34 protein-coding genes (1 of these 34 only partly in view) are annotated in these 44,275 nt (G+C 46.6%); 21 read left to right on the top strand and 13 right to left on the bottom strand.

Annotation, left to right across the window (positions count from 1 at the left end; all coding sequences use genetic code 11):
* Positions 1-220: 220 nt before the first annotated feature.
* The 3 genes from QUB68_RS21690 to QUB68_RS21680 all read right to left on the bottom strand — a co-directional run bounded on the left by QUB68_RS21690 (position 221) and on the right by QUB68_RS21680 (position 3,256).
* Positions 221-1,243 (bottom strand): ABC transporter ATP-binding protein, encoded by a 1,023-nt coding sequence (locus QUB68_RS21690; RefSeq protein ID WP_332996427.1) that lies wholly within the window; start codon positions 1,241-1,243, stop codon positions 221-223.
* A 489-nt stretch (positions 1,244-1,732) separates the two neighbouring features.
* On the bottom strand, positions 1,733-1,921 hold the full coding sequence (locus QUB68_RS21685) for a hypothetical protein (RefSeq protein ID WP_332996293.1): 189 nt from the start codon (positions 1,919-1,921) through the stop codon (positions 1,733-1,735).
* A 411-nt stretch (positions 1,922-2,332) separates the two neighbouring features.
* Entirely contained in the window at positions 2,333-3,256 is a 924-nt protein-coding gene (locus QUB68_RS21680) for a histone deacetylase family protein (RefSeq protein ID WP_332996291.1), read from the bottom strand.
* 391 nt (positions 3,257-3,647) lie between these two features.
* Between QUB68_RS21680 and gyrA the strand changes: the two genes are divergently transcribed.
* The 3 genes from gyrA to QUB68_RS21665 all read left to right on the top strand — a co-directional run bounded on the left by gyrA (position 3,648) and on the right by QUB68_RS21665 (position 8,769).
* Positions 3,648-6,356 (top strand): DNA gyrase subunit A, encoded by a 2,709-nt coding sequence (gene gyrA, locus QUB68_RS21675; RefSeq protein WP_332996289.1) that lies wholly within the window; start codon positions 3,648-3,650, stop codon positions 6,354-6,356.
* A 274-nt stretch (positions 6,357-6,630) separates the two neighbouring features.
* The gene (locus QUB68_RS21670) at positions 6,631-7,278 is read left to right on the top strand and encodes a Uma2 family endonuclease (RefSeq protein WP_332996287.1); all 648 of its coding nucleotides are present in this window, start codon (positions 6,631-6,633) and stop codon (positions 7,276-7,278) included.
* Between the two features lie 195 nt (positions 7,279-7,473).
* On the top strand, positions 7,474-8,769 hold the full coding sequence (locus QUB68_RS21665) for a ribonuclease D (RefSeq protein ID WP_332996285.1): 1,296 nt from the start codon (positions 7,474-7,476) through the stop codon (positions 8,767-8,769).
* A 150-nt stretch (positions 8,770-8,919) separates the two neighbouring features.
* Here QUB68_RS21665 and QUB68_RS21660 read toward each other — a convergent pair whose 3' ends face one another.
* The 3 genes from QUB68_RS21660 to QUB68_RS21650 all read right to left on the bottom strand — a co-directional run bounded on the left by QUB68_RS21660 (position 8,920) and on the right by QUB68_RS21650 (position 12,222).
* Entirely contained in the window at positions 8,920-9,264 is a 345-nt protein-coding gene (locus tag QUB68_RS21660) for a hypothetical protein (protein WP_332996284.1), read from the bottom strand.
* Positions 9,265-9,342: 78 nt separating this feature from the next.
* A complete protein-coding gene (locus QUB68_RS21655) occupies positions 9,343-11,874 on the bottom strand; it encodes a vWA domain-containing protein (protein WP_332996282.1) in 2,532 nt (843 codons plus the stop codon).
* Positions 11,875-12,018: 144 nt separating this feature from the next.
* A complete protein-coding gene (locus QUB68_RS21650; protein WP_332996279.1) occupies positions 12,019-12,222 on the bottom strand; it encodes a hypothetical protein in 204 nt (67 codons plus the stop codon).
* A gap of 203 nt (positions 12,223-12,425) precedes the next feature.
* Between QUB68_RS21650 and QUB68_RS21645 the strand changes: the two genes are divergently transcribed.
* Both QUB68_RS21645 and QUB68_RS21640 read left to right on the top strand, forming a co-directional pair.
* Complete coding sequence (locus QUB68_RS21645) at positions 12,426-17,894, top strand: trifunctional serine/threonine-protein kinase/ATP-binding protein/sensor histidine kinase (protein ID WP_332996425.1); 5,469 nt, start codon at positions 12,426-12,428, stop codon at positions 17,892-17,894.
* A 242-nt stretch (positions 17,895-18,136) separates the two neighbouring features.
* Positions 18,137-19,789 (top strand): calcium-binding protein, encoded by a 1,653-nt coding sequence (locus tag QUB68_RS21640; protein ID WP_332996278.1) that lies wholly within the window; start codon positions 18,137-18,139, stop codon positions 19,787-19,789.
* Positions 19,790-19,891: 102 nt separating this feature from the next.
* On the opposite strand, the gene QUB68_RS21635 is transcribed toward QUB68_RS21640, so the two are convergent.
* Entirely contained in the window at positions 19,892-20,341 is a 450-nt protein-coding gene (locus QUB68_RS21635) for a hypothetical protein (protein WP_332996276.1), read from the bottom strand.
* 315 nt (positions 20,342-20,656) lie between these two features.
* On the opposite strand from QUB68_RS21635, the gene QUB68_RS21630 reads away from it, so the two are divergent.
* Both QUB68_RS21630 and QUB68_RS21625 read left to right on the top strand, forming a co-directional pair.
* Positions 20,657-21,499, top strand: coding sequence for a photosystem II manganese-stabilizing polypeptide (locus tag QUB68_RS21630; RefSeq protein ID WP_332996274.1), 843 nt, complete (start codon positions 20,657-20,659; stop codon positions 21,497-21,499).
* A gap of 562 nt (positions 21,500-22,061) precedes the next feature.
* Positions 22,062-22,835, top strand: a complete 774-nt coding sequence (locus tag QUB68_RS21625) for an RNA polymerase sigma factor SigF (RefSeq protein ID WP_332996272.1) — start codon at positions 22,062-22,064, stop codon at positions 22,833-22,835.
* Between the two features lie 240 nt (positions 22,836-23,075).
* Here the strand turns inward: QUB68_RS21625 and QUB68_RS21620 are convergent, their stop codons facing one another.
* Positions 23,076-24,242 (bottom strand): pyridoxal phosphate-dependent aminotransferase, encoded by a 1,167-nt coding sequence (locus QUB68_RS21620; RefSeq protein ID WP_332996270.1) that lies wholly within the window; start codon positions 24,240-24,242, stop codon positions 23,076-23,078.
* Between the two features lie 235 nt (positions 24,243-24,477).
* On the opposite strand from QUB68_RS21620, the gene QUB68_RS21615 reads away from it, so the two are divergent.
* From QUB68_RS21615 to nrdJ (QUB68_RS21575), 9 genes are all read left to right on the top strand, one after another.
* Positions 24,478-24,990: an adenine phosphoribosyltransferase gene (locus QUB68_RS21615; protein WP_332996268.1), complete on the top strand. Its 513-nt coding sequence runs from the start codon at positions 24,478-24,480 to the stop codon at positions 24,988-24,990.
* Between the two features lie 401 nt (positions 24,991-25,391).
* Entirely contained in the window at positions 25,392-26,432 is a 1,041-nt protein-coding gene (locus QUB68_RS21610; protein WP_332996266.1) for an ABC transporter permease, read from the top strand.
* 111 nt (positions 26,433-26,543) lie between these two features.
* Positions 26,544-27,182 carry a Uma2 family endonuclease gene (locus tag QUB68_RS21605; protein ID WP_332996264.1) on the top strand — a complete coding sequence of 213 codons (639 nt, stop codon included), beginning with the start codon at positions 26,544-26,546 and terminating at the stop codon, positions 27,180-27,182.
* 465 nt (positions 27,183-27,647) lie between these two features.
* Positions 27,648-29,810 carry a DUF4394 domain-containing protein gene (locus QUB68_RS21600; RefSeq protein WP_332996262.1) on the top strand — a complete coding sequence of 721 codons (2,163 nt, stop codon included), beginning with the start codon at positions 27,648-27,650 and terminating at the stop codon, positions 29,808-29,810.
* Positions 29,811-30,015: 205 nt separating this feature from the next.
* Positions 30,016-30,300, top strand: coding sequence for a hypothetical protein (locus tag QUB68_RS21595; RefSeq protein ID WP_332996423.1), 285 nt, complete (start codon positions 30,016-30,018; stop codon positions 30,298-30,300).
* Positions 30,301-30,330: 30 nt separating this feature from the next.
* Positions 30,331-31,020: a hypothetical protein gene (locus tag QUB68_RS21590; protein ID WP_332996261.1), complete on the top strand. Its 690-nt coding sequence runs from the start codon at positions 30,331-30,333 to the stop codon at positions 31,018-31,020.
* 405 nt (positions 31,021-31,425) lie between these two features.
* Complete coding sequence (gene nrdJ / locus QUB68_RS21585; protein WP_332996260.1) at positions 31,426-32,670, top strand: ribonucleoside-triphosphate reductase, adenosylcobalamin-dependent; 1,245 nt, start codon at positions 31,426-31,428, stop codon at positions 32,668-32,670.
* A 104-nt stretch (positions 32,671-32,774) separates the two neighbouring features.
* Positions 32,775-33,809 carry a hypothetical protein gene (locus tag QUB68_RS21580; protein ID WP_332996258.1) on the top strand — a complete coding sequence of 345 codons (1,035 nt, stop codon included), beginning with the start codon at positions 32,775-32,777 and terminating at the stop codon, positions 33,807-33,809.
* A gap of 5 nt (positions 33,810-33,814) precedes the next feature.
* The gene (nrdJ, locus tag QUB68_RS21575; protein WP_332996421.1) at positions 33,815-34,882 is read left to right on the top strand and encodes a ribonucleoside-triphosphate reductase, adenosylcobalamin-dependent; all 1,068 of its coding nucleotides are present in this window, start codon (positions 33,815-33,817) and stop codon (positions 34,880-34,882) included.
* Positions 34,883-34,942: 60 nt separating this feature from the next.
* Here the strand turns inward: nrdJ (QUB68_RS21575) and QUB68_RS21570 are convergent, their stop codons facing one another.
* Positions 34,943-35,161, bottom strand: a complete 219-nt coding sequence (locus QUB68_RS21570) for a hypothetical protein (protein WP_332996256.1) — start codon at positions 35,159-35,161, stop codon at positions 34,943-34,945.
* A gap of 161 nt (positions 35,162-35,322) precedes the next feature.
* On the opposite strand from QUB68_RS21570, the gene QUB68_RS21565 reads away from it, so the two are divergent.
* From QUB68_RS21565 to QUB68_RS21555, 3 genes are all read left to right on the top strand, one after another.
* The gene (locus tag QUB68_RS21565; protein ID WP_332996254.1) at positions 35,323-35,523 is read left to right on the top strand and encodes a helix-turn-helix transcriptional regulator; all 201 of its coding nucleotides are present in this window, start codon (positions 35,323-35,325) and stop codon (positions 35,521-35,523) included.
* A gap of 105 nt (positions 35,524-35,628) precedes the next feature.
* Positions 35,629-36,111: a hypothetical protein gene (locus tag QUB68_RS21560; RefSeq protein WP_332996252.1), complete on the top strand. Its 483-nt coding sequence runs from the start codon at positions 35,629-35,631 to the stop codon at positions 36,109-36,111.
* Between the two features lie 4 nt (positions 36,112-36,115).
* Positions 36,116-37,219 (top strand): formylglycine-generating enzyme family protein, encoded by a 1,104-nt coding sequence (locus tag QUB68_RS21555; RefSeq protein WP_332996250.1) that lies wholly within the window; start codon positions 36,116-36,118, stop codon positions 37,217-37,219.
* A gap of 22 nt (positions 37,220-37,241) precedes the next feature.
* On the opposite strand, the gene QUB68_RS21550 is transcribed toward QUB68_RS21555, so the two are convergent.
* On the bottom strand, positions 37,242-39,638 hold the full coding sequence (locus QUB68_RS21550) for an ATP-binding cassette domain-containing protein (protein WP_332996248.1): 2,397 nt from the start codon (positions 39,636-39,638) through the stop codon (positions 37,242-37,244).
* Between the two features lie 89 nt (positions 39,639-39,727).
* Between QUB68_RS21550 and QUB68_RS21545 the strand changes: the two genes are divergently transcribed.
* Positions 39,728-39,850 carry a hypothetical protein gene (locus QUB68_RS21545; RefSeq protein WP_332996246.1) on the top strand — a complete coding sequence of 41 codons (123 nt, stop codon included), beginning with the start codon at positions 39,728-39,730 and terminating at the stop codon, positions 39,848-39,850.
* Positions 39,834-41,318: a serine/threonine-protein kinase gene (locus QUB68_RS21540; protein WP_332996244.1), complete on the top strand. Its 1,485-nt coding sequence runs from the start codon at positions 39,834-39,836 to the stop codon at positions 41,316-41,318. The genes QUB68_RS21545 and QUB68_RS21540 overlap by 17 nt, the downstream gene beginning before the upstream one ends.
* Positions 41,319-41,451: 133 nt before the next feature.
* On the opposite strand, the gene QUB68_RS21535 is transcribed toward QUB68_RS21540, so the two are convergent.
* The 3 genes from QUB68_RS21535 to QUB68_RS21525 all read right to left on the bottom strand — a co-directional run.
* Positions 41,452-43,116, bottom strand: coding sequence for a trypsin-like peptidase domain-containing protein (locus QUB68_RS21535; RefSeq protein WP_332996242.1), 1,665 nt, complete (start codon positions 43,114-43,116; stop codon positions 41,452-41,454).
* Between the two features lie 118 nt (positions 43,117-43,234).
* Complete coding sequence (locus QUB68_RS21530) at positions 43,235-44,020, bottom strand: S1 family peptidase (RefSeq protein ID WP_332996239.1); 786 nt, start codon at positions 44,018-44,020, stop codon at positions 43,235-43,237.
* 31 nt (positions 44,021-44,051) lie between these two features.
* Positions 44,052-44,275, bottom strand: partial view of a COP23 domain-containing protein gene (locus QUB68_RS21525; protein ID WP_332996237.1) — the 3' end only. 337 nt of this gene lie beyond the right edge of the window; only the last 224 of its 561 coding nucleotides appear in the window; the start codon falls outside the window, past its right edge — the gene reads right to left on this strand; the stop codon is at positions 44,052-44,054.

Genomic DNA, 44,275 nt, shown 5'->3' with positions numbered 1-44,275 from the left:
ACGATCGCCCCATCTTTCCAAATCAAAAGCAGCTATCCCGTAGGGAATCACCTCGGCCCTGGAGACGGCAGTGCCGTGTCCCTACTTTTCACCATAGCTCGATCGCCCGGCCTGGAGACGGCAGTGCCGTGTCCCTACTTTTCACCATAGCTCGATCGCCCGGCCCAGGAGACGGCAGTGCCGTGTCCCTACAGATGTCGCTTTTGGGAATTGGTATCATTTAAGATCGCATCGCCTGTTTTTGTTCCGCCTTCAAATCGCGGTTGCTAGCAGCCGCCAACTCCGCATCCAACAAAGTTTTACCCGTAGCCGCCAAATAAACATCATCCAAACTGGGGCGAGATTGAGCAATTCCAAAAGTAGGAAGTCCGGCATCTTTCAATGCTTGCTGAATGCTCACAAGGGCGTCGCTTTGTGCACCCACCACCAAATTGAGAGAATTGCCTTGGGCGCTGTTGATAATTACTTCTTGCACGAAAGGCAGAGATTCCATTAAAGCTTGCGCTTTTTGGGCTTCTTCCAGTGGCGAAAACTCCCGAATCCGCAGAGTCACCCGATCGCCCCCAACCCGATTTTTCAACTCCTCCGGCGTTCCCTCAGCAATTACCGTACCCTTGTCAATAATCGCCACGCGATCGGCCAAAGCATCCACTTCTTCGAGATAATGGCTAGTAATCAACACCGTCGTGCCTTCCTCCCGCAACTGCCGCAGGAAATCCCACACCACCACCCGACTTTCAATATCGAGCCCGACAGTCGGTTCGTCTAACACCAAAACATCCGGCTGGTGAAGCAACCCAGCAGCTAAGTCGAGGCGCTTGCGAATACCGCCGGAATAGGTGCCCGTCTTTTTATTTTCCCACTCCTCCAAACCGAGGAGTTTCACCATTTCGTCAATCCGCCCTTTAATGGTGTGGCGCGGCAAATGGTACAGCGCTGCTTGCAGTTGCAGGAGTTCGCGCCCTGTCAGCACCTTGTCGAGAGCGACTTCTTGGGCGACGTAGCCGAGTTTCTGTCTGGCCATTCTCGGCTGGCTGACTGCTGAAATGCCTGAAACTTCAATCCGTCCGCTATCGGGCGCGCTCAATGTACAAAGTACCCGCAGGGTTGTGGTTTTGCCTGCACCGTTGGGGCCTAGCAAACCAAATATTTCCCCCGGTTCTACTTTGAAGGAAACATCTTTAACGGCTTCTACATTGCCGTAGCGTTTCTGAAGATTTTCAATTAAAACGGCGGGAGCCATATATTTTAAGGATGAACTGGTTGTTAATATTTTGACACTTCTGGGCTGAATTTGCCGGAATGGGCGATCGACCATTCCGACTTCCTGTGCTTGTGGCGATCGCACATTCCTCCTCAACGGGAAACTGCTGATAGTTTTAATTTTTGATATCCGTTGAAAAAATCTCAACTTGATAGCGGTTCCCAACCCGGTCGCCCTCAGTCTTTCTCAATCTCTAATTTCATATTTCAACTTCCCAAAATTATGAGTTTTGAGTTGATTATAACTTGGAAGTTAGCAACTCAAAACTCATAATTTTTCAACAAGTAGAGATGCACCCAAAACCTGTTATTTTATAATTATCTCTACTTCTAGGCTGATGTCGATCGCGATTTTCATCATTAACGCCACTCTCAAACACATCAAACTGTCGAGCTATTAAACACGAAAAACTTCCCTAGGTGGCAAGTTCTACTTTTAACTCCCGATCGGGAGTTCGCTGCCGCATCTTTAATCGACAATTCTTACCCAACCGCGACGCACATTGTACAGCAGTCGGTTGATGATGGCATACTCATCTTCATTCAGCGTTCTTTCTAAGAGTGCGGATCTGAGCTGTCTCCGGTCGTGGCGAGTCACGATACTGGAAAACATGACTTGACCAAATAATTCTTCGAGTGTCATTTGGGAAACTGGCATGATAAACCTCCTAGTTGATTGAGAGATATTAAAATTTTACAGGTCGATTGTGATCCTATTATGCTCTCTGCGATCCCTGATTTATGCGATCGAAAACATTGACACGCTGTGATTTTTGGGCTACAAATTTGTGACCGAGACTTTGATGCCAAGTGATTCGGATCTTTGAAATTTGTGATGCTTGTCACAGTTGACAGTTGACAGTTGACAGTTGACAGTTGACAGTTGACAGTTGACAGTTGATCGAAGGAAGAGGGAATAAGGAAGAGGTGAGAGGGAAGAAGGGAAGAAGGGAAGAAGGGAAGAAGACCGCGCGATCGACAAATCTCAGCTTCGCCGATCGCCCTCAAAAGCCCTCAATCCCGTTCTAATCGGTTCTCAACATCATTGTTCCGTCTGCCAATGTTCCCACTAATTGAGGCATCGGTCAATAGTCGCCACAACCGACTCGGCCAACTCTTTCAGCGCGTAACCGCCCTCCAAACCGAAGGCGATGCGGCGGGTGATTTGTAGGCAATATCCGGTGAAAGTACCGAAATCTGAGGGCGCGAGATTCATACTCGCCAGTGGATCGGACGCAATAGCGTCGTAACCGGCGCTGACGATCAACAAATCCGGTTCAAAATTTGACAAAAACGGTACGACAAGAGATTCAAAGGCGCTCAGGTATTCGGCTATGCCACCGCCCGGATCTAGGGGAATGTTCAGCACGTTATTGTAGCTGCCGCGCTCGTCTGAGTCTCCCGTTCCCGGATAGCACGGAGATTGGTGCAGGGAACAGTAGGCAATTTGCCGGCAGTTTTCCACCAAAGCTTGAGTGCCGTTACCGTGGTGCACGTCCCAGTCCAGGACGGCGACACGTTTGATTCCCGGCTGTTCCAGGGCGTAGTGAGCGGCGATCGCAGCATTGGAAAACAAGCAAAATCCCATCGCGCGCGCACTCTCAGCGTGGTGTCCCGGCGGCCTAGCCAGCACAAAAGCTGGTTCGTTTCCTGCTAGGACTCGATCGACCCCATCGAGCCAAGCACTCGCCGCCAGGAGCGCTACGTCGTAACTTTCAGCAGAAATCGGCGTGTCACCGTCGAGGTAGCCACCTCCCCGTTTTGCCAAATGTTCGACTTCTTTGATGTATCTTGGCGCGTGAACTTTTTTGATCGCCGAGAACAGTTCTGGTTCGCGCTGCGCCACTGGGGTGGGCAGTTGCCACTCAAGGCGATCGGCCCAGGGAGCAGCTTTCAGAGCATTGGCGATCGCACTTAAACGTTCTGGTCGCTCTGGGTGAAGCATTCCAGTCTTGTGCAGCAAGAAATCTTCGGAGTAGATGATGGGTAGCATCAGCAGATTTTAGATTTTAGATTTTAGATTTTAGATTTTCAGTTTGCTTTAAGAAGGCATTCGGCTTTATGAAATTTTAATTGCGATCGGGCAACCATTTATTTTAGATGGCCGTCAAAAAAACTCACCAAAGCATGAAAGCCGATCGCCTAAAAAAACCTTTCTAGCTTTGGTCAATTGATGACTAAATCACCAACTGCCAACTTACGAATTTCCCTTGTTTCGTCCCTTAATTTTTCTGGCAACTTTCCCATAAAATCCAAGGCAAATTGTGATATAATTTTAGGAGTAATTTGCAATATTTGGCAACTCTACTGAATCCAAATCGATTTTATCGCATTTTGGGATTTATAGCGGTCAAATCTAAAGTTTTAACGGAGTTTTTCAACCTATGAGTATCTCTGAGTCGCGGATAATCCCGACGGATCTGGGTGGTGAGATGTCCCGATCGTACTTGGAATACGCCATGAGCGTAATTGTCGGTCGGGCGCTACCAGATGCGAGGGACGGTCTCAAGCCCGTTCACCGACGCATTCTCTACGCCATGAACGAATTGGGCTTGACTCCCGATCGACCATTCCGCAAATGCGCCCGCGTCGTCGGGGAGGTGCTGGGTAAGTATCACCCGCACGGAGATACAGCGGTTTACGACGCCCTGGTGCGGATGGCTCAAGATTTCTCCATGCGGGAACGCCTAATCAACGGCCACGGCAACTTCGGCTCCGTTGACAACGACCCCGCCGCAGCCATGCGGTACACCGAGTGTCGCCTCACCTCGCTGACTCACGACGCTTTGCTACGCGACATCGACTCCGAAACAGTTGATTTCGGCGACAACTTCGACGGTTCCCAGCAAGAACCCCTCGTACTCCCAGCCCGCATCCCTCAAATTTTGCTCAACGGTTCCTCCGGGATTGCCGTGGGGATGGCCACCAACATTCCGCCACACAACTTGGGCGAAATAATTGACGGTTTCTTAGCGCTAATCCACAATCCAGGCATTACCGACCTGGAATTGATGGAGTATATTCCCGGCCCGGACTTTCCCACCGGAGGGCAAATTCTCGGCAGAGGCGGCATTCGCGATGCTTACACCACCGGGCGCGGTTCGATTACAATGCGCGGAGTCGCCGGCATTGAAACCATCGAACACGTCGGCCGCCCCGACAAAGAAGCAATTATTATCACCGAATTGCCTTACCAAACAAACAAGGCAGCGCTAATTGAGAAAATTGCCGAATTGGTAAACGACAAAAGATTAGATGGGATTTCCGACATTCGCGACGAAAGCGATAGAGACGGAATGCGCATCGTGATCGAACTTAAGCGCGATGCCTATCCCCGCGTCGTCCTCAACAACCTCTATAAACAAACACCACTCCAATCCAATTTTGGAGCCAATATGTTAGCGCTAGTAAATGGGGAACCCCAATTACTGACGCTCTCACAATTCCTCAATGTCTTCCTCGACTTCCGCATTGAGACAATCACTCGCCGGACTCAATACGAACTCCGCAAAGCAGAAGAACGCGACCATCTTTTGCAAGGCTTATTAATTGCCCTAGATAACTTAGATGCAATTATTCACCTAATTCGTGCCGCTGCCGACTCCGCAGCAGCCAAACAGGAATTGATCGATAATTATGGTCTTTCCGAACAGCAATCAGACGCAATTCTGCAAATGCAGCTCCGGCGCTTGACAGCATTAGAAGCGCAGAAGATTCAGCAAGAACACGAAGAACTGCGAACTAAAATTGCCGACTTGGAAGATATCTTAGCGCGCCGGGAACGCATCTTAGAAATCGCTGAAGTCGAAGCAGTTGAAATCAAAACCAAAATCGCCACTCCTAGGCGCAGCATCATTGAACACGCTGAAGGAGAAATCGATGAAAGAGATTTAATTGCCAACGAACAAGCAATTATTCTGATCACAGAGCAAGGCTACATCAAGCGGATGCCTGTCAGCACTTTCGAGGCCCAAAGTCGCGCTACTCGCGGCAAAGCAGGCGCGAAAATGAAGGAAGATGACGGAGTAGAACATTTCCTTTCTTGCTGCGATCACGACAGCGTTTTGTTCTTCAGCGACAGGGGCGTAGTTTACTCTGTCAAAGCTTATCAAATCCCCATCTGTTCCCGGACTGCCCGTGGCACTCCCGTGGTGCAATTGCTGCCGATTCCTATAGAAGAAAAAATCACTTCTATGGTGTCAGTGACAGAATTTACCAGCGAAGAATACTTGGTGATGTTGACTCGCGGCGGCTACATCAAGAAAACCGCACTTTCAGCTTTTGCGAACATCCGCACTAATGGCTTAATCGCGATTTCTCTAGAAGAAGGCGACCAATTGCGCTGGGTACGGAGAGCAAAAGTTGGTGATAGCATCATCATCGGTACGCGCCAAGGCATGGCGATTCATTTCCGCACCAATCACGAACAGTTGCGCCCTGTTGGCCGCGCGACTCGGGGTGTGAAATCAATGAAATTGCGATCGGGCGATGAGTTGATCAGCATGGACATCTTGCCGAGTTCAATTGTTGCCGAAATTGCTGACACTGAAGACTCGGAATTGGAAGGAACAGATATTGCTCTGTTAGAAACTGAAGATTCGGAATTGGAAGGGGCAGAAATTGCTGAATTGGAAACAGAAGATGTGGAATTGGAAGACGAAGAATTAGAAGCGGAAGGTGAGGAAATTGAAGGCGAAGACGCCGAAGAAATTCCCACAGTTAGCAGCGAAGTTCCTTCGGTGTTGGTAATCACAACTAACGGCTACGGCAAGCGGGTTCCAGTTTCTCAATTCCGTCTGCAAAGACGCGCTGGTAAGGGATTGACGGCTACTAAATTCAAGTCTAAAAAAGGTAAGGATCAGGTAGCTGCGCTGCGAATTGTCAACGAAGATGACGAATTGATGATTATTACCAACCGAGGTATTATTATCCGTCAGGCTGTGAGTGCAATTTCCACGCAATCGCGCACTGCAACGGGCGTGCGGGTGCAGCGCTTGGATGAAGATGATTCGATCGTAGCTGTGGCTTTGGTGCCGCCTGCGGGTGAGGAATCGGCAGAAGAAGCGGAATCCGAGGAAGCGGCAGAAGAGTAAAGGTTAATAGTTTGTAGGGTGCGCTTCGGTGCACCATTGGTGTCAACTTAAGGTCTTATGTAGTACCAGTCTGCTGTCTGACAATTGGGTCTGATCTCCCTGGCACCCCCCTTCCCAAGGGGGGGACAGGATTCTTCTCAAAGTCCCCCTTGCTTTCGGGGGATTTAGGGGGATCGAGACTACGGTAAAAGCGAGATTTTGAAGTATTCTAGGCTTAGCTTGACACCAAAAAAGTATTCCCTCAAAAGTCAAGATTTTTTTCGCTGAGGTAATCATGAGTCAACTCCAAACCAAACTGCTAACTGATACCTGGGTTACGGCGACTTGGGATGAATATATAGAAATCATTAAACAGCCGGAGTACGATCGCGCAAAATGCTACTACTATAACGGACAGTTGAGGATTGAGATGGCAGCAGTCGGCCCAGATCATGCTGACGACAACGGAATTATCGTCATCTTAATCAATTTATTTGGCATTGCTAAAGGCATCAAAATGAGACTGCTAGTTAACTGTAGCTACGCCAAAACCGGTGTCAGAGGTGCTCAACCTGATGCTTCTTACTACATCGGAGAACGAGTGCAAACCGCACCTCGCGGTAGTTCTGTAGTGAATTTGGATAGCGCAGTAGCCCCTGATTTGGCGATCGAAATTGCCGACAGTTCTCTCGTTGACGATTTGGGTACGAAAAGAATGATTTATGAAGAATTAGGAGTGTCTGAATATTGGGTAGTAGACGTACAAAAAGCCCAAGTTATTGCTTTTAAAATAATTGCTAATCGGGGAAGCGAACGTCTGACGGAATCTCAAGTTTTGCCGGGGCTAACAGTTGCTTTGTTGGAGGAAGGTTTGCGCCGCAGTCGCCAGACAGACAATACAGAAGTAGGTACCTGGTTTTTAGAGGAAGTTCGTAGTTTGTAGGGTGTGCACTGCGCACAGGCTGAATTTGAAGCTAGAAACCCGGTTTCTACGAGTTTTGTGTTTAGTAACGAGAAATCACGCAAGAAACCGGGTTTCTGATGTCTGCGTGTATCCGGCGCTGGAATCATTGACAATTGACACGATAATTGCTATAGCATAATATAAGCGTAAAGTTAATAGCAAAAGTCTGTAAAAATGCCTTATTTAACAGCAGCAAACGACATCAAAGCACTCATCGCTAAATTTTCCCAAGCTAGAATCCTGTGGGTTGACACAGAAATAGCCGACTATAAATCCAACCCGAGATTATCTCTAATTCAGGTGTTGGCTGACTCCACGGATGCGACAGGAGATGCCACTTTTCTGCTAGATGTCTTAGATCAACCTGAATTGGCAAAAGATTTCGTAAGCCAAATTATGGTCAATCCAGATATTGAAAAAGTCTTCCACAGCGCCAGCTATGACATCAGATTTCTGGGAAATGACGACGCGCAAAATGTCACTTGCACATTAAGAATGTCGAGACAGATTCCAGCTTACATTCTGCCATTACCCAACCGACAACTCAAAACTTTAATAGAAACACTTTGCGGCATTGCTTACGTAGATAAAACAGAACAAAGCGGCGATTGGGCAAAGCGTCCCCTGACTGAAAAGCAGCTAGAATATGCCAAGATGGACGCGGTTTATTTAGCTAGAGTGCATCGCCACCTGCTAGAAATCCTTGCCCAATCTTACCCCGAACCTGCAACAGAAAACTTGGCAGCATTGGGGGAAAAATATCAGGAAATAGAATCTCAGTGGAAGCCGCTAGATTCAGAAATCGCTGAAGTGAAAGAACGATTTAAAGCAGCGATGCTGGCGCAAAAGCTCAAAGATAGTTCTTATTTTCAGCTTTCCAGTTCGATAACGATGAAAGTTGATTTTATGACGCTGGCGAGACTGACACAAACTCAGGGAATTGAGTTAAATTTTCCGGTAACGCTGACAAAAGAAATTCAAAAACAGTTAGGGGAACTTATCAGTCATCCATCTTTGGAAGTTGAGGATATTGCTAGTTGGCGGTTGAATTCTAATGTGCAGCAGCGGCGCCAATCAACTACTAAGAAAATTGTGCCGCAACCGGAGAGTGAGGATTTAACAGCCTTGGGGAAAAGGTATCAAGAAATTTTGCCTGAATGGAAGTTGCTGGATTCAGAAGTTGAGCATCTAAAAGATCGCATTAAAAAAGCAATGTTAGTGCAGAATAAGGGAAATACTCCGCATTTTAAGTTATCCAGTTCCTCAATTTTGAAGGTAGATTTTGCTAGCTTGGCTAAACTTGCGCTATCTGTGGGAGTTGAGTTGGATTTTATGGTGACGCTGACTCAATATATTCAAAAGCGGTTAGGGGAAGCGATTAACAAAATTGATGTGCAAATTGAGTATATTACCAGTTGGCGGATGACGGCTAAGACTGTGGAAGATGAAGATGAGGAAATCCCCTTTTGAGTAGGTGGAAATACAGCAGATTGCAGGTTAATGGAGTAGTCGTAGGGTGCGTCGCCATCAAAAATCCTCAAAGAAATATCGATAATGTTACAGCGACGCACCTGACACAATAAACGAATCGCCTTTCGTTTTTGCTGTTTGTGCCCGCGATTAACCTTGTTCTTCCAAATACTCCGCAACTGCTTGCAAATCTTCCAATCCTCGGTTTAAGCGGTTAAGCATAGCTTCCCCAATTTCAGTATCAAAGTTGAGTTTAGGATTTTGGAAAGCTAACTCTTGAATTGCCTCTAGCCATAGCGAAAGCGGTACATGGCGCACAGCTTCCCGTAACCCCATATTTGCCAATACTGCAAGATAAAAACCTGTCAAGTCTTGCCCTCCATAGTTATAGAAACCATCCCATAGTTCTAGCTTTTCGGGTGTGTAGGCTGCGTATTGGTCAAAAGTGATCGGTGTGCGATCGAGTTTTGGTTGTGGGAGTGGTGGTGTATCCATATTTTTTACCTGATTTATTACTATCGACTACGCAATCAGCGACATTTAACCAAGGTGGGCAAATGCCCACCTTAATGCCTACTTACCTACGGTGAAATACTCATTCTTAGCATACACGCTAATCATGCAGTCGCCGACTTCAAAAAACATCCCCTCTTGTTCATCTTTAGAAAATTGCAAGTTGCCATATTTAGCACCAATTTCATCAGCAGTCGCCGCCTTCGCCTCCATTTCATCGGGGATAAGTCCAGTCGAACCGATGTAGAAAACCAGCGGTGAAACTTTTTCCCTGTACACTTTTTCAGCATAAGCTTCCAGTCGCTCATTCGCATTAGCTAAAGCAGCGACAAATTCGTCTCGCTTGACATCTTCTCCCTGCCATTTCGCTTGCAAAAGGCGCAGCAAACTATCTGCACCCACTTTGGCTAAAGTAGCGCTAACAATTCCGTTATTCTCCAACCCCAAAAAGTCATCGAAAATCAGTTTCATCAAGTCGTCAACTTTGGTGATTTTTGTTCGGGATGACAGCGTTTTGTGTGCGAAGATGACAGGCTCATCTAAGGTGATGTCGAAGGTGGGTTTTGCTAGCTTTTCGCCAGTGTTTTTGTGGTAAACTTCGTAAAGGCGATCGAGAAATTTGTTGGCTGAGTGCAATTTGCCGAAGTTGAGGATGTTTTTGCTGCCGATGTCGATTTTGTAGCTGACTCGCGAATCTACTGTACCATTCGCGATCGCACTTTTCAACTCTGTGTACTCCGTAGTCGTCGGAAAGTTGATGTACAGGCTTTTCGACAGATAGTGCTGTTTCAACTCTTCCAATTGTTGGGCCGTGTAAGCCTCAGATTCTTCCTTCAAATGAGCCGAGAGAATGCTGGAGAGAATTTTAATGTTTGCGAGTTCCTCAAACACTCCATCAAGGCTGGCGTAACGCCCGTTTAAAGGCACTAACGGTAAAGTGTCTAACTTAATATCGTACTCTGCATGGAAGTCAAATTCTCCAACTGGTAAGCCGTCTTTTTCAATCAAATCGGATTTTTTGAGCAAATCAAAGACTGCTTTGCTGCTGATTTTGATCCTGAGCGACTTGATATTAACTTCGCCGTCGCTGACAATGGTATAATTGTTGAAAGTATTGATGTCTGTTACCAGAATTCCCGCTACTTCTGCGATCGCACTTTCGTCCTCAACTTTTACCAGTTTAACTTTGCGGGTAATCAGCATATTGATGGTGGCGGTATTTTGATTGATTGCAAATGAACCCATGCGCGCGTATTCGCCGCCATCTATGAATTCTGTTTTCAGCAAAGGCTTGACAAGGTTGCCGTTTTCGTCTCGCTTCCCTTCAATTCGCTTCAAACCTTTTCGCTGATAGTTTTCTTGCAAGTGTTTCAAGTTGATGATGATGCTGTTGCTGTTTTCCTCGAATATTTTGATTAACTCCAGCAGGGAAATTTTATCGCTGACTTTTACCCGATCGCCAATTACATCATTTTGCAACACATCAGGCGCAAACACAGCCCGTTCCAAATCCTCCGTAAACCCTGCTATTTGGGCATTTGTCAAAGCTTTAGCGTGTTTTTCCGTCAAAGTAGCATCGAAGGTGCTCGCCAGCGCGTACTTCGCCGTATTCAAATTGCCGTCAGCCAGGTTTGCTTTTGCAAAAGCAAACACTGACTCATCAGTTTGAGCAACCCGAACTTCTAATTTGTCATACTCATCTTTGGTGACTTGCTGATATTTGTAAAACAGTCCCGCATCGTCTGCTTTCAGCCCGCAGATTTTCAGCGTACTCGATGAACCGTTGATTTTATTGCCCGTTTTGGAAACAAAAACTTGATAATCGTATTCCTTAATTAACGGTTCTTCTAGCGGTGGTGCAACGGAACTGCCTAACAGTTTGGTGCTGTCGTACAGAGCATCATAAACCATTTTGACTTCGCCAGCGCGGATGCAATTTCCAGATAAGGTGTTGGCGATTTTCGAGAGAAGTTTGAAGTCAGCACTGGCATAGGATATCGTGTTGGCAAACACATCCATGTCCTTAAGTTCTGCGCAAATTTCCGTTAGTTTTGCAGCTTCGGAATTGGCACTGGGATCATTTGCATAACCGTCTGTGTGCAAATTTATCGCTGTCACTTCTCCGGCTTTCACCAGAGATTTTGCGAGTTGCATGGACTGCGAGATGCAGGTACAGCCAGCAGTTTGGATTTTTTTAATTTCTTTGATGTATTCAGATTCAAATTTCATCACTTCTTGAATCGGAATTCGCTGGAAGTGACAAATTACGTCTCCATTGTCTGCATAGGAAATTAGGCTGACAATTAGCTGGTAATTGTTGTATTCGTCTAAGGTTAAAAGCTTGATTAGGGTTTCTTTCAGCGGTTTTAAGTCAGAATACATGGAGCCGGATCGATCGATGATGATGATGTTGTGGGCGACGGATTTTTCGGGGATATCACCGGGCTTTCTTTCGAGATTTATGCGATCGACTAAATAGAATGCCTTGGCGTTTCCGGCAAAGTTGTAGAGGGTAAATTTGGTGCGATTATTGGAGGCTGCTTGGCTGCTGGAACTTTTGATCTGAGATGATTGTTTGAAGTGCCGTGCCATAGTTTTCACCTATGTTGACCTATTGTTCAACTCTATCATGACACACGCTTTTGTGGGTGTCAAGGCCTGTCTGGAAAATTATCAGTGAGGTTGAATAAGCATTAATATTTAGCAAGGGTTGCTAAAAGTAGTGGATGTGCATAGTTAATACATCATGGTGTTAATTTTTTTGGTGATTGGCACAGGTTTAACTGTGTTTAGTAGCGCTGGCGCGCCGCGACTTTTGCTAGTGCTACAGATGGCAATACCTCCGGCTTTTTCTACTACTTTGCTGGCATAATTATTTAATCTCGATCGCGAATTGACCGTAACTGCGATCGGCATCGGCTGCGTTAGTCTATTATTCACTATTCCCATCTGGATGTGGCTATTTAGTTTTTAATTAAAATAGGTTTTTCATACTTTAAAAATTGCTTTTTTTGGGTGATATAAATCACAAATATTTAGCGATCTATGTCATATTAATTATACTTCACAATCACAGGAGTGGAAAACTCTATTTGCTTCTGTTAAGCTACGAACAGCCCGCAGATGAGGCAGATAATAAAAGTATGAAAAATCAAAATTTTACATTCACAGGTTATGAAATTGTCGATCGCATTTATTCAGGCACTCGCACCCTCGTTTATCGTGGAACTCGCCTCTGCGACGAAACACCCGTCGCCATCAAAGTCTTGCGCAACGAGTATCCCAGCTTCAGCGAACTGGTGCAATTTCGCAATCAGTATACCATTGCCAAAAACCTCAATTTACCCGGAATCATCGAAACCTACAGCTTAGAAGCTTACCAAAACAGCTATGCGCTAGTAATGGAAGACTTTGGGGGAATCTCTCTGAAAGAATGGACGGAACAAGGGGAAATTTTGCCGAATTTGAGTGAATTGTTGCAAATGGCGATCGACATCAGCAATACATTAGATATACTCTGCCGCCACCGCATCATTCACAAAGACATTAAACCCGCCAATATTTTAATTAATCCCCAAACAAAACAAGTCAAACTGATTGACTTTAGTATCGCATCTTTGCTGCCTAGGGAAACTCAAACCCTGATTAATCCTAACGTGCTAGAAGGGACACTCGGCTATTTGTCACCCGAACAAACGGGAAGGATGAATCGCGGCATTGACTACCGCACTGATTTCTATTCTTTGGGTGTTACTTTTTACGAATTGCTGGCGGGAGAATTGCCATTTCAATCGAACGATGCGATGGAATTGGTACACTGTCATATTGCCAAGCAGCCACCATCGCTGCATGAAATCAAGCCGGAAATTCCGCTGGTACTCTCCGAGATTGTCAGCAAATTGATGGCGAAAAATGCTGAAGACCGCTATCAGAGCGCTTTGGGGCTGAAATTTGACTTAGAATTATGTCTGCGTCAGCTAGAAGACAGCGGTCAAATTCGAGGTTTTGAAATAGCTCAGAGGGATATGTGCGATCGCTTTATCATACCAGAGAAACTATACGGGAGAGAAATCGAAGTAGAAACCCTACTCGCAGCCTTTGAGCGCGTTGCATCCCCCCTTACCAAGGGGGGACACAGGGGGGTAGAAATGATGCTAGTAGCTGGTTTTTCCGGGATTGGGAAAACAGTTGTAGTTAACGAAGTCCATAAACCAATTGTGCGGCAACGGGGTTATTTCATCAAAGGCAAATTCGACCAATTTAACCGCAATATTCCGTTCTCAGCTTTTGTGCAAGCATTTCGAGATTTAATGGGACAATTGCTCAGCGAAAGTGACGAGAATTTGGCGAATTGGCAAGCTCAAATATTGCAAGCACTAGGCGATAACGGACAAGTTATTATAGAAGTAATTCCCGAACTAGAAAAAATTATCGGTCAACAACCGCCCGCACTCGAATTATCTGGGAATGCGGCACAAAATCGGTTTAACTTGCTGTTCCAAAACTTTATTCAGGTGTTCACAAAACCTGAACATCCCCTGGTGATGTTTTTGGATGACTTGCAGTGGGCAGATTCCGCATCGCTACAGTTAATGCAACTGTTAATGTCAGAATCCGAAACAAGTTATTTATTAGTAATTGGTGCTTACCGAGATAATGAAGTCTCGCCAGTGCATCCGTTGATGCTGACACTGGATGCAGTCGTGAAAGCCGGGGCAATAGTAAATACGATCACGCTGGAACCGTTGAGTTCAGAAAGTCTAAATTACTTAGTTGCTGATACGTTCAATTGTACTCCAAATTTGGCAAGACCATTGACTGATTTGGTGGCTCAAAAAACTAAAGGAAATCCATTTTTTGCGACGCAGTTTCTCAAAGCACTGCATCAGGATGGGTTGATTCGTTTTACCCCCGTAGCCCCACCTTACCAAGGGGGGGCTACGGGGGGGTGGCAATGCGATCTTGTGCGGGTTCGGGAAGCGGCGCTGACGGATGATGTGGTGGAGTTTATGGCGTTACAATTGCAAAAATTGCCGCCAGCAACTCAGAATATTTTGAAGTTGGCGGCTTGTGTTGGAAATCAGTTTGATTTGGGGACTTTGGCAGTTATTTCTGAGCAATTGGCAACAGAAACGGCGGCGGATTTGTGGAAGGCATTGCAAGAAGGTTTAATCCTGCCTGAAAGTGAAATCTATAAGTTTTATGTGGGGCGGGAAATACGGGACGAGGCACAAAATTCGGAGGTGGTGAATTACAAGTTTTTGCACGATCGCGTTCAGCAAGCTGCTTATTCTCTAATTCCCCAACAAGAGCGAGCGCGCGTTCACTATCACATTGGACAATTGCTGCTCCAGCAAATTTTCCCCGCAGCTATAGAAGAGCAAATATTTTCAGTAGTCAATCAGTTGAATTATGGGATTACGCTGATTGAAGACCAAACAGAACGCGATAATTTGGTACAACTTAACCTCAAGGCTTGCCGCAAAGCCAGAGCAGCCACCGCCTATCAAGCTGCTCGCGAGTATGCTGCGATCGGGCTAAATTTGCTGGGAAGCAGCGCTTGGCAACGACAGTACCAGATGACATTGACTTTGCATGAGCTAGCCGCTGAAGTGGCTTCACTTTGTGGCGAATTTGACGAGATGAATCAGTGGATTGAGGCTGCGATCGATCGCGTCAGAACTCCTCTAGAGCAAGTGGGTTTTTACATTGTCAAGATTCAGGCATTGTCGTCCCAGAACAAGTTGTTAGAAGCAATTTCTATCGGTCAGTTGATTCTCAAAGAATTAGGAGTTGAGTTTCCCGATTCCCCTACATTACAAGATATTCAGCAAGCGGTGGAGGAAATTAATAGCTCGATCGCCGATCGAGCTATTGAAGATTTATTCGATCTGCCAGCGATGGTAGATCCCCAAAAGCTCGCCATGATGCAAGTGGCGACAAGTATGGGGCCTCCTTCCTATCTCGTGGGTTCGCCTCTGTTTTCGCTGGTAACGGCCTTACAGGTAAATTTATCTATCCAATATGGCAACAGTCGTACTTCAGCATTTGGCTATACTTGTTATGGCATTATTCTCAACAACTTTTGCCAAAATGTGACGGTAGCCGATCAATTTGGTCGATTAGCTTATCGTCTTGCCAGCGGCGCTGATGCCAAAAATATTCGCGCAGCAAGTTGTGTTGTGATCGGACTTTGTTTGCACCATCGCAAATCGCATTTACGGGAAACTCTCCCCATTCTTCAGGCAGGATATCAAGCCGGATTAGAAACAGGAAATTTAGAGTTTGTCGGGTATAATGTGTATGCTTTTTGTCTAAATTCTTATTGGTGCGGTCAACCTTTGGCAGAACTTGGGCCCCAAATTCGAGTATACCGTCAGCAATTACTCGATCTCAATCAATTAACGGCGGCAAATTATTGTTCGATATATTTAGGAACAACGCTGTTTTTATTGGGTAATCCAGACAATTTCGAGGTTTCTTTTGAAGACAATGGCTACGAGGAGAAGCTGGTTTCTCAGTCGCTTGCCTCTAATGATTTTTACCGACTTTTGAGTTTCTATCTGTACAGGGCGACGTTGAGATTCCTGCTGGGAGATATGGCCCGGGCCGCAGCAGATGTCGATCGAGCCAGACAGTATATAACGGCAGGCGTAGGAAACACTTGTGAAGCTGGTTTCTATTTCTATGACTCACTCATCGCCCTTGCTGCAACTCCTGAGTCCGAGGCTGAGTTAGAAACACAGCCGCAACGAGTTCAGGAAAATCAAACGCAATTACAGTATTGGGCAGAACACGCCCCCATGAACCATTTGCATAAGTGGCAGTTGGTAGAAGCAGAGAGATACCGAGTGGCCAAACAGAGGGCCGAAGCTATGGAAATGTACGATCGCGCAATTGCCGGAGCGAAGCAAAACGAATACATTCAAGAAGAAGCCTTAGCTAACGAACTAGCAGCTAAATTGTACCTCGATTGGGGCAAAGAAAAAGTGGCGCAATCTTATATGCAAGAAGCCTACTACTGTTATGCTAAATGGGGAGCCAAAGCCAAAATAGATGACTTAGAAAAACGCTATCCCAAACTTTTTGCTCCCATATTGCAGGCGAAACAAAATCGTTCTACACTCAGGGAAACCCGCCTCCAAACAATCAATAAATCCTCAGTTTTGCATCAAACATTTCAAGACACTAAATCTACCAGCAGTATTTCCGAAGCTCTCGATTTCCATACCATTCTCAAAGCCTCCCAAGCTCTATCAAGTGAAATTGAATTAGAAAAATTGCTGGCGGCACTGATGTCTGTGGTGATGGAAAATGCTGGGGCAACAAAAGCAGTTCTGCTGTTGCTTAAGGATGGGAATCTCGCAGTCGAAGCTGTTGCCTCCCTCAATCAAAATGTCATCTCAATATCTGTACCACTGTCAGCCAGCGAAGAGGTTCCTGCTGCTGTGGTTAATTATGTTAAGCGCACTTTGACAACTGTTGTTTTGGATAATGCCGCAGCACAAAACGATTTTATGGCAGAGCCGTATTTGATGGAGAAAAAGCCCAAAAGTATGCTGTGCGCGCCGATTTTAAATCAGGGTAAATTAATCGGGTTGCTGTATCTTGAAAATAACTTGACAATTGGGGCATTTACGGACGATCGCACTGAAGTCATCCAACTGTTGTGCGCCCAAGCTGCGATCTCGCTAGAAAATGCCCGCTTGTACCAACAATCTCAAGCTTACGGACAAGAATTAGAACGATCGCTCTTGGACTTGCAGCAAGCACAGTTACAACTCGTACAAAGCGAAAAAATGTCCGCCTTGGGCAATCTCGTCGCCGGAGTCGCCCACGAAATCAACAATCCCGTCGGCTTTATCAGCGGCAATATTGATGAAGCAACGACTACCATCAAAGATGTGATTAACCACTTGAAATTATATCAAGAAAAACTGCCAAATCCCGGCGCTGAAATCGCACAAGATGCTGAGGATATTGATTTAGAATATGCCTTAGCAGATTTGCCGAAGATGCTGTCATCGATGAAAGTGGGGTGCGATCGCATTCGGGGCATCAGCACCAGCCTCCGCACCTTCTCCAGAGCCGATCAAGACTACAAAGTTCCTTTTAATATCCATGAAGGCATTGAGAGCACGATCTTAATTTTGAAACATCGGCTGAAAGCTAACGAACATCGTCCTGCGATCGAAGTCGTCACAGACTACGGGAATCTTCCCAAAATCGAATGCTTTCCCGGTCAACTAAACCAAGTATTTATGAATTTGCTGGCAAATGCGATCGATGCCCTAGAAGAATCCAGTCAAGGACGCAGTTTTGCCCAAATTGAAGCGAATCCTAACTGTATCAAGGTGCGGAGCGGTTTGGAGGGCGATCGCCACATCCTCATTACAATTGCTGATAACGGTACGGGGATGACGGAAGCAGTGAAACAGCGGGTTTTTGACCATTTATTTACAACGAAGGCGGTAGGAAAAGGTACTGGGTTAGGATTGGCGATCGCCTGCCAGATTGTAGTCGAAACCCACGGCGGCACAATTGAGGTGAATTCCCATCTGGGAGAGGGGACTGAATTTGCGATCGTGTTACCTGTTAGCGAACAAAAGTAGAAGGCATTCGTCATTCAGGTTCGTAGTGAGGACTTTAGTCCTCAGAATTTGATGCGGACTAAAGTCCTCACTACAAACCTATTTGACGATCGCACATCAAGACACTCGCACCCATCTCCCTCGCGGCTGCGCCAGATTGCCAAAAACTCAACTATGCTAGCGTAGGCAAGCAGCAATGCCTTGTCACGAAGGCGATTGACATACTTTAAAGAATTCTTTTATTGAGGAGCGGTGTATCCCCTATGGCAAACCTGATCGGCACAGACAGCAACGACTTTATTCTAGGTAGTCCCCTGGGCGATCGAATTCGCGGCTTAGATGGCGATGACACGCTCTCGGGTGGGGGAGGAGATGACACCCTAGAGGGCGACGGCGGCAATGACCTGCTGCTGGGAGGCGACGGAGCAGATTCGCTGCTTGGGGGCGAAGGAAATGACGAACTCATTGGCAACCAAGGCCGCGATTTTCTTTCCGGCGGGAACGGCAATGACTCGATCCGAGGCGGTTTGGGCAACGATACCCTCGACGGCAACGACGGGTTAGACAGCTTGTTTGGAGACGCAGGGGACGACTTAGTTCGTGGCAACGCAGGCTTTGATCTGATTACCGGCGGCACTGGTAACGACACCCTCAGAGGGGGTGAGGGCGACGATTCGCTGTTCGGGAACGGTGATGACGACTTTCTCTACGGAGATATCGGGAACGATTCTCTCAACGGCGGTAGTGGCAGGGATCAACTGTTTGGCGGTGACGGCAACGACTACTTGCTGGGCAGCGACGGCGACGACACTTTGTACGGCAATGCCGGCACCGATTTGCTCTACGGAGAATCCGGCAACGACCAAATATTCGGTGGCAAGGCTAACGATACACTTTCTGGCGGCAGCGGTTTGGATACGATTCGCGGCGATGAAGGTGACGACTGTCTGATGGGAGATGAAGGCAACGACTTCCTCTTTGGCGGTAAAGGTAATGATGTTCTCGACGGTGGCTTTGGCGATGATTCTTTAGCCGGAGGTCTGGGCGACGATACAATCTTGGGCGGTTTTGGTAATGACAATTTATTTGGGGCAGAGGGTAATGATACTCTGATCGGAGGTGAGGGTTCGGATACTCTGACGGGCGGTAGCGGCAGCGATGTCTTTGGATTGGGAGCTGGCCCGGGAAGTTTGGCTTTAATTACTGATTACAATGAGGCAGAGGATTTCTTTGGACTGCCGACCACTTTATCTTTCGGTCAACTGCAAATTAGCCAAGGTAACGGCGCAAATGTCAGAGATACGGTAATTGCGATCGACGGTAAGCTGTTAGCAATTTTGGTCAACACTCCGTCGGGGCTGATCGATGCTAATGATTTTGTCGCTGTGACTGGGACGTTTAGCCCTAGGCTGATTCCGACGACGACTACGACGACGACTACGACGACGACTACGATTAGGACCGGAACTCCGACTGCAACCCCAACGGAAGCAACGACTCCAACTCCGACGACAACGACTCCGACTCCGACGGCTACGACAACGACTCCGACTCCGACTCCGGTAACAACTCCGACTCCGGTAACAACTCCAACTCCGGTAACAACTCCGACTCCGGTAACAACTCCGACTCCGGTAACAACTCCGACTCCGGTAACAACTCCGACTCCGGTAACGACTCCAACTCCGGTAACAACTCCGACTCCGGTAACAACTCCGACTCCGGTAACAACTCCGACTGCTTCGAGGATTCCGACTGCGCCGACAGTTAGCGTGCCTGATTCGCCCCTGCTGTCAATTAAGTCGATCGCCCCGACGCCTACTCCCGGACTCTTGCCGATGCCCGGCCAGACGCCGCTATTCCCGATGGCGGTGCCGAACCCAATACTGGTACCTCCTACACCTTTTGGGTTCTAGGTGTCATCGATTCGCTTGGATGGTGTTACCAGTTGCCAGTTGCGAGTGACTCCATTAACTCGCAACTGAAAACTTAGGCACTAACCCACTCAAAACTCATGATTATTTAAGGTGGTTTTGCTTTGTTTCGGCCGAGTCTTGAGGGGACTCGGCGGGATCATCTTCTAGGGGAGATAATTGTTGGGCGTACCCCAAGAGTGATCGAAGTTTCATGCGGTGGATGTAAGGCCAGCCGCCATTGGCTTCAATATTCCTGAGCAGTTTGTAAAGTGCTTGGCGATTGTCGGGAAAAGACGCTTGAAACAAACCGTCCCGAATTTCCTGGTGCGAAGCTTCCAGCCCCCGCAGCAGGGTCAAAAGCAACACGCTGTCTCCCTGACAACTTTCGGCTAAAGTCCGAATCGCCTCAGTCAGCGATTGCAGTTGAGACTGCAACTTTTCTGACTCTAAATTTTTGCCGTTGTCCATACCGCTGCTTCCTTTGAAATCTACAAGCCGTTTTTCCCCAGCCGCTGGTGTCAGCCGACTAATCGAGCTAGTGGCGATCGGCATTTGGGGCCAATAAGCAACGTAACTTAAGTGGTTGCCTTAAGCAATATTAATTTGCAATCCAAGTCAGGAAAAGAGCACAACCCGTCGTACCATGTGTATTGGGCTGCGATCCGAATTTTTTGAGAAATCAAAAGTTCTGGCTTATTTTCACTGCACTGCGCAAGATTTTTTGAGTCAAAGCCGGTGTCGGTGAAGCGAGCGCTCTGGATCTAAATGCTGCTATGGCGCTGGCCTAGCCTGCCGGCGGGCAATTATATTTTGCTCGAACTAGGGCTTTTTCTTAATATAATCCGATGTTGGATATTGAGGTTGGGAATGAAATATCGTGCTTTAATTGTTGCACTTTTAGCATTTTGCATGAGTGCGCTGGTTGCTTGTTCTTCTGCTCCTGACACGACGGTGGCTACTACCGAGTTGCTCACCTACGACGAGATTAGAGGTACGGGATTGGCTAATAACTGCCCTAGCTTGGCAGAAACTTCTCGGGGAGCGATCGCGATCGAAGCGGGCGGCACCTATAAACTGACTGGTATGTGTTTGCAGCCCACAACTTATTTTGTGAAGGAAGAACCTGCAAACAAACGCCAAGAGGCAGAATTTGTGCCTGGTAAATTGCTGACGCGGTTCACGTCGAGCATTGACCAAGTTCAAGGTACGCTCAAGGTCGGTACTGACGGGACTCTGACTTTTAAAGAAGAGGACGGCTTGGACTTTCAAGCAATTACGATTCAGTTACCAGGCGGGGAGCAAGTACCTTTCTTGTTCACCATTAAAGAACTCGTGGCAAGTTCCGAACCCGGAGTAGTTGCTATCAATACTTCTACGGATTTGAAAGGGGAGTTTAACGTTCCTTCTTACCGCAGCGCAGGCTTTTTAGACCCTAAAGGTCGCGGTGTATCCACGGGCTACGACAATGCTGTAGCGCTTCCGGCAACTGACAATTCCAAACTGAAACGGTCTAATGTTAAGCTGGCTGACACCCGCGCCAAGGCGGGCAAAATTTCTCTCCAAGTTGCTAAAGTCAACAGCGCCACTGGCGAAATCGGTGGGATTTTTGAGAGCACGCAGCCTTCTGATACTGATTTGGGAGCTAGACCCGCTCTGGACGTGAAAATTCGCGGTTTGTTTTACGCTCGCATTGAGCCTTCTGTGTCCTAAAATTGGTTTTCTGGTGCGATCAAATTTGAGCAGTTTTTTGCCCTAAAGCTACTGCTCGCCCTTCATTAGCCAACAGTCTCGAGCAAGATCACTTAAGACTGTTGACTAATGACTAAATTTATGATTTAAGTGTTATGAGTTACGACTTATTAAGTGAGATTTTAAATTAATTAAAATCTTGCATTTAAACAGCTTTTGGCTTATAATGTGGTGTGAAAAAAACTCCGTAAAATTACCAGAAAGAATTGGTTTAAAGCCTCCACCTTTTAGGGAGAAATTAAAATCAGACTATTCATTACTCCAATCCTCGGACTTCCAGGTAGAGGTCGCACTCCGAAGTCAACTGTCAACTGTCAACTGTCAACTGAATGAAGGATTTTACTAAATATTTTTCGATGACCGCGCCAAATCGCTGTGCAGCCCCAAAATTAAACTTGTGTGTCGGCTGTCACACTGATGAAGTGCTAGGATTACACCACAATCAAAATGATTTTTTTAGGCTAGATTGGAAACTAGCTCTAAAGCAACATCAGTCCTCTGCTCTACCAACCCTTATGCCACCATGTCTACCACAGCCCCGAACGAGCTAAAAAGCGAAAATTTACAGTTGTTGCGCGAGTACCAACATTCTGGATCGAATGAAGTCCGCAATCAGTTAGTTCAACTGAATATTGGACTTGTGAGAAAAGAAGTTTACCACTGGCTCAACCAGTGCGGTGAAGGCTACGACGATTTGCTGCAAGTGGGGTGCATAGGGTTGATTAGGGCGATCGAGCGATTTGATATGTCGAAGGGACACGCTTTTAGTTCCTTTGCAATTCCCTACATTCGGGGCGAAATTCAGCACTACTTGCGGGACAAAAGCCCTTCTGTGCGAGTTCCGCGCCACTGGCTGGCCCTGGAGCGCAAATCTGTCGCAGCAATCAAGGATTTGCAGGTGCAGTTCAACCGCAAGCCTACAGATGCTGAAGTAGCAGCAGTGCTTGAGGTTTCTGTAGAAGAATGGCGAGAAATTAAGTTGGCCCATCTCAACCGATCGCCTCTGAGTTTGGACGCGCCGGTGCAAGATGAAAATGAGGGGGCGACAAGTCTTGGAGAATTGGTGCCCGATAGCAAGTATCGGAGTTTTCAGTTAGCCCAAGAGGATCAAATTCGCGTACAGCAAGCTTTGGCGATGTTGGAAAAACGGACTCGCGAGATATTGGAGTTTGTTTTTCTCTACGATTTGACGCAGAAGGAAACGGCTGAACGCTTGGGTATCAGCGCGGTGACTGTTTCTCGGCGAGTTAAGAAGGGGCTGGATTTGCTCAAAGAGATTATGACCAAACAGCTTTAGTCATTAGTCAAACAGGGCATTGGGCATTGGCCAAACAGGGCATTGGGCATTGGGCATTGGGCATTTGGGCATTGGCCAAACAGGGCATTGGGCATTGGGCATTGGTCAGTAGTTAACAGTTAACAGTTAACGCTGTCAATAGTCAACAGTCAACAGTCAGCAGTCAACAGTCAACAGTCAACAGTTAGTCAGTTGCTACCGATAACTAATGACTAATGACTAATGACTAATGACTAATTTTTAGATGCTGCGGACAAATTTATCGAGCCTTTCTACGGCTTTTTTAATTGTGCCTAAATCGGTGGCGTAAGACAAGCGAATGTGGTCGTCTGCGCCAAAAGCAATGCCGGGAATGACTGCTACTTGCTGCTGTTCTAAGAAAGCATCGGAAAATTCCAGAGAATTCATTCCTGTTTTGCTGATGTTGACAAACATATAGAAAGCGCCGTCTGGTTTGATGCAGCTAATTCCGGGGATAGCATCGAGCAATTCAAATATTACCTCACGCCGATCGGCAAAAGCGAGGCGCATGGTTTCGACAGACTCTTGGCTGCTTTCCAAAGCTGCGATCGCGCCGTACTGTGCAAAGGTACACACGTTTGACGTACTGTGGCCTTGAATGGTGCTGGTGGCTTTAATTATTTCGATCGGCCCGGCTAAATAGCCAATGCGCCAGCCTGTCATTGAGTAGCCTTTGGCAAAACCGCTGCTGATTACCGTGCGATCGAAGATTTCCTTGCCCAGGGAACCGATGCTGACGTGTTGCGCGCCGTCATATATGATTTTTTCGTAAATCTCGTCCGAAACGACTAAGATATCTCGATCGACTATCACCTCGGCCAGCGCTTTGATTTCCGCCGGAGTGTACACCATTCCCGTCGGGTTAGAAGGCGAATTCAGCACAAATAACTTGGTTTTCGGAGTAATCGCCCCACTCAGTTGTTCCGGTGTAATTTTATATCCTGTAGAAGCATCTGTCCGTACAATTACGGGCTTGCCGCTGGCGAGTTTGACCATTTCTGGGTAGCTTAGCCAGTAGGGAGACGGAATAATTACTTCATCTCCAGGCTCGATCAGAGCCATCATCAGATTGTAGAGCGAATGCTTGCCGCCGTTGGTGACAATGATATTTTCCGGTTGATAGTTGAGATTGTTCTCATCGCGGAGTTTGCGGGCGATCGCAGCTTTTAACAGCGGTTCCCCAGCCACAGGGCCGTACTTAGTCTTCCCCGCGTCTAAAGCTTGCTTTGCCGCCGCTTTAATGTGTTCCGGGGTATCAAAGTCGGGTTCTCCCGTACTCAAACTACAGACATCAATCCCTTCGGCCTTCATGGCTTTAGCCTTAGCTGCGATCGCCAAGGTTATGGAAGGAGGAACCTCACCCACTCGTGCTGCCAACTTGATCATTGGATTTTAGATATTATATTTTTGACTTTAGATCATAGGGTGACAAATCTTGATATTCAACCCTGTTGTTAGGAAATTATGACATTTGTTTACATAGTACGTAAAGCATTAAGCAATTAAAGAATAAAAATTTAAGAAGTTCTTAGTTTGAATTTTATTTTAAAATTTTAAATTTTGAGGTTATCATTGTACCATTTTTGATGCCTCGTTACCCTCAACGCCGATCGGCAAGCTTATGGATCTCAAATCTCTGATTCGCGACATTCCTGATTTCCCGAAGCCGGGAATTATGTTTCGAGACATTACAACTTTGCTCAGCAACCCGCAAGGGCTGAGCTACACCGTTGACAGCTTAGCCGAAAAATGCTCTGCAATGTCTGCTGACTATGTGGTGGGCATGGAATCCCGCGGCTTCATCTTTGGCGCGCCTTTGGCTTATAAAATGGGAGTGGGCTTTATTCCTGTCCGCAAGCCGGGGAAACTGCCTGCGGAAGTTTATTTTGCGGAGTACGAGTTGGAGTATGGTGTCGATCGACTGGAGATGCACCGAGATGCGATGACAGCCGGCAGCCGGGTGCTGGTTGTGGACGATTTAATCGCCACTGGCGGAACAGCCGCAGCAACGGCTCAGTTGTTGCAGCAAGCGGGCTGCGAGCTTGTCGGTTTTGCTTTTATCATTGAATTGCAGGCTTTGGGCGGCAGGCAGAAATTGCCAGATGTGCCGATCGTCACGCTAGTTGAGTATTAGTCATCAGTCATTAGTCATTAGTCATTAGTCATTAGTCATTAGTCATTAGTTATTAGGTAAAGACTAATGACTGCTGACTACAATCCTGGACGAAGAACCTCTATCTGTAGGGTGCGCAGTGCGCACCTTGCCCCTATAAGTAGCGCGTCAACCATTTTTGGGCTTTAGTCATGCACTACTAACTAATGACTAACCTGTTCGACCTTAAAATTTCATATTTTTGGCGCAGGATGCCCACCCCACAATGATTTTAACAGTTTCAAAAATTCCCGCTATTTTTTTAAGCTTAGTAACTAATGACTAAGGACTGCTAACTAAGGACTAAGGACTAAGGACTAAGGACTAATAACTAATGACTAATGACTACTGACTAATGACTACTGACTAAGGACTAATAACTAATGACTTCTATTAAGTTAAATCGAAATTGGCGAATCTTGAGTTCTATATTTGGCAGCGAGACATTTACCTATGTTGTCAAGCGACTGTTACAGGCACTTTTAACCCTATTTTTAGCATCGGCTCTTTGTTTTGCAATTATTGAACTCGCACCGGGAAATTACTTGGATACTTTAAGCCAAAATCCGAAGATTTCGCCGGAGACACTCAAGCAACTCGAACAGCAGTTCGGCTTGGATAAACCAGCGATTGTCCAGTATGGGCTGTGGCTGAAACAAATTGTGACGCGGGGGAATTTTGGTACGAGTTTTGTGTATCAGCGATCCGTGGCGTCGCTGCTGTGGGAAAGAGTACCGGCGACACTGTTGATGGCGATCGCCTCTTTGATTGTAACTTGGGCGATCGCACTTCCTTTGGGAATTGTCGCGGCTGTCAATCAAAACCGCACAGTCGATCGGGTTTTGCAAGTAGTCAGCTACACCGGACAAGGATTTCCCAGCTTTATCACAGCTTTGCTGCTGCTATTTTTTGCTCAGAATACTTCGCCTCTTTTCCCCGTCGGAGGAATGACAAGCATCGACCACGCGGACTTACCTTGGTGGGGTCAAATCCTCGATTACGGCTGGCACTTAATTTTGCCAACAGTCGCCCTCAGCCTTACTGGTTTTGCTGGTTTGCAAAGATTGATGCGCGGACAATTGTTGGACGTGCTGCGTCAAGATTATATCCGAACAGCACGGGCTAAAGGTTTGCCGGACGATCGAGTAATTTACATTCATGCTTTGCGGAATGCTGTCAATCCGTTGATTACGCTATTAGGTTTTGAGTTTGCTAGTTTGTTGAGCGGTGCGTTTATTGCTGAATATTTCTTTAATTGGCCTGGTTTGGGTAAGCTGACTTTGGAGGCTGTGACCAATCAAGATTTGTATTTAGTAATGGCAAGTTTGATGGTGGGCGCTACTATGTTGATTGTGGGAAATTTGTTGGCAGATTTGCTGCTCAAGGCGGTTGACCCTCGAATTAAGTTGGAAAATCTTCAATAGTCAATTACATTCAGCCTTTTACTGGCTATGAACATTCAGAATTCATCCTAAATGTATTTCATAAATACCCCAGTCACTTTCAAATATGCGCCAAACTAGGGACTAACAATTATGCTATTGGAGTTAAGACAATTAAGGATTCAACCAGGTCAGCAATTACTCCTTGAGGAAGTTAGCTGGCAGCAATTGGAAAATATCTTAACCGAATTGGGAGAGCGTCGCACTTCTAGACTTTCCTACAGTAACGGACGGTTAGAAATTATGGTTCCCCTGCCCGAACATGAAAAAGCTAAGGAAATTATTGGCGATATGGTAAAAATTTTATTGAGCGAACGAGGCATTAATTATGAGTCCTTGGGTTCGACAACTTTGAAAAATGAACGCATGACTCAAGCCGTTGAACCCGATACCTGTTTTTACATTCAAAATCAAACGGCGATTATCGGTAAAAATCGCCTGGATATGAGTATCGATCCGCCGCCGGACTTAGCCATAGAAATTGACCTCACCTCTCGCACTCAGTTGGATAATTATCAAATTCTAGGAGTGCCAGAACTTTGGCGCTACGCACGACGAGGGCTACAAATTAATGTGTTGCAAGGGGGACAATATGTAGAGTCAGATTCTAGTCCCACTTTTCCAGATGTCCCCATTATAGAGTTAGTGAATCGTTACGCTCAGCAAAGTCAAGTTTCGGGCAGTAGCCAAACAATCCAAGCCTTTAGAGAGTGGGTACGGGAAAATCTGTAGCTTGAGAATATATAGCCTTTCTCAGGTAGATTTAGTCATTAGTTATCAGTCTTTATGAATATTTTTTCGAGGTTGGGAAAAGCCAATCGCGCAAATCCAGATGCAGTATGACAGGGGCTTTATAGCCTTTCTCAAAAACGTGAGTATAAATTTTGACCTGGAAAGCTTGACAATACAGGGTTTCTGCATACCTCTATCTGAGAACCGCTATAGTCATAGATGAGATGGTATTGAAAAGTAATTTATCAAGGTACAGATCCAAAATTATAAATTCAGCGTATACTAATAGTAGACTTCTGCAATAATTTTTGTGGTGCAGGCATCCAGCCTCCCCAGAAATTGCTTTTTTGGAGATTTCTAGAGTGCTCAAACTATTCTGACAGTGCGAATATTTGATGCTTGAAGCTGAGAATCAAGCCGCATTTATGGGACTGAGTTGTTGTCAATTTTATAGGGGATTAGATCGTGGCAGAAATTAGAGGAACCGCACAAGCAGACTTGCTAGCAGGAACTCCAGAAAATGACACTATTTTTGGTTTTGCAGGCAATGACACTATTGCGGGAAACTCGGGAAATGACAGCATTTTTGGTGGCAAACAAAACGATTTAATTGATGGCAATTCTGGTCAAGATTCGATTTTTGGAGATTTAGATAACGATACTATTAACGGCGGAGAAGGTAACGATTTTTTAGTGGGCGGGAAAGGCAGCGATATCATATCGGGAAACTCCGGCAATGATGTTTTGTCCGGCGATCGAGATACCGATCTCCTCATAGGCGGCGACGGGGCAGACGTATTTGTTTTGAGGCGCTACGCTGAGGCTGACCCTTTCCGTACCAGCGGCGGTGTTAGTTTGGCAAATGCGGACACGATCGCCGATTTTGCAGTCGGTACAGATTTAATCGGTTTGGCCGGAGGTCTCAGTTTTAGCGACTTGAATATTCTGGAAGCTGGAAACAATACTGTTATTCAAGACCGCGTAACAGGAGAATTTCTCGCTACTCTCCAAGGGGTGAGACAAAGTGCGATTAACCAGGCAAGTTTCACTAATAATATTAGCAGCGTTGTTCCCAACCCCCCGCCTCCAGCGAGGACAACGGCTTATGCTTTAACTCCTGCTAATCGGATTGTTGGTTTTAGTCTTTCCAATCCGGGAAGTGTGATCTCAGATTTGCCCGTGACTGGATTGCAAGCGGGAGAAAGTTTGCTGGGAATTGATTATCGCCCCGCTAACGGTGTGCTTTACGGTGTCGGTTCTAGCAATCGCTTGTATACTGTCAATCCGAAAACGGGGGAAGCAAGTCCAGTCGGTAACGGGCAGTTTGCTGTTCCTCTAACTCCGGGGGCTGCGGGTTTTGATTTCAATCCGACAGTCGATCGAATTCGGTTTGTCAATCAAGCCGGTCAAAACGCCCGCCTCAACCCGGATACGGGGGCAATTGTGGATGCTGACACGCTGGCGGGGGGAATTCAACTCGACGGGAATTTGGCTTACCGGGCGGGCGATCGCAATTTTGGAAGTTCACCAGCGGGTGTAGGGGCTGCGTATACTAACAATTTTGCCGGGTCAACTTCGACAACGCTGTTTGTAATTGACAGCAATTCAGACGTTTTGGTAAGGCAAGATCCGCCGAATAATGGAGTGTTGAATTCGATCGGGCCTTTGGGAGTTGATGCTACTAGCGTTCTCGGCTTTGATATCAGGAGTATTGGCGGCCGCGATGTCGCGGTGGCTGCACTGGAAGTCGGGGGCGTTTCGGGCTTGTACAATATCAATTTGACGACCGGTCAAGCTTCCTTGGCGGGTCAAATTGGCGACGGAAGACAGATTAACGGTTTGGCTTTGCCTTTGCCTACAGCTTACGCCTTAACTGTCAGAAATGGCGCCGAAACAATTGTCGGTTTTAACGAGGCGGCACCGCGGGCGATTCTCAGCGATGTGGCAGTTACGGGGTTGCAGCCGGGAGAAAGTTTGCTGGGGATTGATTTTCGCCCCGCTAACGGTTTGCTTTACGGCGTGGGTTCTAGCAATCGCTTGTACGCGATCGATCCGGTGACTGGGGCTGCAACTCAAGTCAGTAGCGGGCAGTTTGCTGTTGGGCTGACTCCGGGGGCTGCGGGTTTTGATTTCAATCCCACAGTCGATCGAATTCGGTTTGTCAATCAAGCCGGTCAAAACGCCCGCCTCAACCCGGATACGGGGGCAATTGTCGATTTTGACACGCTGACGGGGGGAATTCAACTCGACGGGAATTTGGCTTATGCTACGGGCGATCGCAATTTTGGCAATCCCGGCGCGGCTGCTGGGGCTGCGTATGTGAATAACTTTGCAGGGGCAGCTTCGACGACACTATTTGCAATTGACACCAATTTAGATGTTTTGGTGCGCCAAGATCCGCCGAATAATGGAGTGTTAAATACGATCGGGCCTTTGGGAATTGATGCTGGTACCGTTCTCGGCTTTGATGTCAGGAGTGTTGGCGGTAACGAGACGGCTTTGGCTGCGATCGATGTTGGCGGAGTTTCCAGCTTGTACAATATTAATTTGACAACAGGTCGGGCTGCGATCGTGGGTCAAATTGGCGACGGCAGGGGATTTAAAGGTTTGGCGCTAACTTTGATTTAGATTGTCGAGTCCGAGCGACGATCGAGTCCGGTTGAGCAGTTATAATTATTTCCCAGTGCAATTGCAGTGCGAGCTAGAAGTTCGCACTGCAATTCCCCATTCCCCATTCCCAATTCCCAATTCCCAATTCCCAATTCCCGATTCCCAATTCCCGATTCCCGATTCCCAATTTGAGTTAATCTATTATTTTGACGAAAAAGATAAAATGTTATCCCAAGTTTTTTACTTGCTGCGTTCTCGTGCTGACGGCAAATATATCAGCGCTTGTCCCAATCCAGATTCGGCGGTGAGTTACCTGCTGATGTTCCGCGAAGACTATGACGCTTTGAGTTATCTCAATGCCCACGCTGCTGATGTTGCCGATCGATTCGGGGTAGAATCGATTTCTGGTTCTTCTGTCAAAAAGCTGCTCGAACGTTGGGGATTTAACGGTGTGGGGGTTGTTCAAGACCCCCTGTTGCCAAATATTGAGTTTTTAACAACTCATTAAAGTTATTTTCCTTAAAATTGAACTCGAATCATGAATCTAAAAAAAAGGTTGCCACACTCTCCCTTTGCGATCGCCGCTTATTGCCTAATTATTGCGATCGGCATCATGTTTTGGGGCGGGCCGATTTCTGTAGCTGGAGCAGTTGCAGAATTGAGAATTGGCGAAGGGTCTAGCTCTGAGTTAGCCCTTCGTGAAGGTCATCGAATGACGATCGTGTCCGGACATTCTTTTTCATGCGATTGGAAAGATGCCTCCAATAACATCAATCGATGTAGAACGAACCTGAAAGGTCGATCGCTTGAGATTGAATTTAAGGTAGAACCCTTTGAAGTACCGCAGTGTAATATTAGATACAGCGAACAATCGTTTCAATGCGGCGGTTCTAATGACTACCGCCACAAACCCGGTCAAGCCGATCTCTGGATAGAAAATTCTCTGGGCTTAACAGACTTCGATCGAATTTGGCTTTTTTTAACCAATCCATTAGCCAATCTCTTCGGAAATATTACCGAAATTGATTGGGATAATATAACACCTATTTTGAATTGGGTAGTAGCCATTCTAATTGCAGCGGCACTCGGTTTGCACTTTATGCAAACACCCAGGGTTGGGTCGAGATTTGCAGGTTTCATTCTAATCGTGCCGATATCAATATTAATCAGACCGATCGTTTGGTGGTTTACACTATTAGTCTTGATACTAACCGGACACGTTGATTGATAAAGTAATAATAAGTAATAGACATCTCCCATAATTATTGTGGAACAGGCCGTCCAGCCTGTTCTTCACAGCCTTTTTGGAAGATGTCTAATAAGTGATAAGTGATAAGTGATTAACTCTCGAATTATAATTTCCATTTTCAAGCGCGGAAGCAAAGAGAGTAGTCATGCGATAAAGCCGTTTCCCGAATTCTCGGATGAGATTCAAAATAGCGTTATCGATCGCCTCGCCTTAAACGGAACTTACACCGTGTAATGGCTGTAGCGATCGCCCGATCGATCTCCCCGAGTACGAAGCCCCATATTTAGTGCAAATTGTCAAATTTGTCAAGCTTTCACCCTAAATCTGAATCCTGTTGTATATTCATAGTCTGTTGATATATTCCGACACGTCAGTACACAACCTATGGTTCGAGAATTAGAGCGATCGAGTGCCCGCGAGAAACGCCACCTGTCCGATTTCCCCGAAACAGCACCCGCAGCCAATCCAGTATTTTTCAGGACGTACAGCCGTCGTACCGAGACAGGGCGGGAGACTTGGGCCGAAGTGTGCGATCGAACCGTCAAGGGTCTACAAAAGCTGGGAAACCTCACCCCGGAAGAAACACAACTGCTGCACCGGATGCAAAACGAGCTCAAAACCCTCGCTTCAGGCCGCTGGCTGTGGGTGGGCGGCAGCAAATGGATCGAACAACCAGAGAACTTTTCCGGCGCATACAATTGCTCCTCAACAAATATCATCGACTGGCAAGCCTTTGGTTTGTTGATGGATTTGGCAATGATGGGCTGCGGCACAGGCGCAGTCTTGGAACCAAAATACATCAACCAACTGCCCCCGATCCGCAACCGCTTAACCGTGACAGTGCAAGGTGCGATCGGATCTACACCCGCTTTAGAACGCCGCCAAGAAACCGAAGTAAAAATAGACGAAAAAACCGCCACTATTTATGTCGGAGATTCCCGCCAAGGTTGGGTAAAATCCTATCAAGCTTTGCTGGAATTATCCACAGATGAAAGATTTGCCGGAGCAGCTCAAATCTTCATCGATTTGAGCGACGTTCGCCCGGTGGGAGAACCTTTAAAAGGCTTTGGCGGAGTAGCAAATCCGGTGAAATTGCCCGACCTTTATCAGCGGTGCGCCGCAATTTTAAATAAAGCTCAAGGGCGGCAATTAAATTCAGTTGAATGTTGCGTATTGATTGACGAAGCTGCGGTCACAATCGTCGCCGGCAATATTAGGCGCTCAGCAGGGATTCGTCAGTTTGATTCTAGTGATGAACTGGGCGCAAATGCTAAAAACAATCTGTGGCAACAAGATGAAAGTGGCAACTGGAAAATTGACCCCGAGCGAGATGCTTTGAGAATGGCAAATCACTCTCGCGTTTTTCATCATAAACCAACGCGGGAAGAATGTATTGATGCCGTTCGCCAACAGTATTATAGCGGCGAAGGTGCGATTCAGTGGGCGGGCGAAGCCGTAGCTAGAGCTAACGTTGACTTAATTTCAACACCGAGTCTTAAGCTTGAGTTTTTGAAAGCTTACGATGAAGGAAAAGCTAAACAGTGGTTGCAGGAACGTCATCCTAATATGACTGCGGAAGAATTAGAGCATCGGTCAGTCCGTTTGGGCTTAAACCCGTGTGGTAAGTAATTTTGCCTCACGTTAAAAACCTCGCAAATACGGGGAAAGCTGAAATGCTAATCCCGTGGTAATCAGAAGAAATAAAAAGCTTCTGACACCGTACAGCGTAGAGAGTGAAACTAGATTACAATGAAAAAAGCAATCTAGAATATAATCTCTCCAAGAGTGTGGGGGCGCGTATGACAAGCACCTTCTATGGCTACTCAGGTTTCTACGGTGAGCATTGTTTAAGGTCAAGCCTTGAGTACATTTACGCGAAATACCTGGACTACATGAAAATTGGCTGGACATACGAACATAAAACTTATTTACTCTCGAATGAAGTTCGGTACAAACCAGACTTCCTTCTTGAAAATGGTGAGTATGTCGAAATTAAAGGCACTTTTAATTATCAAAGTGACTTGCCAAAAATTCAGCGTTTTGAGTCTGAGTACAATGCAAAAGTTACGATTATTCAAGAAAAGGGCTTAAGACAACTCATCAAGGATACTCCTTTTGTATTTGAGCATTTGAAACAGGAATGGAAATCCCAGGCCAAGGTAAGAGGCATGGATAATTTCGGAAAGAGAAACCCTATGTATGGTGTTACTCAATCTGAAAGTACCAAAGCCAAAATCAAAGCTAAGGCGAATGCAAGATTTGCCGACCCTAGTTTCAAAGAGAAGTTTCTCAATAGTCCCAAGCGAAAAGCATACCATGAGTCACGAAAAGGAAAGAAAACAGGTGCGTTAGTACCTAGATTTATTCTTACTTGTGAATTTTGTCAGAACAGTTTTGAAGTTATACAACACAAAGTATCCAAGCGTCGTTTTTGTTCAAAAAATTGCTCTGTCCAATCGCAGCATGGAAAAACTTCAACAACTAATTCTGATATTCAAACATTAGCTCATACTTTTGCCTTGGATAATTATGAAGCCCTCTTATCTGTAAAGTTGAATAACCTAAAAGAGCTTTTTCAACCTTTACATGACTCAATACAAAAAGAAAATAACATTCTGGATATCAGAACAATATCTCAGATTGTTACAGGTAAGCCATGTAGCAGAAAGGAACTCCTCTATTATTTGAGGGAATACGCGCAAAAGGTACGCGGAGCTACTGCGAAAAATCAAGCAGTAGAACTAGAGGATAAAAAGCCTTTAGGGTAACATAACTGGAAATCATCGGCTCGAATTTTCACTGCAACCTTTCGGAGGTTCACCTCAATCAAATCGACCCTTACAACTTCAAAGAACAAGAAGAAGCTTTCACTGCCGCAGGTTTATCTGTCGCGGTACTTCTCAATCACAAATTCCTCGAACCTCGCTATCAATACAGCCGCGAATTAGACCCGATCGTCGGCGTATCATTTACTGGATTGTTCGATTTCTTCGTTCACGCTTTCGGCGTGGAGTGGCTGCGCTGGTGGGTGGAAGGCCGCCCGCAAACTCCCCAGGGAATAGCGTTTAAACAACGGGAAGAAGAGTATTTGACTGGTTGGCGGGAGATTGTGAATCGGGTAGTTTGGGATTATTGCGATCGCCATTCCTTAAAACGCCCAAATCGCTGCACAACCGTGCAACCATCGGGTACTAAATCTCTGCTCACAGGTGCTTCTCCGGGCTGGCATCCGCCCAAAGCCCAGCGTTTTATTCGCCGAATCACTTTCCGCAAGAGCGACCCCGTAGCCCTCGCCTGCATCGACTACGGATACAACGTGATTCCGTCTCAATCTGACAAAGATGAAAACGGCAATTTGCTCAACAATCCCTTCGATGAACGCTGTACGGAATGGCTGGTAGAAATACCCGTTGCTGTAAGTTGGGCTGACTTGCCGGGAGCCGATGAAATTGACATTAACAAGTTCTCGGCGGCCGCACAAATGGACTTTTATATGCAGGTGCAAAAGTTCTATGTCAGACACAACACTTCGGCGACGATTGAGCTGCGTGAAAATGAAGTTGAAAGTTTGGGTACTCGGATTTACGAAGCGATTCGCGATGACGAAGGCTACATTTCCGCAGCTTTGTTAGCCAGGTTTGATGCTCTTGAAACATTCCCGCGTTTGCCCTTTGAACCGATAAACAAGGAAACTTACACCAAGATGGTAGCAGAGGCTTTATCGCGCCGCGAAACTGAGGTTTTCCACGTAGCTTTGAGGCGCTATGACATGGGTGAAATGATGGATTCTGGGCCGGCTGGCTGCGATTCTGACAAGTGTTTGATGCCTGAGACTAAGTAGATTTAGCTTTAGCTTGAATATGAGAAATCCCCTGGTTTTGGGGATTTTTTTTTTTGAGAATTAGCGATCGAATGTTCTGTAGCAAGTGTCAGGTTGCTGGGACTCTAGCAAGTCGGGGTTAAATATCACCACGAATTTCGCGCCCGGAACCAAGCGACGGAGAATCTCTAGATGACCGTCCGCATCCGATCGAGTGCGAAACTGACCAACTGTCACACGCTGCATTTTGGGCAGCAAACGAACCATAACCCAAGGGTAAAGTCGTTCTTTGTAAGGCATAATTAACTTGTCTCCATATGTATGGGAGCCAGAGCCAGTGCTGATAGGTTGGTAGCCGGGATGCACTGGCTTTCTGACGAACGCGATGTTCTCCTCTCATACTACGGACAATTTTGGGTTAAGTCAAGTTAACCATAGAAATTCTGAAATCGGTACAGTGAATGAGTAGTGTGGGGGAAAAACTCAAACAGCGACGGCAATCGCTGTCTTTGACGCAGCAGCAAGTTGCCGATCAATTGAGCGTCACTGTAACGACGGTGAAAAATTGGGAAGCAGGCCGACATATTCCAAAGCTGTATCTAGAACAGACGAAAGCATTGTGCGACCTCTTAAAGCTTTCCTTAGATGAACTGGTAGATTAACTTGCGGTTGCAGAAACTGCTACGTGCAATATCTGTAAAGTGCGCCTCGGCGTACTTTACAGATATAAGTTGATCGCACCTAAAAACCAGTGAGGTTAATATAGTATGAAAATTCGCTGCATTGCCAACAAAGGAGCAGACCTGCCGGAAAATTACCTAAATCCACCGCTAGACATCACCAAAGAAACTGAATTTAAATTGATAGTCGGGAAAGAGTATACTGTCTATGCTATCTCGGAATGGGAAGGAAATTTAGGGTACTATATTTGCGATGAGCGCTATACTTATTATCCTCTAGAGAATCCAGCCCCGTTATTTGAGATAATTGATGGCAGATATTCTCGGTACTGGCAAGTGCAATTAGCAACTAACGGTTTGTTAGAGATTGCTTTTGAGCATTGGTTCTCCATACCTTATTTTTACGATCGACTAACTGACCAAGAAACAGAAGCCGTTTTGATTTTTGATAAAATGAAAGAGCTCATGGATGCTGAAGCGGAAATTCCTCAAGCGCAACCTTTCTCAGTTGAGGAATTACTCGCGATGCCTCTATTGCAGCCGGATCAACTAGCAAAAGTCCTTGGTTGAAATCATGTCAGACAATCAAAATGAACCTAGAGAATACGATGCAGTCAAGGGCGGTCAAAATTTAATTCCTGTCAATGCTGCGGTGCTTGGAGGCATTCCCGGCGTTAAAAGCCGCTTGGCCTCGCCCGCTGTCGAAGTTAGAATCGCCGCACTCTCCGAAGCCACTAAATATGGAGAAGCAGGCTTAGATTTGATAGTTCAAGCTTTGCAGGATGAATCAATGCAGGTGAAATTTGCTGCCTATTCACTGCTGAAAGATAGAAATGAGGAAAATATTCAACAACATTTACAAAACTATTCTCCTATATTTGAGTTTGATGTCATCACAGTCGATGCGTATGGAAAAGAAAACAGCCGCAGAAAGTCGTTTGCTCACTTTTTTTCTGAAGACTTAGGTAATCAAATCGTACTGGAAATGGTTTACATCCCCGGCGGCACATTTATCATGGGTTGCCCCAACGACGAAGAGGGAGTAAATTATCAGCAAAGTCACCAGCATCAAGTCACAGTACCAGCTTTTTTTGCAGGCAAATACTCCATCACCCAAGCACAGTGGCAAGCAGTGATGGGAAACAACCCATCCCATTTCCAAGGTGAAAAACGTCCTGTACAAAATGTATCGTGGGATGATGCGGTAGAATTCTGCGGCAAACTCGGGCAAAAAACTGGGAAAAAATATCGCCTCCTGAGTGAAGCAGAATGGGAATACGCCTGTCGTGCGGGTACAACAACCCCATTTCATTTTGGGGAAACCATAACCCCGGATTTAGTCAACTATAACGGATACGGGCCCTACGCAAACGCCCCCACAGGACTTTCGCGCCAAGAAACAACCGATGTCGGGAGTTTTCCCCCCAATGCCTTTGGACTGTGCGATATGCACGGCAATGTTTGGGAGTGGTGCAGCGATACGTGGCACGAAGACTGTAACGGTGCGCCAACTGACGGAAGTTCCTGGGAAACTGGCGGCATAAGGGATGGTCGAGTGGTGCGTGGCGGTTCCTGGTTCGATACTGCGCTCACTTGCCGCAGTGCCTATCGTGCCGTGGGTTTTGTGGGCCTTCGCTCCCCGTTCGCCGGTTTTCGCGTAGCTCTGGTTTTCGCGTAGTCTCCGTAGCCAGATTTCCTACTTATTTGAAAACATCTTTCCGCTTTTGCAATAACAAAGTTACGGTTAAATAAACTGCGGCGTGCAAACCTAAAATTCCCCAATTCAAAGCCAAGTTTTGCCACGTCGGTTCGTAGACTGCGCTTTTCTCGAATAACTGCGGTAGGATTGTACGATCGGGTAATTCGATCGGCTTCGGCACCATCGCATTCACGTTAACCAAGCTGCCGTAAGCACCCACAGACCACCGGCTGACCGTCAACCACGAAATATACTGACCGATTTTCTCGATTTTAAACAAACTTCCGAGACTGAACAACACTCCCGAAAAAATAATCTGCGGCACTAACAGCAAAGGCAAAGCACTGTTGGCTTGACTGCCATTTTTCACAAATGCCGATACCATCAATCCCAAACTCATACTGGCCAGCAGCGTTAAAAACGTAGTAATTGCTAAACCCAGCGGCCAATAAATTGCATCCGGTGACGGCTGTTTAAAGCCAATTAAAATTACTGCGGTCATCAGCAGCGTTTGCAGCAAAGCCAATCCCGCCAGCACTACAAACTTGGAACCAACATAGGGCAACAAACCTAAATTGACCAATCTTTCTCGCTGGTAAACCGCAGATTCTTTGACAATTTCTTGCAAAGAACTTGACAAACCTACCCAAATAGCTGCTGATGTAAATACAAACAAAATTCGCAGCGCTAAAAAAGCCAGGGCTGGGTCATCTGCTTTGCCTGTTACCAGCGGTTCTATATCTTTGATTCCCGCTAGCAAAATCGGGCAAACGGCAGCAGTTAACAGTCCCAAACCAACGTTAACTGGGTCGCGTAAAGTTAGCTGAAAATAGCGATGGGCGAGCAATAAAAGTTGTTTAATTGGGGAGACTCTGGCGGGTTGGGGAAGTTTCGCGGGTGGAGCTTGTTTTTGCGGTGCTTTGGGACTCAGGGGCGCGGCAATGTAGCGCTGGTAATAAGCGGAATTGCGATATTTGTTCGCCCATTCTTTGATAACTGTTTCGCTGGTTTCTAGCTGGTTGTAAATCTTGGAAAAGTCGGCTTGACCTACTCCAAAGAAGTTGGCGGCATCTGCTGGCGGGCCGAAGTAGCAAAGGTAGCCGTTGCGGCCGAGAAAAACTAGCCGATCGCACAAATTGACATTTGCAGTAGCGTGCGTTACCAAAACCACCGTCCGCCCTTTATTTGCCAAATTTCGCAGCAGTTCCATCATCGTTTTATCCAACCCCGGATCTAATCCCGAAGTCGGTTCGTCCAAAAAAAACAACTTCGGATCTGCCAGCAATTCCACGCCGATACTCACCCGCTTTCTCTGGCCGCCGCTGAGTTTTTTGACCAAAATATTCCGCTTGTGCGACATATCAATATCTGCCAGCGTCTTTGTCAAAACTTGCTCGACATCAGTATCCGGCGGCAGTCGCAATTTAATTGCGTAAGTCAGGGCTTCTTCGACTGTCAATTCGCCGTGAACCACATCATCTTGCGGCACATAACCGATTAAAGAACTGTAGGATGCAAAGTTTTTTCGCAATTCCTCGCCGTTGACGTAAACTGCGCCGCGAGTTGTGGTTTCAATCCCCAGCAAAGTCCGCATTAATGTGGATTTTCCCGCGCCGCTGCCTCCGACTAGCGCCACTAATTGTCCGGGTTCAATGGTTAGGGAAATATCGTTAACAAAAGGCCGGACTAAGTTAATTGCTTCCAAGCGGATCGGATTTCCCGGATCGAGGACGGTTATTTCTTCGTTTTGATAAATTAGCAGGAAAGGGCCGATGCGAATTTTTGCACCTTCGGTTAAAACGGCTGATTTTTTGATGCGCTGGCCGTTAATAAAAACGCCGTTAGCGCTGTTGTTGTCTGTGAGTATGTATTCTCCGCGTTTGTTGGCATCGATCGTACAATGGCTGCGGGAGACGATCGGCGAATTTAACTCTAGCGTAGAATTGCGATCGCGCCCCAAGACTACCGATCGATTTCTCAGAGACACAGACTCCCGCGAACGCAAAACAGCCAGCGCCGGACTTGCAGGATTGAAATAAGTCACCCGCACCGGATTTCTCAAATCTTTACCGACGCGCAACTCGATTCCGTGCTGCAAAATGCAGCCTCTATCGGGAGTTACAGGAGTTTCAGCAGGAAGTACAAATAACCCGCCAGTGCTGGGTTTGACGCCATCGCCGTCATAGATGCGGTAGTCCTCTCCTTCTTGGCGCAAAATCGCTTGACATCTCGACAGCTTCTCCCAATCTTGAGGAACCAGCAAGTCAGCTTTGTCGGGAGCTCGCCCCAGTGCGTGTTCAGTCTTTGTCAGTTCCAAGCGTACCACTTCGCCTTGATAGTCGATTTCTAAATAGGGGCTGGCGATTAAGTTTGTTTTTTTGTGGGTGTAACCTGTCATAGGATTTTAGGTTTGAGATTTTTGATTTTAGATTTTGCGAGAATTGAGTATTCAAAACATGAGTAATGTTATATCATGTTTAATAATCAATGCTGACAAGCACCGCACTAATTCCCAGCTATCCCTATTTGGATAGCTTTCAGGAAGCTGCTTTGGCACTAGATACTATCTCTACCAAGCTAATTCCTCCCTACCATGAGCTACTGCATTAATCCTAACTGCCGCCATCCAGAAAATCCTCCGACTATCAACTTTTGCCAAAGCTGCGGCTCAAAGTTGTTAATAGACGAACGCTATCGGGTGACTATTGTTTTGGGACAAGGAGGCTTTGGCAAAACTTTTGAAGTCAGAGATAGAGACGGGACTCGGAAAGTTTTAAAAGTTCTAACTTATATCGAACCTAAAGGGGTAGAACTTTTCCAGAAAGAAGCTAACGTTTTGCAGAGGCTGAGGCATCCGGGACTTCCGGCAGTGGAATCTGACGGCTATTTTACTTTCAAGCCTAATGATACTACCAACTCCTTGCACTGTCTGGTGATGGAGAAAGTTGAAGGTAAGAATTTGCAGCAGTGGTTGGAAAGTGAGAGTTATCGACCTATCGACTCGCACCTAGCTATTGACTGGTTGACACAACTGACGGAAATCTTGAATCTCGTTCACAATCAAAATTATTTTCACCGGGATATTAAGCCGCCGAATATCATGCGCCGGTCGAGTGGAAAATTAGTATTAGTTGATTTTGGGGCGGTGCGGGAAGTTACAGAAACTATTCAGAGAGCAACTGGAGAAGTAACTCGAATTTCTTCAGCGGGTTACACTCCCGAAGAACAAAAAAAGGGCAAAGCTGAGCCGCGTTCTGATTTTTTTGCTTTGGGCCGGACTTTTGTGTATTTGCTGACGGCTCAAGAACCGAAAAATTTGCAGGAAGATGTGCGATCGGGGAAATTGATTTGGCGCACTTTGGCGACTCAAGCATCGAAGCCGCTAGCCGATTTGCTTGACGATTTAATGGCTCATTTCCCGAACGGGCGCCCGAAAGATACGCAAATTTTGTTACAGCGTTTGGCTAAAATGGTCGAGGGTTCGCCATCTCCCTCGCGGAGAAATCCTAGATTTGCTTTGGGGTGGAAGCAGGTTGTCATTGGGACGGGAGTTGCAGGGGCGATCGCAGCTTCCGCCTTCGCAATGCAAAATTTCTCTAAAACTCACTCGGAAAATTTATTAACTTATCAAAGTTCCGCCCATAATTTTAAAATCAAATATCCTGAAAAGTGGGAAAAACAAGAGTTGCAAAACCCAGTGATTAACGATGTGGTTGTATTCATTTCACCCAAAAAGACCGCTGCCGATTCTTATCAAGAACAAATTACTATCAGCATCGAAGATTTACAACAAAAACCAATGTCTCTAGATGAGTACAATAAGTTGTCTCTCGCTCAAATTAAAAATAATTTTACAGATGTTAAGATTTTAGAAGAAAATTCTAAAACTGTGGCTAACAATCGAGGTTATACTGTAGTTTTTGATGATAAAGACGGACAAACTAATACAAAAAAAATGCTAACTTGGACGTTGATTAATAATAAAGCTTACGTGATTACTTACACGGCGGAAAAATCCGAGTATTCGGAGTATTTGAAAACGGCTGAAGCTATGATGAATTCCTTGGAAATTAACTAATTACGTTTTTTATAGTCAGGACTTCAGTCCTTATTTTCTAAGATGAGATAGGACTAAAGTCCTCACTACGAACTGGTTTGTAGTAAGGACTTCAGTCCTTATTTTCTAAGATGAGATAGGACTAAAGTCCTCACTACGAACCTGCTTGATTTTGCCATTTTTTGCCGAAATCAGTCAGCGTTTCCTTCGGAATTTGCTGTTGCAACCATTCCAAAGCTCGATTTTGGTGGGGGTGGAGGCCTGCGCGATCGTACACTTTGCAAACATCCACCAAATTTATCGGTTTGTTACCGGCTCTTGCTATCAATTGAGTGCGCCACTCTTGGGCAAATTTATCCATGGTTTGGGCGGGAATTCTGCCCTGCAACCACTCTAATGCTCGCTCTTGGTGGGGAGTTTGACCGCTGAGGTCGTAAGTGTTGCAAACATTCACCAAGCTCAAAAACCCGATCGGCCCTGCTGCTCTGGTTTGAGGTGGATTTGCTCGGGCTGCGGGAGCCTGTACAGGCCTGGCTGCGGGTTCAGGTGCAGGCTGGGTTACTACGTTTTGCTGCGGCAAACTGCTAGCAGTCTTGCGTTCGGTACCCACACCGCAAGCTAAATTATTTCTGCCGTAAGTCGGATCGGAAGGGCGAACATTGATTGCTGTTGTTGCTTCGCAGACAATCGAGACAGTCGCCGGATTGCTTAAACTGGCGTTTTCCTCCAAGAAAATCGCTCCCACATAAGCTTTGCTGTCCGCAGACTTAGGTATTGCGTAGTGAAAAGCACCTCTGGTAGTGGTGCGAATTGCAAAGTTGTAATCCTGTGGCAATAAAATACTAAAGCTTTTGGCGATCGACGCCACAGAATTGAGAAAATCGCGGTTGCGAACAACATAGGTTTGCTGGCCGCGAACCATCGAACTAATTGCCGACTCCGCAGGCGATTGCACTTCCCTCACTGCAATGCGTTCCGGTTCTGGCGCTAAAGCCTGCGGCGGTGCTTCCGGCTGTGGGGCGGGTGCTGGTGCTGGTGCGGGTGCTGGTGCTGGTGCGGGTGCTGGTGCTGGTGCGGGTGCTGGTGCGGGCTTTATGGGCGGTGGGGGTGCTATTTGCACGGGCGGGTTCTGGGCTGAGGTCGATCGAGCGTCACTAACTGTTTGGCCCCGTCTCGCCAGAAATATCTCAAAAGGAACGCCGTAATTCTCTACAGCCTGTTGAAGCCGCACATCAGCTTTGCCGTGAGTTGCCACCAAACGGCCGTTGCTATCGACAACCGGGCCGCCGCTCATGCCGGGGAGAGAGGCGCCGTCGTAGGATAGTTCGTAACCTTCACGAGAACCGGGGGCTCTACCGTTGACGTTGACAGGGTAAAAGCGGTAGCCGCGTTTGGTATCAAATTGTCCGGGACTGGGATAGCCTGCTACATAAACTGTTGCCCCTGGCTGCAAATTTGCAGAGGTCGCAGTTTGAGCGACTCCGTAGTTATTCTTACTTTGGAACTGCAACACTGCTAAATCTGTTCCCGGCACGTTTATGGCTTCGTAGATTTTGTAGCGCATCCCGTCGCCAGTTTGAATAAAGCATTCACCAGTCGTTGCTACGACGTGATTGGCAGTGAGGACTGTGTAATTTTCACCTTGACGCTCAATTATCGATCCCGATCCCTGGCAATCGCCAGCGATCATTACCGTAAACTTTTTGGCAATTTCCCCGATCTCGGTTCGTTCTAGTGCTGTTGCTGCCAGAATTTGCACTGAGACGATCGCCACCGCCCCTACCAATGTTGTTGAAATTCTGCTATAAAATTTCGTCATTGTCCAATTATTAGTTTAGTTTAAGCAATCGTAGGGCGGGTTTGTAGATATTTTCATTTTCGATCGTGCGATCGTTTCCGCCAAGCCAAAGCACGAAATATCGCACACTCGATCGCGCCTATTTTTTCAGAGAATTGGTTGTCATTTCCAGCCCTGAAGGTGCTAGCTGCTTAAAAGTGTCGATCGGAATTCCCCAACTGTACTTGCTCATCTCCTCCCGCAGCGCTGCATTCGGTTCAGTGCCGTCTTTATACTGATAGGGGTCTCCCCACAGCGGGTAAGCATGGACGCCGTTAACGCCCACCAGCTCGCCGCGAGAGTTCAGCAGCGGGCCACCGCTCATGCCTTTTTCTATATCATTGGTGTAACCAATTTGATAGCCGCCTTCCAAAGCTTTGTCGAGCACCCGCCAAACTTTGCCGGTTTTGAACACAAATCCTCGGTCTTTTAAACCTTCTTCTGTAAAAGGAAAACCGCCTGCAAATACTTCATCCCCAACTTTCGGCACAGCACCCGGCTTGGCTGTCGTGTATTCAGCGCTGCTACTAAAGCGCAACAATGCTAAATCGTTGCCTTTAAAATTAGCGTCTTTGACGAAGGTTGCAGGGTAAATTTTATTGTCTGGAGTTTGGATTTGGTAGGGAGCTTTCCCGGCTTTGAGGACGTGTTCGTTGGTCAGTACGGTGTACTGCGAGCCCTGCTTGCGAATGGCGATTCCCGTTCCTGCAACTTGTCCAGACGATCGCACCCTGACAGCTATAGACTCAGCTTGCTGCTGCAATCGCTGTTGTGACATTTCGACTGGCAGTTGTTTTAAGGAATTTTTGGCAGGCAGAAGTTGTGCCGGCAGCACCATTGAGATGCCGCTGATACAAGTTGCCAAGATTAGTGAACGCCAATCCATGTTTGTTTAGCTCGCAGTTTCTTTGCTACTTTTACCACAAACGCTCGTTGTCTGGTGGTTCGTTTTCAAACAATAGGTTGAGATTGACGTTAGCAAAGCCATTTTCGTATGTTACCAGTTGCTTTTCCCCGCTCAGGTAAAGCGGCTGCTTGGAGGCGCGGTTGCGCGTGTTGAGCATTTCTTCGAGAATCTGGTTGGCATTGTTGGGCCGGGGTACTGTCAGCACTACTGCTTCGGGACTCGAACAGTTGCCGC

It is taken from the genome of Microcoleus sp. A006_D1, from assembly GCF_036702805.1.
Lineage (GTDB): Bacteria > Cyanobacteriota > Cyanobacteriia > Cyanobacteriales > Microcoleaceae > Microcoleus.
This window is presented reverse-complemented; position numbering and strand designations above follow the sequence as displayed.

Excerpts from the sequence above, each read along its gene's own strand:
- QUB68_RS21570 (WP_332996256.1), bottom strand. The coding sequence starts at position 35,161 with ATGCCTTACAAAGAACGACTTTACCCTTGGGTTATGGTTCGTTTGCTG.
- QUB68_RS21630 (WP_332996274.1), top strand. The coding sequence starts at position 20,657 with ATGAAATATCGTGCTTTAATTGTTGCACTTTTAGCATTTTGCATGAGT.
- QUB68_RS21560 (WP_332996252.1), top strand. The coding sequence starts at position 35,629 with ATGAAAATTCGCTGCATTGCCAACAAAGGAGCAGACCTGCCGGAAAAT.
- QUB68_RS21530 (WP_332996239.1), bottom strand. The coding sequence starts at position 44,020 with ATGGATTGGCGTTCACTAATCTTGGCAACTTGTATCAGCGGCATCTCA.
- QUB68_RS21685 (WP_332996293.1), bottom strand. The coding sequence starts at position 1,921 with ATGCCAGTTTCCCAAATGACACTCGAAGAATTATTTGGTCAAGTCATG.
- QUB68_RS21635 (WP_332996276.1), bottom strand. The coding sequence starts at position 20,341 with ATGCCGATCGCCACTAGCTCGATTAGTCGGCTGACACCAGCGGCTGGG.
- QUB68_RS21645 (WP_332996425.1), top strand. The coding sequence starts at position 12,426 with ATGAAAAATCAAAATTTTACATTCACAGGTTATGAAATTGTCGATCGC.
- QUB68_RS21565 (WP_332996254.1), top strand. The coding sequence starts at position 35,323 with ATGAGTAGTGTGGGGGAAAAACTCAAACAGCGACGGCAATCGCTGTCT.
- nrdJ (WP_332996260.1), top strand. The coding sequence starts at position 31,426 with ATGGTTCGAGAATTAGAGCGATCGAGTGCCCGCGAGAAACGCCACCTG.
- QUB68_RS21595 (WP_332996423.1), top strand. The coding sequence starts at position 30,016 with ATGTTATCCCAAGTTTTTTACTTGCTGCGTTCTCGTGCTGACGGCAAA.
- QUB68_RS21590 (WP_332996261.1), top strand. The coding sequence starts at position 30,331 with ATGAATCTAAAAAAAAGGTTGCCACACTCTCCCTTTGCGATCGCCGCT.
- QUB68_RS21540 (WP_332996244.1), top strand. The coding sequence starts at position 39,834 with ATGAGCTACTGCATTAATCCTAACTGCCGCCATCCAGAAAATCCTCCG.
- QUB68_RS21610 (WP_332996266.1), top strand. The coding sequence starts at position 25,392 with ATGACTTCTATTAAGTTAAATCGAAATTGGCGAATCTTGAGTTCTATA.
- QUB68_RS21620 (WP_332996270.1), bottom strand. The coding sequence starts at position 24,242 with ATGATCAAGTTGGCAGCACGAGTGGGTGAGGTTCCTCCTTCCATAACC.
- QUB68_RS21655 (WP_332996282.1), bottom strand. The coding sequence starts at position 11,874 with ATGGCACGGCACTTCAAACAATCATCTCAGATCAAAAGTTCCAGCAGC.
- QUB68_RS21615 (WP_332996268.1), top strand. The coding sequence starts at position 24,478 with ATGGATCTCAAATCTCTGATTCGCGACATTCCTGATTTCCCGAAGCCG.
- QUB68_RS21625 (WP_332996272.1), top strand. The coding sequence starts at position 22,062 with ATGTCTACCACAGCCCCGAACGAGCTAAAAAGCGAAAATTTACAGTTG.
- QUB68_RS21535 (WP_332996242.1), bottom strand. The coding sequence starts at position 43,116 with ATGACGAAATTTTATAGCAGAATTTCAACAACATTGGTAGGGGCGGTG.
- QUB68_RS21545 (WP_332996246.1), top strand. The coding sequence starts at position 39,728 with ATGCTGACAAGCACCGCACTAATTCCCAGCTATCCCTATTTGGATAGC.
- QUB68_RS21670 (WP_332996287.1), top strand. The coding sequence starts at position 6,631 with ATGAGTCAACTCCAAACCAAACTGCTAACTGATACCTGGGTTACGGCG.
- QUB68_RS21660 (WP_332996284.1), bottom strand. The coding sequence starts at position 9,264 with ATGGATACACCACCACTCCCACAACCAAAACTCGATCGCACACCGATC.
- QUB68_RS21550 (WP_332996248.1), bottom strand. The coding sequence starts at position 39,638 with ATGACAGGTTACACCCACAAAAAAACAAACTTAATCGCCAGCCCCTAT.
- QUB68_RS21690 (WP_332996427.1), bottom strand. The coding sequence starts at position 1,243 with ATGGCTCCCGCCGTTTTAATTGAAAATCTTCAGAAACGCTACGGCAAT.
- QUB68_RS21605 (WP_332996264.1), top strand. The coding sequence starts at position 26,544 with ATGCTATTGGAGTTAAGACAATTAAGGATTCAACCAGGTCAGCAATTA.
- QUB68_RS21555 (WP_332996250.1), top strand. The coding sequence starts at position 36,116 with ATGTCAGACAATCAAAATGAACCTAGAGAATACGATGCAGTCAAGGGC.
- QUB68_RS21680 (WP_332996291.1), bottom strand. The coding sequence starts at position 3,256 with ATGCTACCCATCATCTACTCCGAAGATTTCTTGCTGCACAAGACTGGA.
- QUB68_RS21665 (WP_332996285.1), top strand. The coding sequence starts at position 7,474 with ATGCCTTATTTAACAGCAGCAAACGACATCAAAGCACTCATCGCTAAA.
- gyrA (WP_332996289.1), top strand. The coding sequence starts at position 3,648 with ATGAGTATCTCTGAGTCGCGGATAATCCCGACGGATCTGGGTGGTGAG.
- QUB68_RS21640 (WP_332996278.1), top strand. The coding sequence starts at position 18,137 with ATGGCAAACCTGATCGGCACAGACAGCAACGACTTTATTCTAGGTAGT.